We start from the raw sequence: 42,976 nt of genomic DNA on the forward strand, positions 1-42,976 counted from the left end.
TATTAAGAGGTTACTTAAAAGTTGCAGAAGCTGCAACAAATGCTGATGGACTTGCACTTGTATTCATTGCATTCGCAATACTTTATTTAGTTCTTGGTATTTCATCAAGTTATGTACTTATTAGAATGTTTAGTCACAGTAAAGCGACTGATGAAGTGAACAAAATAATAGACAGAAAGGGTGAAGTATAATGGATTATCAACATATAGGTATTACAGTGCTTTGGCTCTTTCTGTTTGGTTACATTATTATTGGTGCGATTGATTTTGGTGCAGGTTTCTTCGCATTTCACGCTAAATTAACGAAGCAAGATCATATTATCAATAACTTGATTTCTAGATATTTAAACCCTGTGTGGGAAGTAACAAATGTGTTCTTCGTATTCTTCTTTGTAGGAATAGTTGGATTCTTCCCAGACTCTGCATATTATTTCGGGTCAACATTATTAATACCTGGTAGTATTGCATTAATTTTACTAACCATTCGTGGTAGCTTTTACGCATTTGAAAACTATGGACAAGATAGTAAGTTATCATGGTTATTCTTATATGGTGGAACAGGTTTATTGATTCCGGCATCATTATCAACCATTTTAACAATTGCTGAAGGTGGCTATATTAAAGAAACAAGTGATGGCGTTCACCTACAGTGGGTTGATTTATTATTAAGTCCATATGCATGGGCAGTCGTATTTTTAGCAATTATCTCAGTATTATATATTTCATCAGGATTTTTAACATTTTATGCGAACAAAGCTAAAGATTCTGAAGCATATCATTTATTGAGACAGTGGTTCCTTATATGGGCAATTCCAATGATCATCATTTGTCAGTTCGTTTTCTTATCTTTAAGACAACATAATGAAACGCATTTTAATAATGCAGTCGGCAGCTATTGGTGGTTATTCGGTTTAAGTATTATATTCTTTATCATTGCTGTTGGATTAATATACTTTAAAAAAGCACACGGTGTTGCATTTATCATGATATTATTACAATTCGGTACAGCATTCTTTGGATATGGTGTAAGTAAATTACCGTATATTTTAGATCCGTTTATCAATATTGATAAAGCAGTTGTGAACGATCAAATGGCATTAATGCTTGTAATCGTATTTATTTTAGGTTTACTTTTACTCGTGCCATCGCTTATATTATTATTAAGATTATTTATCTTTGATGCAGATTACGTTAAAGGTAAAAAATAATATTATTATAAAGTATGGAGGCATATCATGAGTAGGGAGTATGTAGTTATAGGTTTAGGCCGATTTGGCGGAAGTATTGTAAGAGAGCTCAATGCTTTAGATATGGATGTAATGGCCATTGATGCAGATGAAGCAAGAGTGAATGAGTTCAGTGATATCGCCACACATGCGGTGATTGCAGATACAACAGATGAAGCGGTCATGAAAAGTTTAGGTATACGCAATTTCGATCATGTCATTGTTGCGATAGGTGAGAATATACAAGCGAGTACGTTAACAACATTAATTCTTAAAGAATTAGGTGTTAAAAAAGTTACAGCTAAAGCTCAGAACGATTATCACGCTAAAATTTTGAATAAAATAGGTGCGGATACTGTTGTCCATCCAGAAAGAGATATGGGTCGTCGTATCGCACATAATGTTGCTAGTGCATCTGTACTAGACTACTTAGAACTCTCTGATGAGTATTCAATTGTAGAAATTAAAGCAGGGGAAAGACTTGCTGGTAGTTCTATACTAGAATTGGATGTACGTGCAAATTACGGTATAAATATCATTGCTGTTAAAAGAGGTAAAGATATCATCGTAGCACCAGATCCAAATGAAAATATTGAATTTCATGATATATTAATCGTGATAGGTCATGACAATGATTTAAATAGATTTGAGAAAAAATTAGTAAACGAATAAAAGAACACCCGTAATTTTTAGAAATTACGGGTGTTTTAATGTTTTATTTAATTTTCATGATAATTGGTAAAATCATTGGTTTACGAGCTGTTTTTTCGTATAAATAAGGTTGTAAAGCTTCAGTAATTGTAGATTTAACGTGATGCCATTCTACTTTATCATTATTGTTTAGCTTCTCAATAACAGCTTTCTTGATTAATCGTTGTGCATCGTAAATTAAATGACCTGATTCTCTCATATATACAAATCCTCTAGAGATGATATCTGGACCTGAAAGCAGTTGTTTCGTTTTGAAATCTATACTTACAACAACTATTACAAGACCTTCTTCAGAAAGGACTTTACGGTCTTTAATTACGACATTACCGATATCTCCAATTCCGCTACCATCAACAAATACATTTCCTGATGGAATACGACCAGCATATCTTGCAGAATCTTTTGTAAGTGCAAGGACATCGCCAATTTCATATACGAATATATTATCTGGATCTACACCACAGTTCACACCAGTTTCACTATGTTTCTTAAGCATTCTATATTCACCATGAATCGGCATAAAATATTTAGGCTTAATTAAACGTAACATTAATTTTTGTTCATCTTGTGAACCGTGACCTGAAGTATGAATGTTAGACAATTTACCGTGAATAACATCAGCACCAGCTTTGTATAATGCATTGATTGTTCTATTTACACTCTTCGTGTTACCTGGAATAGGTGATGAACTGAATACAACTGTATCATCTGGAATAATACTGATTTGTCTATGTGTACCATTAGCAATTCTTGATAAAGCTGCCATTGGTTCACCTTGAGAACCTGTACATAAAATAAGAATTTCATGTTTAGGAACGGTATTAATTTTGTTAGGTTCAATAAATGTTTCAGGTGGTACTTTGATATAACCTAATTCTGTACCAATTTTAATATTGTTCTCCATTGAACGACCGAACACAACGATTTTACGATTGTATTTAACGGCTGCTTCAACAGCTTGTTGAACTCTATAAATATTAGAAGCAAATGTTGCAAAAATAATTCTACCTGAACATTTACGGAAAATCTCATCTACGTTTTGTCCAACTTCCTTTTCACTTAATGTAAAGTTAGGAACTTCAGAGTTTGTAGAGTCTGATAACAAACATAATACGCCTTCTTCACCAAGTTGAGCCATTTTGGCAATGTTTGCAGGTTTACCAACAGGTGTGAAATCAAATTTGAAGTCACCTGTATGAACGATTTTACCTTCTGGTGTATCTGCAATAATCCCGTATGCTTCTGGAATACTATGAGTTGTTAAATAAAATGAAATCTTGAAATGTTTAAATTCAAATACTGAATCTTCATCAATTTCATTTAATTGAGCAGTCTTCAATAAATTGTGTTCTTCCAATTTATTTCTAATAAGACCTAAAGCAAGTGGTCCACTATAAATCGGAACATTCATTTGTTTTAATAAAAATGGGACACCACCAATATGGTCTTCGTGTCCATGAGTGATAAATAAAGCTTTCACTTTATGCTTATTTTGAATTAAGTACGTATAATCTGGTATCACGTAATCGATACCAAGAAGATCGTCATCAGGGAATTTAATACCTGCATCGATGACTATGATTTCATCTTGATATTCGAGGGCGTACGTGTTTTTACCAATTTCACCGAGACCACCCAGTGCGTATACGCCTACTTCATTTTTTTGTAAAGGCTTCATTTAGATTGTCTCCACATTAAAGTGATCTGATTTCTTTTCATATTCTAAATGAGCGCCCTCTAATTTTTGGACAAATTCGATATTGTAATTACGGTCAGATAAATATCTTCTAACTTGTTCTTCAGTTTGTCCTTCGAAATATTTTGTTTGTGTACTTTCACGTACGATTACTTCACTTTTGTCTTCTTGATAAAATACTTTAAATACTGCCATATATATAAATCCTCCTAGGTTAATTAACATAAATAAAGCCCTAGTTTTTAAGTCTAGGGTTTGTCAATTTCGAAATTTGATTCCCGTACATTTTTAAAAGTAATTATATGAAAATATATAAATACCTTTTTAATAAGTTCATTTTACATGATAATTAGAGATAAATAAAGATATTTAACTAAATCTTTCATATATATTGATTATCAACTAGAATAGAGACAAGGAGGCGATGAAAGTTGAATAAGAAATTAATATTTTTCGATATAGATGGTACAATCTATGATGAAAACAAAGAAATTCCAGAATCAACTATTGATGCGATAAAAAAATTAAAAGAAGCTGGCCATATCGTCGCAATTGCAACAGGAAGAGCACCATATATGTTTAAAGAAGTTATTAAAGAAACAGGTATTGATACTTTTGTTTCGCTAAATGGGCAAATTGTTGTATATAATGGAGAAATTATAAGTAAATATCCATTAAATAAAGAGGAACTTACAAGCATAGTAAACAAAGCACATGCAAATAATCATCCACTAGTATTCTTCGGTGAAACAGCAGTATATGCAAATGTAGAAAGCGATAACGACATTTCTGAAAGTCTTGGAACATTAAAGATGGATTACCCAGAATATCACAATACATATTATCTTGATCACCCAGTTTATCAAGCACTTATTTTCCATGCTGATGATGAAGACGACAAGTACGATAATCAATTCAATGCATTGAAATTCTATAGATGGCATCCACTAAGTAGAGATGTAGTGCCAAATGATCGTTCTAAAGCAGAAGGCATAAAAGAACTCAGTGATAAATTAGGATTCCCATTAAGCGAAGTAGTTGCATTCGGTGATGGACCAAATGATGTAGAAATGATTAGTGAAGTAGGGTGTGGTGTAGCAATGGGTAATGCCGTTGACGCACTAAAAGAAGTTTGTGATTTTGAAACGAAACATGTAAGTGAAAATGGTATATACTATGCTTGTAAAGAATTAGGATTGATAGATGAATAGGATGTGAATTTTATGGATAAGGTCGAACGCATCATCAAAACAATCGATGCAGAAAAAAACAGATCTGACAAACAATTTAAAGGAATAGAATTTAATATTCGAAAAAATGAAGTTGTAATGATCTATAACTATGATGAAATGATTAATAATGTTAAACAAGATCCACATTACATTCGACATAATAAAGATCCAGAATGGTTAAGTTTGGATGAATTAACCGCTATTCAAAAAGCATTAAAAGAAAAAAACATTCATTTCATTGAACGAAGAGATGAATTTATGTAATGAACAAAATTATGAAACAGAAAAACAGTAATCTACAATTGGAAGATTGAGATTACTGTTTTTTATTAAGCGATAAAAGAGAAATTAGGGTGATGTGCGAGTTAGGGACAGAATTCCGAGAAATGTCCATAAGATGGGGCATATCTAATTACCAGAATTCAGAATAGTGGAAGTTACAGCGTTCTAATTACCAGAATTCAGAATAATGGAAGTTACAGCGTTCTAATTACCAGAATTCAGAATAATGATAGTTACAGCATTCTAATTACCAGAATTCGAAATAATGGAAGTTACAGCATTCTAACTACCACAATTCAAAATAATGAAATTAAAAAGAGCGAATACCGACTGAATGGTATTCGCTCTTTTATCATCATACTTATTAATTAATTTCTACTGCATCATCGAGTGGTTTGAATGGATCTTCTTCATTAATATAGTCATAGAACATGATGCCATTTAAATGATCGATTTCGTGTTGCAATACGATTGCTGGATATCCTTTGAATCTTTTCTTAAATGGATTTCCTTCTATATCGTATGCTTGAATTGTTATTTTATAATTACGATGAACGAGTCCTGGTTTAGCTTCGTCTACACTTAAACATCCTTCTCCGCCATTTAAATATGCTTTTTGTACACTGTGGCTTACGATTTTAGGATTGATAAGTTGAAGTTCTATTTGATTTCCTTTTCCGTCATCTTGTATATATACAGCTAACATTTTTTTAGAAACATTGATTTGTGGAGCGGCTAGTCCTACGCCAGAACGTAATTTGTATTTTTTAGCAAGATCTTCATCTTGAGAGTTCTTTAGGAATTCCATCATTTCATTTAATGTTTCTTTATCTTCAGTCGATACTGGTAATTCTACTTCTTCGGCTTTCTTTCTAAGTGTTTCGTGGCCGTCACGAATAATATTTTCCATCGTTATCATTTACATGCACCTTCCTCATATAAAATATTATCAAAAACTGGTCATTTTTACATCTATTATTAATTGTATAAATAAAAAAAACAGAGTAACATATTGATAGGATTAAAAGGAGGAATTACCAATGATTGGCAAGAAATTTGTAACATTAACATTAGCGACTTCAATAATTTTAACAGCGTGTGGTCAATCTAAAGAATCACTTGAATCTTTTTATAACAAAGTTGAAAAAGCAAATAAAGAAGAAAAAGTTATAGTTGATTTAAATGAGAAAATGACTAAGGCAGAAAAAGATAAAGTTAAAAAAATCGAAGCATTAAATAAAGCTAAAAATGATGATTTTAAAGCAAAAGCGAAAGAATTAACGGACGGCGTTAAAGATAGGGAAGAAATTGTAAAAGATGAAAAAGCTGCAATGAAGAAATCTAAGGACATTTATGAATCATCTAAAAAAGATTATAAAAATATAGAAGATGAAGAACAATTAAAAGAAGCTAAAGATTTAAAGAACGCTCTAGATGAAAAGTATAAGCTACATAATGATGTAATGAATGCTTATCAAGAAGTATTAAAAACTGAAAAAGATTTATTTAGTTATCTATCAAAAGACAATGCAACGCAAAAAGGTGCAAATGATCGTTCTTCTAAGTTGACTGAAGTTAATAAAAAGACTGAAAAAGTTGTAACAGATTATCAAAACACTTTAAGAAAAGTCCAACAAGAAAAGAAAGATGTTTCAGCTATTTTAGATAAATAATTTGTATTAGTACAGCTAATATTATGTTTTAGTACAGTTACATAAAAACCTTTAATTTGTGGGGTTTTTAAGATGTTAGTATTTTTTATTTAACAGTAAAACAGTTTTGTGTTAGAATGATTAAGAAATGATTATTTAATATAGGGAAAGGTATGGTGAATTGAATGGCTCCGAGAAAAAAAGCCCAATTCGATGCAGTAGCGACTTTAAATGAAATAGAGTCTAAGTTTGAAATGGTTCAAGTTTTAGATGAAGAAGGAAATGTCGTAAATAGTGACTTGTTACCGGACTTATCTGACGAAGAACTTGTTGAATTAATGGAAAGAATGGTTTGGACTCGTGTTCTAGATCAACGTTCTATTTCATTAAATAGACAAGGACGTTTAGGTTTCTATGCACCAACAGCTGGACAAGAAGCTTCACAATTAGCTTCACATTATGCGCTAGAGAAAGAAGACTATGTATTACCTGGTTACCGTGATGTGCCACAATTAATTTGGCATGGTTTACCATTAACTAAAGCTTTCTTATTCTCACGTGGACACTTTATTGGAAACCAATTCCCAGAAGGTGTTAATGCTTTAAGTCCACAAATTATTATCGGTGCACAGTTTATCCAAACAGCTGGTGTAGCACTAGGTCTTAAAAAACGTGGTAAGAAAAATGTTGCAATTACTTACACTGGTGATGGCGGTTCTTCACAAGGTGACTTCTATGAAGGTATCAACTTTGCTTCTGCTTACAAAGCACCTGCAATTTTCGTTATCCAAAATAACAACTATGCGATTTCAACACCTCGTGACAAACAAACAGCTGCTAAAACATTAGCTCAAAAATCAGTAGCAGTTGGTATTCCAGGTGTATTAGTAGATGGAATGGATGCATTAGCAGTATATGCAGTAACTAAACAAGCGCGTGAACGTGCAGTAAATGGTGAAGGTCCATCATTAATCGAAACATTAACTTACCGTTACGGTCCACATACAATGGCTGGTGACGATCCAACTCGTTACAGAACTTCTGATGAAGATTCTGATTGGGAAAAGAAAGATCCATTAGTACGTTTCAGAAAATATCTTGAAGCGAAAAACTTATGGTCTGAAGAAAAAGAAAACGAAGTAATGGAAAAAGCTAAAGAAGAAATTAAAACAGCTATTAAAGAGGCAGATAATACGCCTAAACAAAAAGTTACAGACTTAATGGAAAACATGTATGAAGAAATGCCTTACAATTTAGCTGAACAATATGAAATTTACAAAGAGAAGGAGTCGAAATAAGTCATGGCACAAATGACAATGATTCAAGCGATTAACAATGCGCTTCAAAACGAATTAAAAAGAGACGAAGATGTTCTATTATTCGGTGAAGACGTTGGTGTAAACGGCGGTGTATTCCGTGCAACAGAAGGTTTACAAAAAGAATTCGGTGAAGATCGTGTATTTGATACACCTCTAGCTGAATCAGGTATTGGTGGTCTAGCTTTAGGTTTAACGCTTGAAGGTTACCGTCCTGTCATGGAAATCCAATTCTTTGGTTTCGTATTTGAAGTTATGGACTCAATTGCTGGTCAAATAGCTCGTCACCGTTTCCGTTCAGGTAACTCTAAAGTGGCTCCAATCACAATCCGTGCGCCATTTGGTGGTGGTGTTCATACACCAGAATTACACGCAGACAACTTAGAAGGTTTAGTAGCTCAATCTCCAGGTTTGAAAGTTGTTATTCCTTCAAACCCTTACGATGCTAAAGGATTATTAATTTCTGCAATCCGCAGTAATGACCCAGTTGTTTATTTAGAACACATGAAGTTATATCGTTCATTCCGTGAAGAAGTACCTGAAGAAGAGTACGAAGTAGAAATCGGTAAAGCTAAAGTTAAACGTGAAGGTACAGATTTAACAATCATCACTTATGGTGCAATGGTTCAAGAATCATTAAAAGCAGCAGAAGATTTAGAAAAAGATGGTTATTCAGTTGAAGTTATTGACTTAATCACTGTTCAACCATTAGATATTGAAACAATTGTTAAATCAGTAGAAAAAACAAACCGAGTAATCGTAGTTCAAGAAGCTCAAAAACAAGCAGGCGTTGGCGCAAATGTTGTAGCTGAAATTTCTGAAAGAGCTGTTCTTTCATTAGAAGCTCCTATTGCACGTGTGGCAGCTGCTGACACTATTTATCCATTCACACAAGCTGAAGGTGTTTGGTTACCAAACAAAAAAGATATCGTAGCGCAAGCTAAAGAAACATTAGAGTTTTAATGCGCATTAAAATACGGATTTAATATTTAGGAGGAAAAAATCGTGTCATTCGAATTTAAATTACCAGATATCGGTGAAGGTATCCACGAAGGTGAAATTGTAAAATGGTTTGTTAAAGCAGGAGACGAAATTCAAGAAGACGATGTATTATGTGAAGTTCAAAATGATAAATCTGTCGTTGAAATTCCATCACCTGTTGCAGGTAAAATTGAAGAAGTTATGGTTGAAGAAGGTACAGTATCTGTTGTTGGTGATACAATTGTTAAAATTGATGCACCTGATGCAGAAGGCTTACAATTCAAAGGTCATGACGACGATGAAGAAGAAACTAAAGAAGAAGCACCAGCTGAAGAAGCTAAAGAAGAAGCAACTACTGAAACTCAATCAGAAAATGTTGATGAGTCTAAACGTGTAATTGCTATGCCTTCAGTTCGTAAATTTGCTCGTGATAACGATGTAAATATTAAAGCTGTTTCAGGTTCAGGTAAAAATGGCCGTATCTTAAAAGAAGACGTTGAAGCATACTTAAATGGTGGCGCTACTACAGAGCAACCAGCTAAAGAAGAAGCTCAAACTTCATCTGAAGATACACAAACAGTACAATCTCCACAAGTACCAGAAGGAGAATTCCCTGAAACTCGTGAGAAAATACCAGCTATGCGTAAAGCAATTGCTAAAGCAATGGTTAACTCTAAGCATACTGCACCTCACGTAACATTAATGGATGAAATTGATGTTCAAGAATTATGGGATCACCGTAAAAAATTCAAAGAAGTTGCTGCTGAGCAAGGTACTAAATTAACATTCTTACCATATGTTGTTAAAGCATTAGTATCTGCACTTAAGAAATACCCAGCATTAAATACTGAATTTGATGAAGAAAATGGTGAAATTGTTCATAAACATTACTATAATATAGGTATAGCTGCGGATACTGATCGTGGTTTATTAGTACCAGTAGTTAAAAATGCTGATCACAAATCAATGTTCGAAATTTCTGATGAAATTAACGAATTAGCTGTTAAAGCACGTGACGGTAAACTACAAGCTAACGAAATGAAAGGCGCAACATGTACGATAAGTAATATCGGTTCAGCAGGTGGACAATGGTTTACACCAGTAATCAACCATCCTGAAGTAGCTATTTTAGGTATCGGTCGTATTGCTCAAAAACCTATCGTTAAAGATGGAGAAATTATTGCTGCACCTGTATTATCACTATCATTAAGTTTCGACCACAGACAAATTGATGGTGCTACTGGACAAAATGCAATGAACCATATTAAGAGATTATTAAATAATCCAGAATTATTATTAATGGAGGGGTAAAAATGGTAGTTGGAGATTTTCCTATTGAAACAGATACTATTGTAATTGGAGCAGGTCCTGGTGGATATGTTGCAGCAATTCGTGCAGCACAATTAGGACAAAAAGTAACAATCGTTGAAAAAGGCGAATTAGGTGGCGTATGTTTAAACGTTGGTTGTATCCCATCTAAAGCTTTATTATCAGCATCACACCGTTTCCACAACGCTCAACATTCAGAAGATATGGGTGTTGTAGCTGAGAAAGTAGCATTAAACTTCGAAAAAGTTCAAGAATTCAAAAATGGCGTAGTTAAAAAATTAACAGGCGGCGTAGCTGGATTAATGAAAGGTAACAAAATCGATGTTGTTAACGGAGAAGCATATTTTGTAGATGAAAATAACTTAAAAGTTATGACTGAAAAAGCATCTCAAACTTATACTTTCAAAAATGCTATTATCGCAACTGGTTCACGTCCAATCGAAATTCCTAATTTCAAATTTGGTAAACGTGTAATCGATTCTACAGGTGCATTATCACTTCAAGAAGTACCTAAAAAATTAGTAGTAGTAGGTGGCGGATACATTGGATCTGAGCTAGGTACTGCATATGCTAACTTTGGTTCTGAAGTAACAATCCTTGAAGGTGCTAAAGATATTTTAGGCGGATTTGAAAAGCAAATGACTCAAATCGTTAAAAAAGGTCTTAAAGCTAAAGGTGTAGAAATCGTAACAGAAGCGATGGCTAAATCAGCTGAAGAAACTGATAACGGCGTTAAAGTTACTTACGAAGCTGGCGGAGAAACAAAAGAAATCGATGCTGACTATGTATTAGTTACAGTAGGACGTCGACCAAATACTGATGAATTAGGTCTTGAAGAATTAGGTCTAAAAATGTCAGATCGTGGTTTAGTTGAAGTTGACGAACAAAGCCGTACTTCAATTAGCAATATCTATGCAATCGGTGATATCGTTGCTGGACCTCCACTTGCTCATAAAGCAAGTTACGAAGCTAAAGTTGCTGCTGAAGCAATTGCTGGTGAAAAATCAGCTGTAGATTACTTAGGTATTCCTGCAGTATGTTTCACTGAGCCAGAATTAGCTACAGTAGGTTACACTGAAGCTAGCGCTAAAGAAGAAGGATTAGAAATTAAAGCTGCTAAGTTCCCATTTGCTGCAAATGGTCGTGCATTAGCATTAAATGAAACTGCTGGTTTCGTTAAACTTATCACTTTAAAAGAAAATGGTCTTCTAATTGGTGCACAAGTTGCTGGTACAGGCGCTTCAGATATCATTGCTGAATTAGGTTTAGCAATTGAAACAGGTATGACTGCTGAAGACGTATCATTAACAATTCATGCTCACCCAACATTAGGTGAAATTTCTATGGAAGCTGCAGAAGTAGCATTAGGAACACCTATCCATACAATGTAATCATAAAAATATAAGGCTGAGACATATTTATGTCCCAGCCTTTTTTTGTAAAGGAGTAGAAAACATGGAGTATAGTTATCCAATAGATGTGGATTGGTCGCAAGATGAGATTCTCGAAGTGATGGCATTTTATAACCTTATAGAAGATGCATATGAAAGTGAAGCAAATAGAGAACAATTAGACAAAGCATATAAAAACTTCAAAAAAATTATTCCTGGTAAAGCTGATGAGAATAATTTTTATAAAGCTTTCAAAGAAGAAAGTGGTTATGATGGCTATAAAGTTGTAAAAGCTTTAAAAGAAAATAAAGAAGCGACAACGATTTCAGTTAAATAATATTATAAAATCCCCCAAAAAAGTGTTGAACTATAAAATGATTTCTGTTATTTTATTAAAGGTACTAAACTTAATGTTTAGTAAAAGTAAACATTACACTTTCTTGGGGGATTTATGAATATAGGAGAAAAACTTAAAAATTTAAGGTATCAAAAGAACCTAACACAAGAAGAACTTGGAGAGCGTACAGATTTATCTAAAGGGTATATTTCACAATTAGAAAGAAATTTATCTTCACCATCTATGGAAACTTTTTTGAATATTTTAGATGTATTAGGGGTTGAACCGAGTGAGTTTTTTAATGAGAAATTGTATCAAGCTCGTATACATTATCCTGAACAAGAACACACGATATATGATGAATATGATTTAGGTTACAAAATAAAATGGCTCGTTCCAGATTCAAATGAATTTGAAATGGAACCTGTAATTATCACTTTAAAAAGTGGATCTAAATATAAAGCATTTAGCCCATCAAATTCTGAAACATTTGCATATGTAAAAAAAGGATTCATAACTTTGAATATAGGGAATCAAACATATACTGCTAAAAGTGGAGAATGTTTTTATTTTAAAGCGCATGAAACGCATCAATTTTTAAATCAATCTAGCAAAGATGCTGAAGTATTGATTGTAGCTACAGAATCGTATTTATAGGAGGTAAGGCATGAAACAACCAATCATAAAGTTCGAAGGCATTTCAAAGAACTTTAACAACACGCAAGTATTAGATGATGTCAGTTTTGAAATTGAAGAAGGTAAATTTTATACATTATTAGGTCCATCAGGTTGTGGTAAAACAACTATTTTAAAATTGATAGCAGGATTTGAAACACCAACTAAAGGTAATATTTTGTTTAATAATAAAATTATTAATAAAGTGCCAGCAAATAATAGGAAAGTTAATACTGTGTTCCAAGATTACGCATTATTTCCTCATTTAAATGTATACGACAATGTAGCATTTGGACTAAAAATAAAAAAGTTAAATAAAAAAGATATTCAAACTAAAGTAAAAGAAGCATTAAAATTAGTGAAACTTGAAGGTTATGAACAACGTAAAATCACTGAAATGAGTGGTGGTCAAAAGCAACGTGTTGCGATTGCTAGAGCAATTGCGAATGAACCTGAAATTATCTTGCTTGATGAGCCATTATCAGCATTAGACTTAAAGTTAAGAACGGAAATGCAATATGAATTACGTGAATTGCAACAACGACTAGGTATTACGTTTATTTTTGTTACACATGACCAAGAAGAAGCATTAGCAATGAGTGATTACATATTTGTTATGAAAGACGGTAAAATTCAACAAAGTGGTACGCCTGTCGACATATATGACGAACCTATTAATAAATTCGTTGCAGATTTCATTGGTGAATCTAATATCGTTACAGGTGTTATGAAACGTGATTATGTTGTTGAAATGTACGGTATTCCTTATGAATGTGTAGATGCTGGATTTGAGAAAGATGCTAAAGTTGACGTCGTGATTCGTCCAGAAGATATCACGATTAAATCAGAGAATGAAGGTCGTATCTCTGCAGTAGTTGATTCTCAATTATTTAGAGGTGTTCATTATGAAATTTGTTGTTATGATGCGCAAGGTAATGAATGGATCATCCAAACGACGAAAAAAGCAACAATCGGTGAAACAGTAGGACTTGATTTTGATTCAGAAGCCATTCATATTATGTTGCCAGGTGAAACTGAAGAAGAATTTGATCGTCGAATCGAAAGCTATGAGGATGAGGAACATGCATAAAATAAAATCACTATTACTCGTACCTTACATGATATGGATAGTATTATTTATTATCGTTCCGATTGCTATGATTTTCTATGCATCATTACTTGATATTCATGGACACTTTTCATTCGAGAATTACAAAAACTTTTTTACAAGTAGTTATTTAGAAATGACTTTAAGTTCAGCTTGGTATGCATTAATTATTACTTTCTTTTGTTTATTGATCAGTTATCCTTTAGCGTTAACACTTAGAAATGCGAAACATAAAGATATATTATTATTACTTATTATATTACCAACTTGGATTAACTTGTTACTTAAAACGTATGCTTTTATCGGCATTCTTAGTCATGATGGTTTATTAAATAAAATCTTAAGTGTATTTCATGTACCATCAACAGAATTATTATTTACAAGTACAGCGTTTATCATTGTTTCGGTTTATATTTATATTCCATTTATGCTGTTACCAATCTTTAATTCAATGGATGAAATACCAGAGAATTTATTACAAGCATCAAGAGATTTAGGTGCAAATAGTTTTACAACATTTAAAAATGTCATCGTGCCTTTAACATTAGAAGGTGTGAAAACGGGTATCCAAATTACATTTATACCGGCATTATCATTATTTATGATTACACGCTTAATCGCAGGTAATAAAGTTGTTAACTTAGGTACAGCAATTCAAGAACAGTTTTTAGTTACACAAAATTATGGTATGGGTTCTACGATAGCTGTGTTCTTAATATTAGCTATGGCACTGATACTAATTATTACGAAATCTAAATCAGAGAATAAGGAGGTATAGTATGAAATTAACAGGAAAAATTTATTTTACAATCATACTTATATTTCTATACTTGCCTATCTTTTTCTTAATATTTTATTCATTTAACGGTGCAGGTAATATGACGCACTTTAAAGGCTTTACATTTGATCATTACACATCAGTGTTTCAAAATAAACGATTGTTAGTGATTATCGTGAATACCATTGCGATTGCATTGTTGGCCGCGAGTATTTCTACTTTAATCGGAATATGTGGCGCTATAGGTATTTACTACTTAAGAAATAAAAAATTAAAAGTCGGATTATTAACATTGAATAATATCTTAATGGTAAGTTCTGATGTTGTAATCGGATCATCATTTTTACTATTATTTACTGTTATTGGTCACTATACAGGTATGGGGCTTGGTTTCTGGTCAGTTTTAATATCTCATATAGCATTTTGTGTACCAATAGTCGTGCTTTTAGTACTTCCTAAACTATATGATATGAATACATCTATGATCGATGCTGCTAAAGATTTAGGTGCAACTTCATGGCAAACACTTATTAAAGTTGTGATACCTCATATTCTACCTGGTGCAATTGGTGGATTCTTTATGGCACTTACGTACTCATTAGATGACTTTACAGTGAGCTTTTTTGTGACAGGTAGTGGCTTTAGCGTATTATCTGTTGAAGTATATTCAATGGCTAGAAAAGGTATTACGATGGAAATCAATGCGATTTCTACATTACTATTTGCGTTAGTTATGATACTGATTTTAGGATATTATTTCATAAAAAGAAGCCAACAAAAAAGACTTGAAAAAAGAGGGGGCATTATAAGATGAAACAATTAATGCAGTTAGTCGGCATCTCAATTGTTGTAGGTGCATTGTTAATGTTATCTACTAAATTAATTGATCCGCCTCCTTCTAAAGGGAAAAAGAATGTTATTTATGTATATAACTGGGGAGAATATATTGACCCAGATTTGACGAAAAAATTTGAAAAACAAACAGGTATTAAAGTTGTATACGAAACGTTTGATTCAAATGAAGCCATGATGGCTAAAATTAAAAACGGTGGTACAGCATATGATGTTGCAGTGCCAAGTGAGTATACTGTTGAAAAAATGAAAAAAGAAAAGTTATTAATACCGATTGATCATAAAAAAGTACCAAATTTAAAAAATATTGATAAAGATTTTATGAATTTACCATTTGATCCAGGGAATAAATATTCTGTACCTTATTTCTGGGGAACAGTAGGCATTTTGTATAATCCAGAAACAACGAAAGGGATCAACTTTAATACATGGAATAGTCTATGGGATAAACGCCTTAAAGATGATGTATTAATCGTTGATGGATCAAGAGAAGGTATAGGATTTGCATTAAATAGTATGAATGAAAGTTTAAATGAAACGAATAAACAAAAACTGAAAAAAGCACAAGATAAATTAATTAAGTTATCACCTAATGTTAGAGGTGTTGTAGGTGATGAAATTAATACAATGATGGTTCAGAATGAATCGGATGTAGCCGTTGTATGGAGTGGTATGGCAGCTGATATCATGACTGAAAATGATAAATTGGATTTCGTCGTACCTAAAGAAGGATCAAACTTATGGTTTGATAATATCGTTATACCTAAGACAGCACAGAATGTTGATGGCGCACATAAATTTATTAACTTCTTATTAGAAGAGAAGAATGGAAAGCAAAATGCAGAATGGGTTGGATATGCAACACCTAACAAAGCTTCTTATAATCTTTTAGATAAGAGTGTTAGAGAAGATGAGCGTTTCTATCCTGATTCTTCAGTAAGAAATAAACTTGAAGTTTATGAAGATTTAGGAAAAGAAAATATAGCAGCGTATAATGAAGCCTTTTTAAAATTTAAAATGTCGCTTAATTAGTCATTATAAAGGGTCTTTGTGAGAAACAAAGCCCTTTTTTTGTTATAATTAAAACCAATTCATTATTAGGAGGTAAACATGATGAATTCATATGTAGAACATGTGAGACAGCCAGTTGGTAGAGGTGTAGAAAAATTTCTCGGCTGGTTTGCTTGGATTATATTATTGGGCATAACAGCTTTATCTTTATTTGCTGCACTTGTCGTATTAAATAATCCAGAAAATATAACTAGGCTAGAAACGTTAATTAATAGACTAAATATTAATATTACGACTAATGGACAATTAATGTCTGCTAGTGAAGTAGCACTCAATATTCAAAATGGTATTTGGTTATTTATAATTTACTTGATTATTGTTTTAATATTTTCATTTATTGGTTTAGTTTTAATGAGATGGAGAATATTTTCTGCTTTTGTATTTTTACTTTTAGCAATTATTACAATTCCATTATTTATTGTGCTTGTACCATTATTCTTCTTTATTGTATGTATTTTATTATTCGTAAGAAAAGATAAAATATTACCAGTTCAAGGTATGGCACCACAACAACCTTATTATGAAAATCAACGCGAAAATATTCAACCACAGCCAAGAGAACGTCAGCAAGTTGAGCCTAAAAAGCAATTTCGAGAAGAACATGTAGAAGAACCATTACAAGAGAAAGAACGTTCAGCACAAGTTGACCCAGTAGAACAAACTGAAACGACGCATAGTGAGGAAGTACTTTCTCGTAGTAAAAAGCATCAAAATAAAAAACAAAGAAATCAACAACAAGAAACAAATGTTGAAGACTTAGATGATGCAAATCAGTCCGATATTGATCAACAAGAGGATATTGGTCAAAGACATGAAGATCCATACAATTATGAAACAACACAATCAGATGAGTATCAAGTTCAACCTGGTAAACTGAAAAAAGAAAAGAAACCTAAAAAAGTAAAACCTAATGCAACAATTGAAAGAAGAAAGAATTACGAAAAAAGAATGCAACAACAGAAAAAATATTTCGAAGAAAAAAATAAAGATGAACAAAATATAGAAAAAAACGATAATAAACTTGATAAATAAAATTCAGATTGAGATAATAGTAATTGACAAATTTTAGGAGGGTTTACATGAAAAGAACAACAGAATATATATTACTCGTTGTTGGTGCCGTATTCTCATTAATTGGAATTGTATTGGCATTTATAACTAAATCTTTTTCAAATACTGCTGAATTTAAAATGGAATTTGAGCGACAAGTGCAAAATAATCCAGATTTGCAAAATGAAATATCTTCGGATCAATTATCAACTATTATGAGTAGCTTTACGAATTATGCGCTTGTTATTCTCATCATCAGTATTGTATTAGCAATAGTGGCATTAGTATTTGTAAAAAAACAAAGAATTTTATCTGGTATATCATCTATACTTGGTGGTCTTGTTTCAATACTCATCTTTAACATTATTTCATTCCTTGTATTAATTATTGCAGGTATTATGTTATTAGTGAGAAAAGATAAAAATCATCAATTTGAAGATGTGAATTTCCAAAATGACCATAATCATTTAGATGGTAACAATCATCAACAAAATCAGTTTAATTCAGAAGATAAAAAGAAAAAAGATGACGATCCATATATTTATTAATCAATATATAATAAAACAACAGCCCTTCAGTATCGAACTGAAGGGCTGTTGTATTAAGTATTAACTATAAAATTTAATTAATTCATCAAATGTTTCATCTAAAAATGTAGTAAATGATTTATCTGTTTTTAATACATCTGATTTAGGATCTAAAGTACGTGCTACGAAGAACTCAGCTTTTTTAATATCTTTAAGTCTCTTAATATGATGTTTCAAATCTTCTGTAGATAACGAATCAATAGGAGACTTATCAATATTATAATGATCAAAACATAATGAATAATCACTTGGTAAATCTTCTAATAAGTTAAAGTTTTTATTTAAAAAGTCAGCCATTTGACCTTTATTTTTATTTTCATGCATAACACCAAACATTATAAATAATTGTGATTCAAATAAACCAATTTGAAAATGTGGTAACATTTTATATCCTCGTTGATTAGTCGCAAATGCTACCCAAGTATCTTTAGGGGGATTAACAGTTCTTCTCGCATGTTTTGCAACATGGTAATGGAATGTATCTCCAGTTTGTTCAGTTAAATATTTTGTATATCTTTCACCTAAAGCATGTAATTGTGGTCTTACTTGTTCGTCTAGTGCTTGCATCCTATTTTCTAAACCTTCAACACTAAAAACTTTAAAATCTTTTTGTTTAAACGTATACTTAGTCATAGTTGTCCTCCTTATAACTGTGGTACTTAACAATATTTTATCATAAATTTTTTTGAATATATAAAGAACAATGCTAATATAAAAATAACATAGGAGGTTTTGTCATGGAAATATACAAATTTGCTTATCAAATAATACAAGAAGCGGGTCAAATTATTCGTGATTCAATAGATGACGATATTCAAATAGAAACAAAGTCAAATCCTAATGATTTAGTGACAAATATAGATAAAGAAACAGAAGAAAGATTATTTAATCAAATTAAATCTACATATCCAGAACATCGTATTTTAGGAGAAGAGGGTCACGGCACGGATATTGATAATACAGAGGGCGTCTTATGGATTGTTGACCCAATAGATGGCACGCTAAACTTTGTACATCAACAAGAAAATTTTGCCATTTCAATCGGTATTTTTATTGATGGTGAAAAATATGCAGGATTTGTATATGATGTCATGAACGATAAAATGTATCATGCCATAGCTGGTAAAGGGGCATGGTTAAATAATGAACAACTTAAACCATTAGAAGATACTGATTTGAAGACCAGTTTAATTTCAACAAATCCATTATGGTTAACAAAAGAAAAATTAGCTAAAATATATATGCCGATTGTTGATCAAGCAAGAAGCACAAGAGCATACGGATCAGCAGCATTAGACTTTGCAAACGTTGCAAAAGGTAATACAAGTGCATATTTAACAATGCGATTACATCCATGGGACTTTGCAGGAGGCTTAATAATTGCAGAAGAAGTAGGCGCAGTTGTAACAAACCAATTAGGAGAACACTTAAATATATTAGAAGCCAATTCAATACTAATAGGTAATAAAAAAATTCACCAAGAACTATTGAATGAATACTTCTTACCATATAAGACAATGTTAGAACAAATTCATACAGAAAGATTTAAAGGAAAATAGGAAGTGGGCTTAAACAATTATTGTTTAAGCCTCTTTTTTATAGGGACAGAATTCCGAGAAATGTCCGTAAGAGGTGCTGTTAGGGACAGAATTCCGAGAAATGTCCGTAAGAGGTGCTGTTAGGGACAGAATTCCGAGAAATGTCCGTAAGAAGTGTTGTTAGGGACAGAATTCTGAGAAATGTCTCTAAGGAGTGCCCATCTAATTACCAGAATTCGAAATAATGGAAGTTACAGCATTCTAACTACCAGAATTCGAAATAATGGAAGTTACAGAGTTCTAATTACCACAATTCGGAATAATGGAAGTTACAGCATTCTAACTACCACAATTCAGAATAGTGGAAGTTACAGCATTCTAATTACCAGAATTCAGAATAATGAAATCAAGATCCTAATAATATCTATAAACTAACTATCAATACCATCTCCGTTAAACACCTTACAACTAAATTTAACACATCAAAAAAGCATATCACGATAACGTTTCGTTAAGTGATATGCTTTTAATCTGATGTCGTATGTTGTTTATAGCCAACCGTTTTCGCGGTATTTCTTTTTAAGTGTAAAACCAAATCCCATTGTTGCTACGATTAACAATACTGCTAATAACATAAACAACATAGAACCTTCTGCTAATGCAAAGCTAAACACTAAAAGGAGAAATGTTACAATTAAAGCAAGTAGTACGAATATTGCTTTAGATTTCTTCATTTATATCCATCCTTTAACCGTTTTCATTATTTTATTATGCTTCACATTTAAAGAAAAATCAACCTGTTGATTAAAACGGTACTAAATAAAAAATATGGAAATTTGAGTAAATCTGTTCAATAATAGTTATTTTTCAAACGATTTATGTTATAATTATCAAGTTATAAATTTAAGTCGAATAAATGTCGATTAATTTAAATCGGAGAGGAAAATTTTTTGCATGACTAATTTAAGAGAAAATGTACGTAACATTGCGATTATTGCCCACGTTGACCACGGAAAAACAACTTTAGTAGATGAATTATTAAAGCAATCTGGTATTTTTCGTGAAAATGAACATATAGCAGAACGTGCGATGGATTCAAACGACCTTGAAAAAGAACGCGGTATTACGATATTAGCTAAAAATACGGCAATTGACTATAAAGATCACCGTATCAATATACTAGATACACCTGGACATGCTGACTTCGGAGGAGAAGTTGAACGTATTATGAAAATGGTTGATGGTGTTGTATTAGTAGTAGACGCTTATGAAGGAACGATGCCTCAAACACGTTTCGTACTTAAAAAAGCATTAGAACAAAATTTAAAACCAGTTGTAGTTGTTAATAAAATTGATAAACCTTCTGCAAGACCAGAACAAGTTGTAGATGAAGTATTAGACTTATTTATTGAATTAGATGCTAACGATGAACAACTTGAATTCCCAGTTGTATATGCATCTGCATTAAGTGGTACTGCTAGTTTAGAGTCTGATAAACAAGACGATAACATGCAATGTCTATATGAAACAATTTTAGAATATGTACCAGCACCTGTTGATAATAGAGATGAGCCATTACAATTCCAAGTTGCATTATTAGATTATAATGACTACGTTGGACGTATTGGTGTAGGACGTGTATTCAGAGGTACAATTAAAGTTGGACAACAAGTATCATTAGTTAAGATTGATGGTAGTGTTAAAAACTTCAGAGTTACAAAAATCTTTGGTTTCTTTGGTTTAAACCGTATAGAAATTGATGAAGCATACGCTGGTGACTTAATTGCTATTAGTGGTATGGAAGATATTAACGTAGGTGAAACAATCACACCTCAAGATCACGTTGAAGCTTTACCAATTTTAAGAATTGATGAGCCAACATTAGAAATGACATTCTCAGTTAATAATTCTCCATTCGCTGGTAAAGAAGGTACTTACGTAACAGCTCGTAAGATTGAAGAAAGATTAGAAACACAATTAGAAACAGATGTATCTTTACGTGTAACACCTACAGATTCACCTGATGCATGGGTTGTAGCAGGACGTGGTGAATTACATTTATCTATTTTAATTGAAAATATGAGACGTGAAGGTTATGAATTACAAGTTTCTAAACCTCAAGTTATTGTTAAAGAAATAGATGGCGTTAAATCTGAGCCTTATGAACGTGTTCAAATTGATGTTCCTGATGAATATACAGGTGCAATTATTGAATCTTTAGGATCTCGTAAAGGTGAAATGGTTGATATGCAATCTAACGAAAATGGACAAACTAAATTAATCTTTATCGTTCCAGCTCGTGGATTAATTGGTTACACTACTGAATTCATGTCAATGACTCGTGGTTATGGTATCATTAACCATACATTCGATTCTTACCGTCCAAGAATTAAAGGACGTATTGGTGGAAGAAGAAATGGTGTTCTTGTATCAATCGATAAAGGTGTAGCAAGTACTTATGCTATCTTGAACTTAGAAGATAGAGGTGTAAACTTCATGGAACCAGGTACTGAAGTTTATGAAGGTATGATTGTTGGTGAAAATACTCGTGAAAATGATCTAACTGTTAACATTACAAAAGTTAAAGCAGCTAACAACATCCGTTCAGCTACTAAAGAACAAACAACAACAATGAAAAAACCTAGAATTTTAACACTTGAAGAAGCGTTAGAATACTTAAATGATGACGAATTAGTTGAAGTAACACCTGAATCAATTCGTTTAAGAAAGAAAATTTTAGATAAAGCAGAAAGAGAAAGAGCTCAGAAGAGACAAAAAATGGCTGAACAAGAAGAGGAGTGATATAGATGCTCTTAGTTGCTAAAAATGTAAGTGTTAATCCAACAGAAAGGCTTTCATTTTTTGGTAAGTTATTTAGAGTAGATGAGAACCCAGAGCTTGGTATGTGGCTTTTATTATTAACGATTTTTGTATTAAGTGCGATTGTTTATAATTTAGGGTTTGCAAGAAAACTAAAGTTTTGGCAAAACATTATTATCTATATATTACTGTTTTTAGGTTGTTTATTATTAACTTTTCTAGCGGTATTCTTGCCTGTAGGAGAAAGTTTAATAATAGCAGCAATTGTTTTAGGTCTATATCGTTACAGACTTCATAAAGAACGAAGTAGCGGTAAACAACAATAAAAAAAGGCGGCTCGTAAGAGCTGCCTTTTTTTATTTTTATTCTGATTTAGGTTTATCAAGTCTTGCTTTACAATCATCGCACATAAATGTACGGATTGGGTGATTTCTTAATCTTTTTGCTTCTTTAGATTTAGAATCTAAATTAACGACAGAATCACAAATAATACATTTTACTTTCATAATCATGGTTAAACAACCTCTATGTCTGAAACATAACTGAATTTATTTTGGTAACCTTTTTCTTGATCATAAGTAAAAGCGTCGATTTTTCCATCTTTATATATCATTTTACCTTCTTTAGAGAATTGGAAAAATAAATATGGCCATTGTTCAATTGGAATATCAATTGAATCTTGATCATTCTTTAAGACTACTTTTGTAGCGCTTTCATTCGGTTCAGCATTTTTGATGAAAGGCATCGCATTTATAACATAAGTATCTTTTAAAAATGAACGTCTTTTATAAGTTGTTTCACTATTTAATGTTGGAGGATTTGTAGCCCCTTCAAGGATTGCACGGTTCCATGCAACATTATTTTCAAATTCAATTGGCTTTTCACCATTAAAGATACCTTGCTCTAAATCTTCAATTTTTACTTTGCGATCATCAAAAATCCATGTTGTTGCATCTAACGTAATATTAAACTTCGTATTTCCTTTAATTTGTATCAATTTTTTCACTCCTATCAATCTCACAATTCAATTTTAACATATTTGTAATTAATAACCTTCTGTTTTCGCTTGCAATTTTCAGATTTGTAGGCTAAAATTTTATAAGTATAGAAACTTAAAAAGATTAAGGGGGAGTATGTCATGCATTACGATTCAGAAATTTGTCAAAGGGCATATGACCAATTATATAACGATTCTGAAAAAATCCTTCAGTTAATAAAGGTACAAATGGACAACTTAACTATGCCACAATGTCCTTTATATGAGGAAGTTTTAGATACGCAAATGTTTGGTCTTCAAAAGGAAGTAGATTTTGCAGTACAAATTGGACTTGTTGATAGAGAAAAGGGTCAGACACTTATGGCAAGTTTAGAAAAGGAACTATCTAAATTGCATGATGCTTTCACAAATGCTTAAATTATACAAAGTCTAGAGAGGAGAAATCTTTCTTTAGACTTATTTTTTTAGAATTGGAATGAGTCGATGGAATATATTAAGAGGTTTTTCCAGTACATTAAGAATTACTCAAAATACATAGATTTCACATTGTTAATTACTTATATCATTTTATCATTCATTGGCTTAGTGATGGTATACAGCGCAAGTATGGTAGCTGCTACAAAAGGTACTTTAACAGGTGGTATCCCAGTATCGGGTACTTACTTTTTTATAAGGCAGTTATTATATTGTATAGTTGGATTTTTTATTGTATTTTTTATGTCGTATTTTATGCACATTAACATTTTAAAGAATAAGAGAGTTCAACAAATAGTCATATTCACAATATTTGGTTTGCTCGTGTTAACTTTACTTGTTGGTACGACAATTAACGGTGCAAAAAGTTGGATTAACTTAGGATTTATGAACTTACAAGCATCTGAAATTTTGAAAGTTGCAATGATTTTATACTTATCATTCATTATTGATAAAAGACGAAATCGACTTAAACAATTTAAACTTGCACTGATGATGCCTTTATTCTTGATTGGTACTTGTATTGGATTAGTCTTATTACAAAATGATACAGGTCAGGCGTTGATACTATGTATGATTGTATTATGTATCTTCGCATATTCAGGTATTGGTATTAAAGCAATTTTAAAATGGTCTGGTCCAATTTTTGCAGGTGTGGTATTACTGGTTATCTTTAGTATAGTGTTTAAAGGTGGCATTCTGTCACAACACCAAGCAGACCGTTTTCATGTACTTGAAAATCCTTTCAACTACGAAAGTGGTATCGGATATCACTTAGCTAATTCATTATTAGCAATCGGTAACGGTGGTCTCTTTGGTAAAGGGCTAGGTAATGGCATAATGAAATTAGGTTATTTACCTGAACCGCATACAGACTTTATTTTTGCAGTTATTGCAGAAGAACTAGGCTTAGTTGGCGTGTTATTCATAATAGGATTACTTGGGTTCATTGTATATAAAGGTTTCTTATATGCAGCCCTTACGGATTCATATTTCTTTAAATTAGTATGTGTTGGTATTTCAAGCTATATTGGTATTCAAACTTTTGTAAACTTAGCTGGTATATCAGGAACAATTCCTTTAACAGGTGTTCCATTGCCATTTATGACATTTGGCGGATCCTCTATGTTAAGCTTAAGTATCGCGACAGGTATACTATTATTAACGGCTAAACAAATAAGAATTGAGAGTCGTCAAAGCACGAGATAAATGTATAATTAATCAAACAAATTAATAAATTATATAAAAATTGCGGATTATAGTAGAATATAATTCGCAATTTTTATATAATGGACTAATATATTGTTTTTAGAAAATTCAAATACATTGAGGGGAGCCTCCAAATATGAGCAAAATAAATAAATTATTAGTAGCCAATCGAGGCGAGATTGCAATCAGAATTTTTAGAGCAGCAACAGAGCTAGATATTGAAACAGTAGCGATTTATTCTAATGAAGACTTAGGGGCATTGCATAGATATAAAGCAGATGAGTCTTATTTAGTAGATGAAAACTTAGGACCTACAGAAAGTTATTTAAATATAGAGGCAATTATTAAAGTTGCTAAAAAAGCAGGCGTCGATGCAATACATCCGGGATATGGCTTTTTAAGTGAAAATGAAACATTCGCAAAGAGATGTGCTGAAGAAGGTATTAAATTTATCGGACCAGAACTTAAACATTTAGACATGTTTGGGGATAAGGTAAAAGCAAGAGCGACAGCTATAGCTGCAGATGTTCCAGTTATTCCAGGAACTGATGGTGCGGTTGAATCATTTGAGGAAGTAGAAGCATTTACTAAAGAACACGGTTTCCCAGTTATCATCAAAGCCATTTCTGGTGGTGGTGGTAAAGGTATGCGTATCGTTAATAATGCGAGTGAATTAGAAGATGCATACCAAAGAGCTAAATCAGAAGCTGGAAAATCTTTCGGAAATAGCGAAGTTTATGTCGAAAAATACATAGATCAACCAAAACATATTGAAGTTCAAATCATAGGTGACGAACACGGAAACTTAGTTCATTTATATGAAAGAGATTGCTCAGTACAACGTAGACATCAAAAAGTTGTAGAAGTTGCACCATCTGTTTCATTAGGTGATGAACTGAGACATCGTATTTGTAATGTCGCATTAGACTTAATGAAGAAAATCGGATATGTCAATGCAGGTACGGTTGAGTTCTTAGTTTCAGGAGATGAATTCTACTTCATTGAAGTTAATCCACGTGTACAAGTTGAACATACTATTACTGAAATGGTAACAGGTATCGATATTGTTAAGACGCAAATACTTGTTGCTGAAGGCGAATCATTATTTGGTGACAAAATTGAAATGCCACAACAAGAAGATATTACTACTTTAGGTTTTGCAATTCAAAGTCGTATCACAACTGAAGATCCTTTAAATGACTTCATGCCAGATACAGGTAAAATTATTGCTTACCGTTCAAGTGGCGGCTTCGGTGTAAGACTAGATGCTGGTGATGGATTTGAAGGTGCAGAAATTTCACCTTATTACGATTCATTATTAGTGAAAGTTTCAACACATGCTATGTCATTAAGACAAGCGACTGAAAAAATGCTACGTTCTCTTAAAGAAATGAGAATAAGAGGTATTAAAACAAATATTCCATTCTTATATAATGTGGTAAATCACGAGAAGTTTGCGAAGGGTACATATACAACTAAATTCTTAGAAAACAACCCAGAGCTATTTGATATTACACCGACTAGAGATAGAGGTACAAAGACATTACAATATATCGGGAATATTTCGGTAAATGGATTCCCTGGTGTTGAAAAACGAGAAAAACCACACTTCGAAAAGTTCAAATTAGAAGAAGTATCTAATGAAGAAATTGCATCATTATCGGGTACGAAACAAATTCTAGAACAACATGGACCTGAAGGCGTAAGTAAATGGTTAAAAGAACAAGAAGAAGTACTATTAACGGATACTACGTTTAGAGATGCACACCAATCATTATTAGCAACACGTATGAGAACCTACGATATGTTACAAATTGCACCTGAAACAGCTAAATATTTAAATGACGCATTTTCATTAGAAATGTGGGGCGGTGCAACATTTGATGTGGCATACAACTTCTTAAAAGAGAATCCATGGGAACGGTTAACACGCTTACGCAAAAAAATTCCAAATGTGTTATTCCAAATGTTATTAAGAGCATCAAACGCAGTTGGATATAAAAACTATCCTGATAATGTGATTGAAAAATTTGTTAAAGAAAGTGCTGAAGCTGGAATCGATGTGTTTAGAATATTTGATTCATTAAACTGGTTAGATCAAATGAAAGTCGCAAATGAAGCGGTACAAAAATCAGGTAAAATTTCTGAAGGTGCGATTTGCTACACAGGCGATATCTTAAATCCAGAAAGATCTAACGTATATACTTTAGAGTATTACATTAATCTAGCTAAAGAATTACAACGTGAAGGCGTACATATCCTTGGTATTAAAGATATGGCTGGATTGTTAAAACCTAAAGCAGCTTATGAATTAATTAGTGAATTGAAGACACAAATTGATATTCCAATCCATTTACATACTCATGATACGAGTGGTAACGGATTACTTGTTTATCAAAGTGCGATTAGAGCAGGTGTCGATGTAATCGATACTGCAGTAGCAAGTATGAGTGGTACAACATCACAACCTTCAGCTAACTCTTTATACTATGCATTAAGTGGTAATGAAAGAGATGTTAGAACAAATATTGATGGTCTAGAAAGATTATCTCAATATTGGGATACAGTTAGAAACTATTATTCTGATTTTGAAAGTGATATTCGTTCTCCACATACTGAAATTTATCAACATGAGATGCCAGGTGGACAGTATTCTAACCTTGGTCAACAAGCTAAGAGTTTAGGATTAGGTGAAAGATTTAATGAAGTTAAAGACATGTATAAACGTGTTAACTTATTATTTGGTGATATCGTAAAAGTAACACCTTCTTCTAAAGTAGTTGGGGACATGGCATTATACATGGTTCAAAATGATTTAGATGAAGAAAGTGTCATTAAACGTGGCCGTTCACTAGATTTCCCTGAATCAGTTGTCTCATTCTTTAAAGGAGAAATTGGTCAACCGGTAAATGGCTTTAATAAAGAATTACAAAAAGTCATCTTAAAAGGGCAACAACCAATTGAAAAACGACCAGGAGAATTGTTAGAACCTGTTGATTTTGATGCATTGCGTGAAGAACTACAAGATAAACAACAAGAGGAAGTAACGGAACAAGATTTAATCAGTTATGCCATTTATCCTAAAGTATACGAACAATATATTAAGACATATGAAAGTTTCGGTAACTTATCATTGTTAGATACACCTACATTCTTATTCGGTATGAAGAAAAATGAAACGGTTGAAATAACAATTGATAAAGGTAAGATCTTAATCGTTAAATTACTTTCTATCGGTCATGTATACGAAGATGGTCATCGTTGGGTTTACTATGAGCTAAATGGTCAGCCAAGAAAAGTATACGTTAAAGATGAACATGTTAAAGTATCTGAGGCAGTATTACAAAAAGCAGACTTAAGTAATGAATCTCATATTGGTGCCCAAATGCCTGGTACAATTTCTGAAGTGAAAGTGAAACAAGGCGATGAAGTGAAACAAGGTGACGCACTTATTATCACTGAAGCAATGAAAATGGAAACAACAATACAAGCACCATTTGATGGAACGGTAAGCAATATATACGTTTCAGCAGGTGACAGTATTCAAACACAAGATTTGATTATTACAATCGATAAAGCATAATAAAATAAAAGCCGCTTAAATCATCGAATGATTTAAGCGGCTTTTTGTATGTTAACTTCGACGTTTAGATCGTGATATTAACATGATAAAGTAACATAATAATCCAAATAGCATTGTTATAAATAATGCGTGGAAGAGTGCGATAAATAAATTAACGCGTGTGATAACTGATAAAGCACCTGTTGTTACTTGTAAACAAACCAGTATAAAAGCTAATGTCCAACCGTATTTAATAACGCGGTATTGTGTATAATTTTTGAAAGCATGAATGAATATATATAATATCCAAATAAATATGATGAAAGCTAAAGTTCTATGTGACATTTGAACCCATTCATAAAAGTTTTGAGGTAGTCCGACTTCACCGTTTCTACATAATGGCCAACTTAAACATGCTAAACTTGCATCTGCATGTCTTACAAGTGCGCCTGAATAAATCACAAAATATATAAATAATGTAACAGCATAAGTGTGGAACTTTAAGTGTTTATCTATTATTAAGCTTGTAGCTTCGAATTTTTGATCAACTTCATAAATAATTAATGTTAATAATAAAACTGAAGCGAAGCTAATGAGTGATATTCCGAAATGTAGAGATAAAATAAAATCATTTTGTTGCCAAATTACAGCTGCTGCGCCAATTAAAGCTTGAGCAAAGATAAATGCAATGCTCGTAATACAAAGTGGTTTAACTTCTCTAATATGACCTAGTTTGACCCAACTTATATAAGTAAGTAGACAAACAAGAATAAGTGCTAATCCAGATACGCCTCTATGTGCTAATTCTATAATCGTTTCAACTGGCCAATCTGCAGGTATAACAGAGCCATGACATAATGGCCAAGAGTTTCCGCAACCATCAGCGGAACCAGTCTTAGTAACTAATGCACCACCTAATTGGACAAAGAGCATCACGATTGTCGCTATAGTAGATAGCCATTTTAAAAATTTATCACTAAACAATTCGAACACCTCAAGTAAAATTAAAATTGATATTTATAGTACTATAAAATGAGTTTTATTCTAAAATAAACCTTATTTATATGTCAAAATATGATAGAATTTAAGAGAACAACGTATTAACAATTATTCTTACTTTAATACGATTCTAATTTAAACACTAATATCTATAGTATAACAATGAATGTGCATTGTAAATGTTACACAATAATGACTTTTTATGCGAACTAAGGATAAGTAATAAAATGTCAAAATTTTGTTTCAAAAATGTATAGATTATGTGACAATTTTCATATATCATTGAGTTATATGTGAAAGATAATGGAAGGAGGGACAAAATTGCAACAAAATCAATATAGTGTGACTTCTGAGAAAGAAATAGAAACTGGTCGTCTCACTTTGTATGAAATTAAAGCCATCATTAAAATGGGTCTTGTTCAAGGAAATCTGATCCCAACATTTGCAGGTGCGTGGCTTGCAATAGTATTTGGTGGATTTAACTTCTTCCACAGTTTACCGGTTGTTCTATTAATGATGGTAGGATCAACCTTAATTATGGGCGGAGCATGTGCTATAAACAATTATTACGATCAAGATATCGATTCTATCATGCCTTCAAAACAAAAGAGACCTACAGTAAATGGACGTATTAGTAATCGCCACTTAATTCAATTAAGTTTCGGATTAATGATTGTGGGTGAAATTTTATTATTCATGATAAATATTCCAACTGGCATAATTGGATTACTTGGTATATTTGGATATGTTGTACTGTACTCAATATGGTCAAAAAGACATACCGTTTGGAATACAGTTGTAGGAAGTTTTCCAGGTGCAATACCGCCGTTAATCGGTTGGGCGAGTATTGATCCATCATTAAGCCCATTAGCATGGACACTATTCTTAGTGTTATTTGCATGGCAACCTGCTCATTTTTATGCTTTAGCTTATCGTCGTAAAGATGAATATGCCTTAGCTAATATACCAATGTTACCGTCAGTTAAAAGCTTCAATAGAACGCGTTTAAGTATGTTGTTTTGGGTAGTTTTATTATTACCGATACCGTTCTTAATGACGCAACTTGGTACAGTGTTTATCGTTATTGCAACACTGCTCAACTTAGCATGGATGTTATTAGCTTTATATGGATTTAAAAAAGAAATAAACAAATCAAAATGGGCTACGAGTATGTTTGTTTTTTCTTTAAATTATCTTGTTATTTTCTTTGTCATGACAGTTATCGTAACTGTTATACAATTAATATAATTAATTATGAATGAATGCATGAAAGAGGGGTTAAACGAATGAAGACACGTTTAAAAAACACGAAAATGTTCGGTTTGCTTGCTACTTTGCTGTTTGTATTAGCAGGTTGTGGACAAAAACATTTATCAGTACTTCACCCAGCTGGTGAAGTTGCTGATAAACAATTCTTTTTACTAATGCTTTCAATAGGCATTATGTTGCTAGTTATTGTTGTAGTTGTTGTTATATTCTTATTTGCAATGATTAAATTCCGTCGTAAAAAATTAGGTGAAGATTATGTACCTAAAGACGTTGAAGGAAATCATAAATTAGAATTGGTTTGGACAATCATCCCAATTATTTTACTTATTATTCTAGCAATTCCTACTGTTATGCTAACGTTCTCACTTGGAGATACGAAAGCAATCGATAAAGTAGATGAAAAAGGTAAAAGTAAAGAACTTGTTATTGATGTAACTGCTAACCTTTATTGGTGGGAGTTTAGTTATCCAAATGAAAAAATTGTTACCAGCCAAGAACTGGTTGTACCAACAGATAAGAAAGTTTACTTCAGATTACATTCAGCTGATGTTAAACACTCATTCTGGGTACCAGCAGTTGGAGGGAAATTGGATACTAACGTAGAAGGTATTAATAAATTCTACTTAAAATTCGATGATAAAAGAGCTAAAGAAGTCAAAAATCTATTCTATGGTAAGTGTGCTGAGTTATGTGGACCATCACATGCTTTAATGGACTTTAAAGTGAAAGCCCTACCACATGATGATTTTGATAAATGGGTTAAAGATATGAAAGACGTTAAAAAACCTGTAGCCGCTACTTCTAGCCAAGCTAAAGAGGGTGAAAAGGTATTTAACAAGTCATGTGCAGGATGTCACGCTGTTACACCAACTGGAGATGGCGCTAAAGGCCCTAACTTAACTAACTTTGGTGATCGTGATTTAATTGCAGGTTACTTAAAACATGATGAAGAAAATCTTAAAAAATGGATTAAAGACCCAGAAAGCGTTAAACCTGGTAATAAGATGACTGGTCAATATAAAGTTTCTGATGAAGACATTGACGCTTTATCTGCCTACTTAATGGAAAGAAAAGTTGATAAGTAAGAATTGAAAGGGAGGTTACTCTAGTGTCTACTCAAAGTAAAAAGGGGTTTGGATCGACTATTTGGGACTATTTAACAACAGTCGACCACAAAAAAATTGCTATTTTGTATTTAATTGCTGGGGGATTATTCTTTGCTATCGGTGGTATCGAAGCAATGTTAATTCGTATCCAGTTAGCAGTTCCAGAAAACGACTTTGTTACAGCTGGACTGTTTAATGAAATTATCACAATGCATGGTACAACAATGATATTCTTAGCCGCAATGCCTTTGTTATTCGGTTATATGAACGCAGTTGTCCCATTACAAATTGGTGCACGAGATGTTGCATTTCCATTCTTAAATGCATTAGGTTTCTGGTTATTCTTCTTCGGTGGAATTTTCTTAAACTTATCTTGGATTTTAGGTGGAGCGCCTAACGCAGGTTGGACATCTTATGCAAGTTTATCTTTAGAATCGGCAGGGCATGGTATTAACTTCTATGCTCTAGGGTTACAAATCTCTGGTGCTGGTACATTAATTGCTGGTATTAACTTTGTAGCTACAATCGTTAACATGAGAGCACCTGGTATGACGTATATGCGTATGCCATTAATGACTTGGACAACATTTGTTGCTTCTACATTAATCGTATTTGCATTCCCACCATTAACTATCGGTATTTTCTTATTAATTTTCGATAGAATGTTTGGTACATCATTTTTTGTTGCTTCTCAAGGTGGTAACACAATTATTTGGGAACATTTATTCTGGATCTTTGGACACCCAGAAGTTTACATTTTAGTATTACCAGCGTTCGGTATATTCTCTGAAATTATACCTGTATTCGCTAGAAAACGTTTATTCGGTTATTCAGCGATGGTATTCGCTACAGTATTAATCGGTTTCTTAGGATTCATGGTTTGGGCTCACCACATGTTCACTGTAGGTTTAGGTCCAGTAGCTAACGCTATATTCGCTGTTGCAACAATGGCAATTGCTGTTCCAACTGGTGTGAAAATATTCAACTGGTTACTAACTGTATGGGGCGGTAGCGTTGAATTCACAACACCAATGTTATATGCGTTATTCTTTATTCCATCATTCGTTATGGGTGGGGTAACAGGTGTCATGCAAGCATCAGCACCAGCTGACTATCAATTACATGACTCATACTTTATCGTTGCTCACTTCCACTACGTAATTGTTGGTGGTGTAGTATTTGCATTATTAGCTGGTTTACATTATTGGTTCCCGCTAATAGCTGGTAAAATGTTAAGTGAAAAATTAGGTAAAGTAACATTCTGGTTATTCTTTATTGGTTTCCATTTAACATTCTTAATTCAACATTTCTTAGGACTATGGGGTATGCCACGTCGAGTATTTACATACTTACCTGGTCAAGGGTATGACATACCAAACTTAGTATCAACAATTGGTGCGCTATTCATGGCAGTAGCTGTTATTACTGAAGTTATCAATGTAATCATGACATTAGCTAAAGGTGAAAAAGTTGGAAAAGATGCTTGGGGAGACGGCCGTACTTTAGAATGGGCGTTACCAGTACCAACACCTCATTACAACTTTGCACAAACACCATTAGTTCGTGGATTAGATGCATTATGGATTGAAAAAACTCAAGGTGACGGAAAAATTCTTCCAGCTGAATCTTTAGATGAGATTCATATGCCTAATAATTCATTTATTCCATTTATGCAAGCATTCGGTTTATTCGTAGCTGCATTCGGTGCTTTATACTTTGCAGATGGTAAAGAATGGGCTTTAGATGCAGTTAAAGATTTACATGAAAAACCATGGGCAGTATACGTATTGATTCTTGGTTTAGGTATTACTGCAGGAAGTATGATTGTAAGATCACTTAAAGATGATCACGGTCATCATATTTCTAAAGAAGAGTTATTAGAGTATGAAAGGGGTGAGCGTTAATGTCACATGAAGAAGTAAAATTTACAGCTGACAATTGGCCAAACCATCCTGAAACAGCATCTATGGAAGGTAAGAATAAACTCGTAGGATTTTGGGTGTTCTTAGGTGGAGAGGTTGCATTATTCGCATCACTATTCGCTACTTACTTAGCACTAAAAGATGCTGTACCAAGTGAAGATCATTTATTAGCTAAAGATTTATTCCATTTACCATTAGCGTTCGTAATGACGATGTTATTATTAACATCATCTCTAACAAGTGTGTATGCTTTATATCATATGCGTAATTTCAATGCTAAAGGATTATTCCTTTGGATTGGTATTACAATACTGTTAGGATTAGGATTCTTAGGATTAGAAATTTATGAATTCGTAGAGTATGTACATCAAGGTCATACATTCCGTTCAAGTGCTTTCGGTAGTGCCTTCTACTTCTTAGTAGGAACACACGGATTCCACGTACTTATAGGTTTAGTATGGTTAACATTACTCATCTTCCGTAATAGAGCTAGAGGATTAAGTATTTATAATGCACATAAATTTAATACTGCTGCTTTATATTGGCACTTCATTGACGTTGTATGGGTGTTTATCTTTACAGTAGTATACTTGATGGGAGCGTTAGGATAATATGAGTCAACAATTAAATCATGACGCACAAGCACTTAGAGATTATAAGAAGCGTAAAAGTACAAAAGAAATGCGTATGCAAGTTACAAACTTCGCTATTATGATTTTTGTTACTTTTATTGCTTTCGCATTAGTTGCTGCAGAACTTCCTAAAGAATTCGTTATACCAGTTATTTTAGGATTAGCAGTACTACAAGTTGTATTACAATTCTATTATTTCATGCATATGAAAGCTGAAAAACATGGTATATCAAAATTATTTATGATTACGGGTGTATTCTTCGGATTATCGTTCGTTGTAACGTTTATTTACATCGTATGGTTAGGCGATCCGTTATTCGTAAAAACAAAATAATTTATAAAAGACTCGAGAACTTTGTTATATAAGTTCTCGAGTCTTTTTATTTGGTCATATCATTGTCATAACTATTTACATTGTTGGGTTGTTTAACGATGGATTAAATTTTATAATAAAAGTAATGACTAAGTGGGGAAGTGTAAAGAGATGGGTAACTTAACCTCAATATCTATATTCGGTTTTTGGGCAAACTGGACGCCATTCTTCTTTGTAGGCGTATTGTGTGTAATTATTTTATACTTTTTAATTTGTGGAAAATGGTATAAAGATATACCAGGTGGAAGACCTTTAAGAAAAGGTGAAGCGACACTTTTCGTTATCTTAATGTTAACGATATACTTATTAGAAGGTGGACCTATTGATCTGCTTTCACATATCATTTTTAGTTTCCATATGTTGCAAATGGCTTTATTATTTTTAATTGTAGTTCCATTGCTATATTTTGCTATCCCAGAATACATCATCAAATATGTGGAAGAACTACCTGTAATTAATAAGATTGTTCAATTATTTACAAAGCCGATATTAGCAATTTTTCTTTTTAACGGTTTATTCTCTGTATATCATATACCACTTGTGTTAGATACATTAAAACAAGATCTTGTTTTGCATGAGTTATATACGATTATTTTATTCATAAGTGCATGGTTTATGTGGCATCCAATATTTAATAAACATATCCCTGAAGAACTGCACATGAGTAACATTAAGAAAATCTTATATATCTTCTTTATCGGTGTGTTGTTAACACCTTCATGTGGACTTATCATATTTAGCGGTTCTGCAATGTATGAAACATACACGTCAGGTAAAGCATGGCTAGGTGCGATGACTTTATGTGTACCAGCTGATACGTTAAATTCAGTCGTTCAAGGAACAGGTTTATCTGGTCCAGAATACTTTACGAATTTTACACCTTTAGAAGATCAGCAAACAGGTGGTGTCATCATGAAAGTTATGCAAGAAATCGTGTTTGGTATTTATTTATATATCATTTTCATGAGATGGTTTAGATATGAGAGAAAAAATGAAAAGCAAATCACTGAAGATAGCTTGAGAAAATTACAAGAGCAAAAAGCATTATATAATCAATTTAGATAGGATGTATGAAAATGAATTTACCAATTTTACCGACAATAAGTACAACTTTCATCGTATTAAGCGCTATTTTAGTTGCTATCGGATGGTACTTTATTGCACAACGAAAAATTGAAACACACAAAAAGTTTATGATATCTGCAGCAGTTGCGGCAGTCGTATTCTTTACCATTTATGCTAGTAGAACAGTATTTATTGGAAATACTTCATTTGGTGGACCGGATAATATCAAAATTTATTATACAATTTTCTTGATTTTCCATATAACACTAGCGACTGTCGGGGCAGTGATGGGGATCTATACGATTTATTTAGGTTGGACGAACAAACTGGATAGACACCGCAAATTTGGGCCAGTAACATCTATTATTTGGTTCTGTACAGCTATTACAGGTGTTGCCGTTTATTTATTATTATATGTGTTCTATCACGGTGGCGATACAACATCTATGATAAAAGCAATTTTAGGACATTAAATTAAAACCTCTCAATCCGTATATAATGGATTGAGAGGTTTTTTGTATATATTATATTTTAAAGTCTGTTTTTATAAGACCAGATTCTAGTATCGTTTTGATAACGATTAAGAATAATGGTCCGATAAAGAATCCAATAAAGCCTAGTAATTTTAAACCGATAAACATGGATATTAAAGTAGGTAGTGGAGATAAACCAACACCTGTACCGAATATTTTAGGTTCTAATATTTTTCTTTGAACGAGTAATATAACAGATAGTATAATCAGTTGAATACCGAGCGTCGGGTCTCCAACTATGTAAGCATAGATTGCCCACGGAATTGTAAAACCTGTTGCACCAACAATCGGTAAGATATCAATAAACCATATAAATAAACTGATGATAAACGCTGAATCTACACCAATGATCAGTAGACCAACGTATGTAAATAACCAAGTTATAAAGCTTAATACGATGGTAGCAGATATCATTCCAATAATAGAATGGCCAATTTTATTGTATATTTTATAAATTTCATGATAAGTCGACGGATATAGATGTTGTTTAATAAATTTATGAATATTTGGTATTTCTAACATAAATAAGAACAATGCTACAAGAAACACTACAAGACTTATTATAAAACCGGGTAAAGAAGATACAACTTCTGTTATATTTTCAACGCTTAAATAATTTGCGATTGAATCTCTTAAAGATGCAACAAAGTTCTGCAGTTCCTTGTTGATTGTAACTGCCATTTCATCTGGTAAAATAGCTTTCATTTTGTCGTTATATTGTTCAATGACAGTGATGAGTATATTAATTTTATTAGGTAAATCTTTAATAAATAGTACGATCTGGTCTATTAATTTAGTTAAAAATAAAAATATAACAAATCCTGTTATCGTAAGGAGTAACGTATAAATAATCGTTACGCTCCATTTACGGCTTTTAATTTTATTAGCTAATTTATTAACGAGCGGATTGAGTGCTAATGCGATAACAAGTGCTGTTATTAAAGGTATTGATATCGGTAAAATGAAATAAATAAATAGAATAGATAAAACTATAATGATAAATATGCTTATGTTTCGTTTGTTTATCCATTTTTTCATAATGATGACCTCTTTGCTCATTTATATATAAATAAAGAGACGTGAAATATCACGTCTCTACTCTGTTAGTAATATTTTAATTAATGCGCACCTAATGTATTTAATGCATTAATATCTGATGTGATACGTTCAATTAATAAGTTACAATGTGCAACTAAATTATCTGGGTAAACTTCATCATCTCCGTATTCTACACCTGTTGGATAGTAGTGTTTACCGAGATATGGATCCATTAATTGAATTGTTGCGTTATTGGCACCGATGTCCCCTTTAAGTGCATAACCTGGAATTCTTAAGTAATAGACGCCTTCACTTATTTCATATTTAAAATCATAAGTAATACGCTCATAATCCCAATGTCCTCCAGCAATAAAACCATGTTTATTCATAACATCTTTTAATAGCTCTTGTTCAATGATAACCTTCTCAAGACCTGTATTATCAAATACCATGTATTTTTCCTCCCTCTAAGTACCTTTAAGTTTATTTTATGATAAAAGCGCCAATGTTGCAATGTACATTTATATTTAACAAATATGACAACATTTCGATTGATTTAGGTAAATGTTTTCCTGTAAAATGATATAATTGAATATAGGAATAAATGAGGAGGTAAATAGTTGAAAAATATTATCATAAAAGTTGTAGCAATAACTATTTTAATCATTGTACTCTTTTATTTATTCTATTCACCTAAATTAGAATTTGATGTTTTAAAGAATCCAAACTACTCTCATGATAAAGCAAATGAGAATTATTATGAGCAACAAGCTGAAAAATCAACTGGCAATGCAAAGTTGAAAGAAGGCGTAGGTACATATGTCTATAAAAATATTAAAGAAGTTATAAATGATTTAGGACAACCAGATAGGGTATATAAGGCAGAGCACGGTAGAAAGAATTATGTCTTTAAAAATAAAGAACACTATTATTTAATATCTACTAAAAATGATAAAGTCTCTTCAGTATTTGCTACAGGAAATAAAGTGAATGTTTCACCAATTAAAATGAAACAAGATGCAACAAAGATTTTTAATGGTACAAATATAGATATGGAACCAGTTGTTGAAAGTGCATATGGAAAATATCAATTAGAATTATCTGAACGTGATATCAAGACACAATTACTGATTAAATACGGTAATGTTTATGCGCAAGTCTTAATTGATAGTGAAACAAATGAAGTGATGGGCGTACAATTTATGGATTCAGATGCTGTTATTGAACATGCACCATTTTCAATGACTAAGATAAATAATGACAAAGGTCAAGATTTAAAGAGAACAGACAAACAAGACTTCCAAGCTCATATAAATAAAGATTTATCACTTCTTGAAATCGTAAATGAAATTAGAGAAATGAAAGATGTCAAACCATTACAGATTAATGATCAACTTACGTATATCACACAAATGGAAGCAGATTTAATTGAAGATGATATCGATGAGGAAGAGGCAGTTAAATCTCTAGAAGATGGCATCACAAAACATATCAATAATCAAAAGATTGAATATGAGTCCATTAACCAAAATTTAGCATACAATTTCTATGATGTACCAACACTTATCAATAGCTGGTTAAACAACAACACGTATCGAGAAAAGTTATTAGGTAGTCAATATGATGAATTTGGTGCTGGTAATTCTCGCGAATACTATTCACTTGTTTTCAAAGAAAATAAAGAATAAGGGGGAATCATATTATGTTTACTGCAGAAACAGTTGATATACTTGATCAATCAGACGAACTAAGTGCATGTATTAAAGATTCATATATTTATCAAGAATACATCGAAGCAAAACATCAACTTGAAACAAATTTTGAAGTTAAAATATTAAGACAAAAATTTGATCAAATAAAATCACATTATGATGATTGTTTAAGATTTGGTAGATATCATCCTGATTACAGTAGAGTTATGAAAGAAACAAGACAACAAAAGAGGGCATATGAAATGCATCCAGTTGTTTCTGAATTTAAGACTAAAGAAACTGCTTTACAAGATTTATTAGATGAAGTGATTAGCATTGTTTCTTATTCAGTTTCAAGCAATGTTAAAGTGGATACAGGTAATCCATTCTTTAGTAGTGAGTCACATGGTGGTGGTTGTTCTACTGGTGGTTCTTGTGGATGTTCAACATAACATAAAAAAAGCTTTCCATTTGTCATTTGACAGATGGAAAGCTTTTTAAATTAGTATTGTTTTTTAATTAAGAAGTGTGCAGTATCTGGGCGATCAGTTACAATCGTATGTGCACCTTTTTGAATTAAATCATCCATTGTATCGATTTGATTTACAACCCAATAAGCAACAGATATATTAAGTGATGTTAAAAATTGAATGAAACCTTCTGAGTCTAAAGGAAGCCCTTTAGCTTGTATTGGAATTTGGAATGTATCAGATTTAGGTTGATACGTATGACCATATCCTGATTGATAAGCTATGAAAGCTTTAGCTACTTCACTTTGACCTGTACCTAATGCAATTGAATCTTGAGCATTTAAATTAAAGCGATCAATTTGTTCATCATAGAAACTTGTAATATTAACACGATCCTCAGCTTTAAGTTCTGTAATTAAACGATATAAGTGTGATGGTGCTAAACTACCACTATATGATTCAGGGTGGTCTTTAATATCTATATTTACTAAGACATCTGGATATTCAGTTAATAACTCTTTTAAAGTGACGATTTTAGCTTTGGCATCTCCTCTATAAGGATGCTCGTTATTAATATCTTTGAAGTGGTATCCGAAATCTAATTGGCGTAGTTCTTCTAATGTATGATCACCTACATACCCTGAACCGTTACTAGTACGATCGACTGTGTTGTCATGTGTTACAACAAGTACTTCATCTTTAGTAAGTCGAACATCTACTTCAAATCCAGTTACTTCGTATTTTAATGCATGATCAAAAGCTAAGCGTGTATGTTCTGGTCTTAACGCCATGCCTCCACGATGAGCGAATACATAAGGAGCTGGTTGTGTAAAGAATGGTTTAATCGTACGTGGTTTAACGTTTGATGTTGCTTTTGTCACAATCCAAGAACCCGCAACAATGCCTCCGATAAGACCTGTTGTTTTTAATAAATTAATTTTTGACATGTTATCCTATCCTTTCGAAATGCAAATAAAGACTTATATATATTCTATCAAATTGATTTAAGATAAGAAAGCAAGTCACATGTGCTTGGAGTTATCTTCTTTCATCATTTTATAGAAAGTGCTAATATAAAAATAAAAAGCGTTAGGAGGTTATTTTGATGGAATTAGTAGAACGAATCAGTATTGTCGTATATTTAAAGAATATGAAACACGAACGACAATTACGCAAGTTTGGTAATATATACTTTGCACATAGAAAAGAACAATACGTCATGTTATATACAAATGAAGATAAAATAGACGATACTGTTCAACATTTAATGAAACTAAAATATGTTAAAGATGTAAAAGTTTCACCATTTAAATATGTTAAAAGAGATTACTCTAATTCAAATACGGACAAAAAAGAGTATTTAAACTTTTAACTATTGAAGCGGAGGCAAGTATCTTTCAAGTCTTAATACACCTTTTAAATAGGCGAAGTAAAGTTCATCTTCAGCGAAATCAGCACGTGATTTAACATCAAGACCTTTAACTTGTATGTGATATGCATTAGCCCATTCATTGATTAAATCGAATTTTTTATTTGAGTCAGGGTAAGGATATTTAATACCTTCCATTATCATGTAAATCGCTTGAAAATGTTGACCTTTAGTAGGCTTCATAATGATACAAGCTGAAGATAGTTTCTCCTTAGATAATGGTGTATGTAACATAATAATGTCAGAAATACGTTCATGGTTATATTCGATTAACGTTTGAAATTCAAATAAATCAGTTTGGCCATGACCGATGACGATAAATGATTGTTTCATTTTTATAAACCTCGTTTTCGTTTAAATACTATATGGATAAGTATAAATAATAATTAATAATAAAGAAAGTGATGATTAACATTGAGAGTAATAGGTGGGAAATACAAGAGACTTCATATAAAAACAATAGATGGTCAATCAACGAGACCGACTACAGATAAAGTGAAAGAAAATATCTTTAATGGCCTTCAAGAATTAGAAGGTATCGGGTTAGATTTGTTTGCTGGTAGTGGTGGACTTGGTATCGAAGGATTGTCTAGAGGTTTAGATAAAGTGATTTTTGTGGACGGTAATTTCAAAGCAACTAAAATGATAAAAGAAAATTTAAATACATTACATATACCTGAAACTCAATACGAAGTTTATAAAAATGATGCAATTAGAGCGTTAAAAGCTTTAAATAAACGCGATATTAAGTTTGATTATATATTTCTAGATCCACCTTATAGAAAATCGCTCATAGATCAATCATTAGAAAAAATTCAAGCGTTTGACTTATTAAATGTAAATGGTACAATAATTTGCGAATTTGATAAAAGTGAAGACATAGATACGGGTGCGTTCAAAGTTCTTAAAAAGTATGAATATGGACTGACGCATGTTATGTTGCTAACAAAAGGAGAAGACAATGACTAAGAGAATAGCAGTTGTTCCAGGTAGCTTTGATCCAATAACATTAGGACATATTGATATTATTAAGCGTAGTGCAAAAATATTTGATGAGATTCATGTTTCTGTATTGAAAAATGGTTCTAAAAAAGGCTTATTTAGTACAGAAGAGCGTGTTGAATTAATTAAAGAAGCGGTACAAGATGTACCAAATATAGTGGTGCATTCATTTCATGGGTTACTTGTAGACTTTTGCAAAGAAATAAATGCTAACACGATTGTAAGAGGGTTAAGAGCTGTTAGCGACTTTGAGTATGAAATGCAATTGACATCTATGAATAAAAAACTAGATGACGACATTGAAACATTATATATGATGACAAATAATCATTATTCATTTATAAGTTCAAGTGTTGTGAAAGAAGTTGCACAATTTGACGGCGATATTTCGGAATTTGTTCCTGAAAATGTGAATAAAGCATTGAAAGAAAAAATAAAAAATAAAGAATCATAATAAAAAACGCATGCATATGTCATGCGTTTCAGACTGTGGACAAACTGAACTTAAATTTATAAGTTCAGTTTGTTTTTTTATATGGATTAATATTTTCCACTAAAATCATGATTAAACTAC

Annotated in this window: 48 protein-coding genes (1 of these 48 only partly in view); 36 read left to right on the forward strand and 12 right to left on the reverse strand. The window is 32.3% G+C overall.

The window, feature by feature from the left end; genetic code table 11:
- The 3 genes in view from LQ679_RS08595 to LQ679_RS08605 are tightly spaced (at most 27 nt apart) and all read left to right on the forward strand, a layout consistent with a single transcriptional unit that may run on beyond the window.
- Nucleotides 1-191: the final stretch of a cytochrome ubiquinol oxidase subunit I gene (locus tag LQ679_RS08595; protein ID WP_239762486.1), read on the forward strand. 1,156 nt of this gene lie to the left of the window's left edge; only the last 191 of its 1,347 coding nucleotides appear in the window; its start codon lies off the left edge, out of view; its stop codon occupies nucleotides 189-191.
- Nucleotides 191-1,207: a cytochrome d ubiquinol oxidase subunit II gene (locus tag LQ679_RS08600; RefSeq protein ID WP_037587410.1), complete on the forward strand. Its 1,017-nt coding sequence runs from the start codon at nucleotides 191-193 to the stop codon at nucleotides 1,205-1,207. Before LQ679_RS08595 ends, LQ679_RS08600 begins: the two co-directional genes overlap by 1 nt.
- 27 nt (nucleotides 1,208-1,234) lie before the next feature.
- The gene (locus LQ679_RS08605) at nucleotides 1,235-1,897 is read left to right on the forward strand and encodes a potassium channel family protein (protein WP_025905183.1); all 663 of its coding nucleotides are present in this window, start codon (nucleotides 1,235-1,237) and stop codon (nucleotides 1,895-1,897) included.
- A gap of 43 nt (nucleotides 1,898-1,940) precedes the next feature.
- Here the strand turns inward: LQ679_RS08605 and rnjA are convergent, their stop codons facing one another.
- On the reverse strand, nucleotides 1,941-3,614 hold the full coding sequence (gene rnjA, locus LQ679_RS08610) for a ribonuclease J1 (RefSeq protein ID WP_025905182.1): 1,674 nt from the start codon (nucleotides 3,612-3,614) through the stop codon (nucleotides 1,941-1,943).
- On the reverse strand, nucleotides 3,615-3,827 hold the full coding sequence (locus tag LQ679_RS08615; RefSeq protein ID WP_025905181.1) for a DNA-dependent RNA polymerase subunit epsilon: 213 nt from the start codon (nucleotides 3,825-3,827) through the stop codon (nucleotides 3,615-3,617).
- Between the two features lie 236 nt (nucleotides 3,828-4,063).
- On the opposite strand from LQ679_RS08615, the gene LQ679_RS08620 reads away from it, so the two are divergent.
- Together LQ679_RS08620 and LQ679_RS08625 are read left to right on the forward strand one after the other, a co-directional pair.
- The gene (locus tag LQ679_RS08620) at nucleotides 4,064-4,843 is read left to right on the forward strand and encodes a Cof-type HAD-IIB family hydrolase (RefSeq protein WP_239762488.1); all 780 of its coding nucleotides are present in this window, start codon (nucleotides 4,064-4,066) and stop codon (nucleotides 4,841-4,843) included.
- Nucleotides 4,844-4,855: 12 nt separating this feature from the next.
- Nucleotides 4,856-5,128 (forward strand): hypothetical protein, encoded by a 273-nt coding sequence (locus LQ679_RS08625; protein ID WP_025905179.1) that lies wholly within the window; start codon nucleotides 4,856-4,858, stop codon nucleotides 5,126-5,128.
- Nucleotides 5,129-5,510: 382 nt separating this feature from the next.
- On the opposite strand, the gene def is transcribed toward LQ679_RS08625, so the two are convergent.
- Entirely contained in the window at nucleotides 5,511-6,065 is a 555-nt protein-coding gene (def, locus tag LQ679_RS08630) for a peptide deformylase (RefSeq protein ID WP_025905178.1), read from the reverse strand.
- Nucleotides 6,066-6,186: 121 nt separating this feature from the next.
- On the opposite strand from def, the gene LQ679_RS08635 reads away from it, so the two are divergent.
- The 13 genes from LQ679_RS08635 to LQ679_RS08695 all read left to right on the forward strand — a co-directional run bounded on the left by LQ679_RS08635 (nucleotide 6,187) and on the right by LQ679_RS08695 (nucleotide 18,234).
- Nucleotides 6,187-6,819, forward strand: a complete 633-nt coding sequence (locus LQ679_RS08635; protein WP_037587419.1) for a YkyA family protein — start codon at nucleotides 6,187-6,189, stop codon at nucleotides 6,817-6,819.
- Nucleotides 6,820-6,983: 164 nt separating this feature from the next.
- Nucleotides 6,984-8,096, forward strand: coding sequence for a pyruvate dehydrogenase (acetyl-transferring) E1 component subunit alpha (gene pdhA, locus LQ679_RS08640; protein WP_025905176.1), 1,113 nt, complete (start codon nucleotides 6,984-6,986; stop codon nucleotides 8,094-8,096).
- Between the two features lie 3 nt (nucleotides 8,097-8,099).
- A complete protein-coding gene (locus LQ679_RS08645; protein ID WP_025905175.1) occupies nucleotides 8,100-9,077 on the forward strand; it encodes an alpha-ketoacid dehydrogenase subunit beta in 978 nt (325 codons plus the stop codon).
- Nucleotides 9,078-9,119: 42 nt separating this feature from the next.
- A complete protein-coding gene (locus LQ679_RS08650) occupies nucleotides 9,120-10,406 on the forward strand; it encodes a dihydrolipoamide acetyltransferase family protein (RefSeq protein ID WP_159315167.1) in 1,287 nt (428 codons plus the stop codon).
- Between the two features lie 2 nt (nucleotides 10,407-10,408).
- Nucleotides 10,409-11,815: a dihydrolipoyl dehydrogenase gene (gene lpdA / locus LQ679_RS08655; protein ID WP_126476961.1), complete on the forward strand. Its 1,407-nt coding sequence runs from the start codon at nucleotides 10,409-10,411 to the stop codon at nucleotides 11,813-11,815.
- Between the two features lie 64 nt (nucleotides 11,816-11,879).
- Nucleotides 11,880-12,152 carry a UPF0223 family protein gene (locus LQ679_RS08660; protein ID WP_126476959.1) on the forward strand — a complete coding sequence of 91 codons (273 nt, stop codon included), beginning with the start codon at nucleotides 11,880-11,882 and terminating at the stop codon, nucleotides 12,150-12,152.
- 114 nt (nucleotides 12,153-12,266) lie between these two features.
- Complete coding sequence (locus LQ679_RS08665) at nucleotides 12,267-12,809, forward strand: helix-turn-helix domain-containing protein (RefSeq protein ID WP_025905171.1); 543 nt, start codon at nucleotides 12,267-12,269, stop codon at nucleotides 12,807-12,809.
- A gap of 10 nt (nucleotides 12,810-12,819) precedes the next feature.
- Nucleotides 12,820-13,917 (forward strand): ABC transporter ATP-binding protein, encoded by a 1,098-nt coding sequence (locus LQ679_RS08670; RefSeq protein ID WP_126476958.1) that lies wholly within the window; start codon nucleotides 12,820-12,822, stop codon nucleotides 13,915-13,917.
- Complete coding sequence (locus LQ679_RS08675; RefSeq protein WP_126476956.1) at nucleotides 13,910-14,713, forward strand: ABC transporter permease; 804 nt, start codon at nucleotides 13,910-13,912, stop codon at nucleotides 14,711-14,713. Before LQ679_RS08670 ends, LQ679_RS08675 begins: the two co-directional genes overlap by 8 nt.
- A 1-nt stretch (nucleotide 14,714) precedes the next feature.
- Complete coding sequence (locus LQ679_RS08680) at nucleotides 14,715-15,527, forward strand: ABC transporter permease (protein WP_037587432.1); 813 nt, start codon at nucleotides 14,715-14,717, stop codon at nucleotides 15,525-15,527.
- Nucleotides 15,524-16,597: an ABC transporter substrate-binding protein gene (locus tag LQ679_RS08685; protein WP_103360512.1), complete on the forward strand. Its 1,074-nt coding sequence runs from the start codon at nucleotides 15,524-15,526 to the stop codon at nucleotides 16,595-16,597. The genes LQ679_RS08680 and LQ679_RS08685 overlap by 4 nt, the downstream gene beginning before the upstream one ends.
- Nucleotides 16,598-16,675: 78 nt before the next feature.
- The gene (locus tag LQ679_RS08690; protein ID WP_239762490.1) at nucleotides 16,676-17,668 is read left to right on the forward strand and encodes a DUF4064 domain-containing protein; all 993 of its coding nucleotides are present in this window, start codon (nucleotides 16,676-16,678) and stop codon (nucleotides 17,666-17,668) included.
- A gap of 47 nt (nucleotides 17,669-17,715) precedes the next feature.
- Complete coding sequence (locus LQ679_RS08695; protein ID WP_239762491.1) at nucleotides 17,716-18,234, forward strand: DUF4064 domain-containing protein; 519 nt, start codon at nucleotides 17,716-17,718, stop codon at nucleotides 18,232-18,234.
- Nucleotides 18,235-18,294: 60 nt separating this feature from the next.
- Here LQ679_RS08695 and LQ679_RS08700 read toward each other — a convergent pair whose 3' ends face one another.
- Nucleotides 18,295-18,906, reverse strand: a complete 612-nt coding sequence (locus LQ679_RS08700) for a YktB family protein (protein ID WP_204258374.1) — start codon at nucleotides 18,904-18,906, stop codon at nucleotides 18,295-18,297.
- 104 nt (nucleotides 18,907-19,010) lie between these two features.
- Between LQ679_RS08700 and LQ679_RS08705 the strand changes: the two genes are divergently transcribed.
- Complete coding sequence (locus tag LQ679_RS08705; protein WP_025905163.1) at nucleotides 19,011-19,832, forward strand: inositol monophosphatase family protein; 822 nt, start codon at nucleotides 19,011-19,013, stop codon at nucleotides 19,830-19,832.
- Between the two features lie 527 nt (nucleotides 19,833-20,359).
- Here LQ679_RS08705 and LQ679_RS08710 read toward each other — a convergent pair.
- Nucleotides 20,360-20,545: a DUF5325 family protein gene (locus tag LQ679_RS08710; protein ID WP_037587440.1), complete on the reverse strand. Its 186-nt coding sequence runs from the start codon at nucleotides 20,543-20,545 to the stop codon at nucleotides 20,360-20,362.
- A gap of 220 nt (nucleotides 20,546-20,765) precedes the next feature.
- Between LQ679_RS08710 and typA the strand changes: the two genes are divergently transcribed.
- Both typA and LQ679_RS08720 read left to right on the forward strand, forming a co-directional pair.
- The gene (gene typA / locus LQ679_RS08715) at nucleotides 20,766-22,613 is read left to right on the forward strand and encodes a translational GTPase TypA (RefSeq protein WP_037587443.1); all 1,848 of its coding nucleotides are present in this window, start codon (nucleotides 20,766-20,768) and stop codon (nucleotides 22,611-22,613) included.
- A gap of 5 nt (nucleotides 22,614-22,618) precedes the next feature.
- The gene (locus LQ679_RS08720; protein WP_037587446.1) at nucleotides 22,619-22,957 is read left to right on the forward strand and encodes a YlaH-like family protein; all 339 of its coding nucleotides are present in this window, start codon (nucleotides 22,619-22,621) and stop codon (nucleotides 22,955-22,957) included.
- A 36-nt stretch (nucleotides 22,958-22,993) separates the two neighbouring features.
- Here LQ679_RS08720 and LQ679_RS08725 read toward each other — a convergent pair whose 3' ends face one another.
- Together LQ679_RS08725 and LQ679_RS08730 are read right to left on the reverse strand one after the other, a co-directional pair.
- Nucleotides 22,994-23,140, reverse strand: a complete 147-nt coding sequence (locus LQ679_RS08725; protein WP_075578086.1) for a DUF2197 domain-containing protein — start codon at nucleotides 23,138-23,140, stop codon at nucleotides 22,994-22,996.
- A gap of 5 nt (nucleotides 23,141-23,145) precedes the next feature.
- Nucleotides 23,146-23,628: a hypothetical protein gene (locus LQ679_RS08730; protein WP_126476950.1), complete on the reverse strand. Its 483-nt coding sequence runs from the start codon at nucleotides 23,626-23,628 to the stop codon at nucleotides 23,146-23,148.
- A 141-nt stretch (nucleotides 23,629-23,769) separates the two neighbouring features.
- On the opposite strand from LQ679_RS08730, the gene LQ679_RS08735 reads away from it, so the two are divergent.
- The 3 genes from LQ679_RS08735 (at nucleotide 23,770) to LQ679_RS08745 (ending at nucleotide 28,894) form a co-directional block, all read left to right on the forward strand.
- Nucleotides 23,770-24,045, forward strand: a complete 276-nt coding sequence (locus LQ679_RS08735; protein ID WP_025904660.1) for an Fpa/YlaN family protein — start codon at nucleotides 23,770-23,772, stop codon at nucleotides 24,043-24,045.
- A 66-nt stretch (nucleotides 24,046-24,111) separates the two neighbouring features.
- Entirely contained in the window at nucleotides 24,112-25,311 is a 1,200-nt protein-coding gene (locus tag LQ679_RS08740) for an FtsW/RodA/SpoVE family cell cycle protein (protein WP_204188697.1), read from the forward strand.
- A gap of 136 nt (nucleotides 25,312-25,447) precedes the next feature.
- Nucleotides 25,448-28,894, forward strand: a complete 3,447-nt coding sequence (locus tag LQ679_RS08745) for a pyruvate carboxylase (RefSeq protein WP_239762500.1) — start codon at nucleotides 25,448-25,450, stop codon at nucleotides 28,892-28,894.
- Nucleotides 28,895-28,945: 51 nt separating this feature from the next.
- On the opposite strand, the gene LQ679_RS08750 is transcribed toward LQ679_RS08745, so the two are convergent.
- Nucleotides 28,946-29,857: a COX15/CtaA family protein gene (locus LQ679_RS08750; RefSeq protein WP_037587456.1), complete on the reverse strand. Its 912-nt coding sequence runs from the start codon at nucleotides 29,855-29,857 to the stop codon at nucleotides 28,946-28,948.
- A gap of 336 nt (nucleotides 29,858-30,193) precedes the next feature.
- On the opposite strand from LQ679_RS08750, the gene cyoE reads away from it, so the two are divergent.
- The 7 genes from cyoE (at nucleotide 30,194) to LQ679_RS08785 (ending at nucleotide 36,712) form a co-directional block, all read left to right on the forward strand.
- Nucleotides 30,194-31,120 carry a heme o synthase gene (gene cyoE / locus LQ679_RS08755; protein WP_078099911.1) on the forward strand — a complete coding sequence of 309 codons (927 nt, stop codon included), beginning with the start codon at nucleotides 30,194-30,196 and terminating at the stop codon, nucleotides 31,118-31,120.
- A gap of 38 nt (nucleotides 31,121-31,158) precedes the next feature.
- Complete coding sequence (coxB, locus tag LQ679_RS08760; RefSeq protein WP_239762502.1) at nucleotides 31,159-32,226, forward strand: cytochrome c oxidase subunit II; 1,068 nt, start codon at nucleotides 31,159-31,161, stop codon at nucleotides 32,224-32,226.
- Nucleotides 32,227-32,249: 23 nt separating this feature from the next.
- A complete protein-coding gene (ctaD, locus tag LQ679_RS08765) occupies nucleotides 32,250-34,151 on the forward strand; it encodes a cytochrome c oxidase subunit I (RefSeq protein WP_025904654.1) in 1,902 nt (633 codons plus the stop codon).
- Nucleotides 34,151-34,780: a cytochrome c oxidase subunit 3 gene (locus tag LQ679_RS08770; protein WP_204255142.1), complete on the forward strand. Its 630-nt coding sequence runs from the start codon at nucleotides 34,151-34,153 to the stop codon at nucleotides 34,778-34,780. The genes ctaD and LQ679_RS08770 overlap by 1 nt, the downstream gene beginning before the upstream one ends.
- Nucleotide 34,781: 1 nt before the next feature.
- Nucleotides 34,782-35,135 carry a cytochrome C oxidase subunit IV family protein gene (locus LQ679_RS08775; RefSeq protein WP_025904652.1) on the forward strand — a complete coding sequence of 118 codons (354 nt, stop codon included), beginning with the start codon at nucleotides 34,782-34,784 and terminating at the stop codon, nucleotides 35,133-35,135.
- A gap of 150 nt (nucleotides 35,136-35,285) precedes the next feature.
- Nucleotides 35,286-36,239: a cytochrome c oxidase assembly factor CtaG gene (gene ctaG, locus LQ679_RS08780; RefSeq protein WP_037587461.1), complete on the forward strand. Its 954-nt coding sequence runs from the start codon at nucleotides 35,286-35,288 to the stop codon at nucleotides 36,237-36,239.
- Between the two features lie 11 nt (nucleotides 36,240-36,250).
- Nucleotides 36,251-36,712, forward strand: a complete 462-nt coding sequence (locus tag LQ679_RS08785; RefSeq protein WP_037587463.1) for a DUF420 domain-containing protein — start codon at nucleotides 36,251-36,253, stop codon at nucleotides 36,710-36,712.
- Between the two features lie 51 nt (nucleotides 36,713-36,763).
- On the opposite strand, the gene ytvI is transcribed toward LQ679_RS08785, so the two are convergent.
- Nucleotides 36,764-37,810 carry a sporulation integral membrane protein YtvI gene (gene ytvI / locus LQ679_RS08790; RefSeq protein ID WP_191836201.1) on the reverse strand — a complete coding sequence of 349 codons (1,047 nt, stop codon included), beginning with the start codon at nucleotides 37,808-37,810 and terminating at the stop codon, nucleotides 36,764-36,766.
- A gap of 80 nt (nucleotides 37,811-37,890) precedes the next feature.
- Nucleotides 37,891-38,262 (reverse strand): YugN family protein, encoded by a 372-nt coding sequence (locus LQ679_RS08795; protein WP_025904648.1) that lies wholly within the window; start codon nucleotides 38,260-38,262, stop codon nucleotides 37,891-37,893.
- Nucleotides 38,263-38,430: 168 nt separating this feature from the next.
- Here LQ679_RS08795 and LQ679_RS08800 point away from each other — a divergent pair, with 168 nt between their 5' ends.
- Complete coding sequence (locus LQ679_RS08800) at nucleotides 38,431-39,498, forward strand: CAP-associated domain-containing protein (RefSeq protein ID WP_191836202.1); 1,068 nt, start codon at nucleotides 38,431-38,433, stop codon at nucleotides 39,496-39,498.
- A 14-nt stretch (nucleotides 39,499-39,512) separates the two neighbouring features.
- Entirely contained in the window at nucleotides 39,513-39,953 is a 441-nt protein-coding gene (locus tag LQ679_RS08805) for a YlbF/YmcA family competence regulator (RefSeq protein WP_037587470.1), read from the forward strand.
- Between the two features lie 50 nt (nucleotides 39,954-40,003).
- Here the strand turns inward: LQ679_RS08805 and LQ679_RS08810 are convergent, their stop codons facing one another.
- The gene (locus tag LQ679_RS08810; protein ID WP_239762504.1) at nucleotides 40,004-40,918 is read right to left on the reverse strand and encodes a glycerophosphodiester phosphodiesterase family protein; all 915 of its coding nucleotides are present in this window, start codon (nucleotides 40,916-40,918) and stop codon (nucleotides 40,004-40,006) included.
- A gap of 158 nt (nucleotides 40,919-41,076) precedes the next feature.
- On the opposite strand from LQ679_RS08810, the gene LQ679_RS08815 reads away from it, so the two are divergent.
- Nucleotides 41,077-41,343 (forward strand): DUF2129 domain-containing protein, encoded by a 267-nt coding sequence (locus LQ679_RS08815; RefSeq protein ID WP_037587474.1) that lies wholly within the window; start codon nucleotides 41,077-41,079, stop codon nucleotides 41,341-41,343.
- Here the strand turns inward: LQ679_RS08815 and LQ679_RS08820 are convergent, their stop codons facing one another.
- Nucleotides 41,344-41,733: a DUF7147 family protein gene (locus LQ679_RS08820; protein ID WP_239762507.1), complete on the reverse strand. Its 390-nt coding sequence runs from the start codon at nucleotides 41,731-41,733 to the stop codon at nucleotides 41,344-41,346.
- Between the two features lie 81 nt (nucleotides 41,734-41,814).
- Between LQ679_RS08820 and rsmD the strand changes: the two genes are divergently transcribed.
- Nucleotides 41,815-42,369: a 16S rRNA (guanine(966)-N(2))-methyltransferase RsmD gene (gene rsmD / locus LQ679_RS08825; protein WP_037587475.1), complete on the forward strand. Its 555-nt coding sequence runs from the start codon at nucleotides 41,815-41,817 to the stop codon at nucleotides 42,367-42,369.
- Nucleotides 42,362-42,856, forward strand: coding sequence for a pantetheine-phosphate adenylyltransferase (gene coaD / locus LQ679_RS08830; protein ID WP_037587476.1), 495 nt, complete (start codon nucleotides 42,362-42,364; stop codon nucleotides 42,854-42,856). Before rsmD ends, coaD begins: the two co-directional genes overlap by 8 nt.
- The last annotated feature ends 120 nt before the right edge of the window (nucleotides 42,857-42,976 follow it).

It is taken from the genome of Mammaliicoccus sp. I-M35 (assembly GCF_022386455.1).
Lineage (GTDB): Bacteria > Bacillota > Bacilli > Staphylococcales > Staphylococcaceae > Mammaliicoccus > Mammaliicoccus sciuri_A.

Excerpts from the sequence above, each read along its gene's own strand:
- LQ679_RS08645 (WP_025905175.1), top strand. The coding sequence starts at position 8,100 with ATGGCACAAATGACAATGATTCAAGCGATTAACAATGCGCTTCAAAAC.
- def (WP_025905178.1), bottom strand. The coding sequence starts at position 6,065 with ATGATAACGATGGAAAATATTATTCGTGACGGCCACGAAACACTTAGA.
- pdhA (WP_025905176.1), top strand. The coding sequence starts at position 6,984 with ATGGCTCCGAGAAAAAAAGCCCAATTCGATGCAGTAGCGACTTTAAAT.
- coxB (WP_239762502.1), top strand. The coding sequence starts at position 31,159 with ATGAAGACACGTTTAAAAAACACGAAAATGTTCGGTTTGCTTGCTACT.
- LQ679_RS08810 (WP_239762504.1), bottom strand. The coding sequence starts at position 40,918 with ATGTCAAAAATTAATTTATTAAAAACAACAGGTCTTATCGGAGGCATT.
- coaD (WP_037587476.1), top strand. The coding sequence starts at position 42,362 with ATGACTAAGAGAATAGCAGTTGTTCCAGGTAGCTTTGATCCAATAACA.
- LQ679_RS08785 (WP_037587463.1), top strand. The coding sequence starts at position 36,251 with ATGAATTTACCAATTTTACCGACAATAAGTACAACTTTCATCGTATTA.
- LQ679_RS08690 (WP_239762490.1), top strand. The coding sequence starts at position 16,676 with ATGATGAATTCATATGTAGAACATGTGAGACAGCCAGTTGGTAGAGGT.
- LQ679_RS08665 (WP_025905171.1), top strand. The coding sequence starts at position 12,267 with ATGAATATAGGAGAAAAACTTAAAAATTTAAGGTATCAAAAGAACCTA.
- rnjA (WP_025905182.1), bottom strand. The coding sequence starts at position 3,614 with ATGAAGCCTTTACAAAAAAATGAAGTAGGCGTATACGCACTGGGTGGT.
- ctaG (WP_037587461.1), top strand. The coding sequence starts at position 35,286 with ATGGGTAACTTAACCTCAATATCTATATTCGGTTTTTGGGCAAACTGG.
- LQ679_RS08660 (WP_126476959.1), top strand. The coding sequence starts at position 11,880 with ATGGAGTATAGTTATCCAATAGATGTGGATTGGTCGCAAGATGAGATT.
- typA (WP_037587443.1), top strand. The coding sequence starts at position 20,766 with ATGACTAATTTAAGAGAAAATGTACGTAACATTGCGATTATTGCCCAC.
- LQ679_RS08685 (WP_103360512.1), top strand. The coding sequence starts at position 15,524 with ATGAAACAATTAATGCAGTTAGTCGGCATCTCAATTGTTGTAGGTGCA.
- LQ679_RS08745 (WP_239762500.1), top strand. The coding sequence starts at position 25,448 with ATGAGCAAAATAAATAAATTATTAGTAGCCAATCGAGGCGAGATTGCA.
- LQ679_RS08775 (WP_025904652.1), top strand. The coding sequence starts at position 34,782 with ATGAGTCAACAATTAAATCATGACGCACAAGCACTTAGAGATTATAAG.
- LQ679_RS08795 (WP_025904648.1), bottom strand. The coding sequence starts at position 38,262 with ATGGTATTTGATAATACAGGTCTTGAGAAGGTTATCATTGAACAAGAG.
- LQ679_RS08600 (WP_037587410.1), top strand. The coding sequence starts at position 191 with ATGGATTATCAACATATAGGTATTACAGTGCTTTGGCTCTTTCTGTTT.
- LQ679_RS08740 (WP_204188697.1), top strand. The coding sequence starts at position 24,112 with ATGGAATATATTAAGAGGTTTTTCCAGTACATTAAGAATTACTCAAAA.
- ytvI (WP_191836201.1), bottom strand. The coding sequence starts at position 37,810 with ATGAAAAAATGGATAAACAAACGAAACATAAGCATATTTATCATTATA.
- LQ679_RS08625 (WP_025905179.1), top strand. The coding sequence starts at position 4,856 with ATGGATAAGGTCGAACGCATCATCAAAACAATCGATGCAGAAAAAAAC.
- LQ679_RS08615 (WP_025905181.1), bottom strand. The coding sequence starts at position 3,827 with ATGGCAGTATTTAAAGTATTTTATCAAGAAGACAAAAGTGAAGTAATC.
- LQ679_RS08635 (WP_037587419.1), top strand. The coding sequence starts at position 6,187 with ATGATTGGCAAGAAATTTGTAACATTAACATTAGCGACTTCAATAATT.
- LQ679_RS08705 (WP_025905163.1), top strand. The coding sequence starts at position 19,011 with ATGGAAATATACAAATTTGCTTATCAAATAATACAAGAAGCGGGTCAA.
- LQ679_RS08720 (WP_037587446.1), top strand. The coding sequence starts at position 22,619 with ATGCTCTTAGTTGCTAAAAATGTAAGTGTTAATCCAACAGAAAGGCTT.
- LQ679_RS08710 (WP_037587440.1), bottom strand. The coding sequence starts at position 20,545 with ATGAAGAAATCTAAAGCAATATTCGTACTACTTGCTTTAATTGTAACA.
- LQ679_RS08675 (WP_126476956.1), top strand. The coding sequence starts at position 13,910 with ATGCATAAAATAAAATCACTATTACTCGTACCTTACATGATATGGATA.
- LQ679_RS08605 (WP_025905183.1), top strand. The coding sequence starts at position 1,235 with ATGAGTAGGGAGTATGTAGTTATAGGTTTAGGCCGATTTGGCGGAAGT.
- LQ679_RS08670 (WP_126476958.1), top strand. The coding sequence starts at position 12,820 with ATGAAACAACCAATCATAAAGTTCGAAGGCATTTCAAAGAACTTTAAC.
- LQ679_RS08820 (WP_239762507.1), bottom strand. The coding sequence starts at position 41,733 with ATGAAACAATCATTTATCGTCATCGGTCATGGCCAAACTGATTTATTT.
- LQ679_RS08695 (WP_239762491.1), top strand. The coding sequence starts at position 17,716 with ATGAAAAGAACAACAGAATATATATTACTCGTTGTTGGTGCCGTATTC.
- LQ679_RS08815 (WP_037587474.1), top strand. The coding sequence starts at position 41,077 with ATGGAATTAGTAGAACGAATCAGTATTGTCGTATATTTAAAGAATATG.
- LQ679_RS08770 (WP_204255142.1), top strand. The coding sequence starts at position 34,151 with ATGTCACATGAAGAAGTAAAATTTACAGCTGACAATTGGCCAAACCAT.
- lpdA (WP_126476961.1), top strand. The coding sequence starts at position 10,409 with ATGGTAGTTGGAGATTTTCCTATTGAAACAGATACTATTGTAATTGGA.
- LQ679_RS08805 (WP_037587470.1), top strand. The coding sequence starts at position 39,513 with ATGTTTACTGCAGAAACAGTTGATATACTTGATCAATCAGACGAACTA.
- LQ679_RS08680 (WP_037587432.1), top strand. The coding sequence starts at position 14,715 with ATGAAATTAACAGGAAAAATTTATTTTACAATCATACTTATATTTCTA.
- LQ679_RS08700 (WP_204258374.1), bottom strand. The coding sequence starts at position 18,906 with ATGACTAAGTATACGTTTAAACAAAAAGATTTTAAAGTTTTTAGTGTT.
- LQ679_RS08735 (WP_025904660.1), top strand. The coding sequence starts at position 23,770 with ATGCATTACGATTCAGAAATTTGTCAAAGGGCATATGACCAATTATAT.